This window comes from Pseudoalteromonas aurantia 208 (assembly GCF_014858725.1).
GTDB lineage: Bacteria > Pseudomonadota > Gammaproteobacteria > Enterobacterales > Alteromonadaceae > Pseudoalteromonas > Pseudoalteromonas aurantia.
In genome coordinates, this window is record NZ_AQGV01000013.1 from 115344 (window position 1) to 173014 (window position 57671).

Consider the following 57671-nt stretch of genomic DNA (forward strand, 5'->3'; position numbering starts at 1 on the left):
TTTTATCACCATCACCAATCACTTCTAGCGCTTTAGCACGCAATGATCGTTTTGACTGTTGACCGTTAGACATGGTCAAAACCATATTCAAGGCAACCTCACTAGAACGCCAACCCGAATTATGCTGCTTACGTTTCCCCATTAACTCCTCAGCATTTAATTGCTCAGATGATGCATAGGTATTGTGTGCCAACAGTAATATCATCGATACCACTAACAATTGACTCAGTATTGATACTTTATTTTTCATAAAAACTCCTTCTCTATAGCTCACTGTTGATTATGTTGATAAGCGCAGTTTCTTCACTATGAACAAAAAAATGATCACCCCTCATTAACTCTTTACGCACCTTGCCATTAAATAACGCCTGCCATGCAAACACATTGTCCGGTTCAACGACCTCATCATCCTTGCCGGCTAAAATGACAATGTCGGTATTGAGTTTGCCCTGCTCAACAAATTTATAGTTTTCGCTCAGTGCAAAATCAGAGCGTAATATAGGGGTATAAACTTCTAACAATTCGGGATTATTAAAAACCAACTCCGGGGTGCCTTTGTAATCTTTGAGTACTTCAATAAACTCATCTTCGGATAATTTATGTAAGGGGTACTCTGTACCAAGTTGCGGTGCTACTTTTGCTGAGATAAACAAATTTTTAGGGGTTAACCCCAACTCTCTTGATATCTTTTTTGCTAATTCATATGCCACTAAAGCCCCATTACTATGACCATAAAATGAAAATGGTCTGGTGAGCTTCGACTTAATATTGGCATATAACATGTCTACCAAATCGGTAATGTTTGCTTGTAATGGGTCGCTAAAACGCCTTCCTCTTCCAGGAAATTCAACACCGAACACTTGGCACCCATCGGGGACTTTATCATCCCAATCAAGGTACATCTGACCACTACCACCAGCATAAGGAAAACAAAACAAATTTTGTTTTACGGGTTTTGATTGCTTTCGCTGCAAAAACCAAATATCTTCATTATTCATCATATTCACTCACAACTTCTTTAAATAAATCGCTTTTGTCATGAAAATTCCGTGGACAGGCTCAACAGCAAAACCCAGTTTTTCACATACAGTTATCGTCGATGCAAAGTGTGAAAAACTGATACCAAAAAATGCCGGTTCACCAATTAATACCCCCCCACCTGACTTTAATAGCGCATAAAGCTCGGATAAAAAACCTTCAATATCAAGTACTTCATGCAACATATAAAATGCCAGTATGAAATCAAACTCCCCTGAAATACCCAATGAGTCTTCGCTGCACAATATGCATTCAATGTTATTTCTCGGCTCATTACTTAATTGTACTTTTTGCTGCACAATATCCAGCATGCCTTGCTGCATATCGACGGCAACCACCCTACCTGAATTGCCAACTCTCGTTGCCAGCGGCAATGTGAAATAACCTGGGCCACACCCTATATCCATAACGTGCATGCCCGCATACACATATGGCTGTATCACTTTTTCAGGATTTTGTAAGATTCTGCGGTACCAAGTGTCCAAAGACCCTGCTTTTTCTACTGGACAAGGCTGTGCTTTGCCTGTGCTTTTTACTGTCATGTCCTTTTCCTTCATGTCATAACATGGCTCGTGTTTTAAGGTGTTAACAATTAAACATCCGGCTAGCGATGCTTCTCAGCAATATATTCACCGTGCCTTCATAGATTTTGCCAACTTTTGCATCTCGAAATAACTTTTCCACGTCATAGTCCAGTGCCACACCATTGCCACCCAATGTCTCTAAGGCCGCAGACGTTGCTCTATCTGCAAGTTGCGAGGCAACCAGCTTCGCTTTATTTGCCTCATCTAATAATTGCGTACTTGAATGGCCAAGCTCCGCTTTTTTAGCCAATTGATATATAAAAGGTTTCAGTACGCTCACTTCGGCACACACCTGAGCCAATGGGAAACTAACACCTTGAAATTCTGAAGTTTTATGCTTAAACGCTACACGTTCATTGGCGTATTCCACAGCCAAAGACAATGCCCCCTCTGAAATACCCAGCATTTGCGCTGCAATGCCAATTCGTCCCATGCACAAGCCATAATTGGCAATATCAACTCCTTGATTTTGCGCGCCAACGAGTGCTGATTCAGGTACGATCACCTGATCCATCGTAACGCGACACGTTGAACTCGCTCTCACACTCATTTTCGGTATATTTTGAGATATGCTGATACCCGGTAAGGCCGTATCCACTAAGAAAGCGCTCGGCACTTTGCGACCACACTCTAGTTCGGTATTGGCGATAAGCAGCATCACCTGTGCTTCACCAGCGTTTGTGATCCAGGTTTTAATACCATTTATTTCATAACCTGCATCGATTCTCTTGGCGCTTGTCTCCATCAAAGATAAATCACTGCCAGCCTGAGGCTCCGTCACGGCAAATGCACCGACAGCACCTGTAGCCACTTTTGGTAGCCATTGTGATTTTTGATTATCACTACCAAATTGCTGCAATATTTTATTAAATAAAATATTGTGTACATGCAAAAAAACGGCAACACCAGGGTCTACTTTTGACACTTCCTGAATCATTAATACAGCACCAGAAAAAGGCAAAGCATCATCAAATAGTGCCTTATCACTACGCTGAAAGTAATCTCTGTTAATCTCAATGCCCATCAAACCTGCATCAATTAACGACTGCTTTATTTCTTCGTCTAAATACTGCTGTTGATCACGCAAGGCGATGTTTTGTTTAACTGCCTGCTGACAAAATTGCTTCAGCACATCACTGGCTGATTTAAGACTAAATCCATTCTTACTCATGATTACTCCTTTAACGCTCCCACTTAATAATCAAGCGGGAGCCCTTCTATTATTATGCTGGCTTGTGAAATAACTGGAATTGACTAAACCCTTCAATAACTCGCATCAATGCGGCATCATCAATTTGCGCATCTTCAACAGGTCTATCCGATATAAACGATTGCGTTAAACTACTATCAAAAACTCTCCCCTGACTCTTTTGTGGTAAGTCATCTTCAAAGTAATCCAATAATGGCAACAAGGCATTATCACTGGTTGAGGCAATGGCTTTCAGTTTCGCAACCCATTGCAGGTAACCACACATCTCTACTGGGTACCCTAAAGTACGCGCCGTTTCCAAAATACGGCTGCATAACGTCGGCGTATCATTCACTAAATGAAATGTCTTCCCATTTGTATCTGAAGCCAGCATAAGCTCAACGAGCCCCTTAACCACGTAATCCAACGATGTTAAATTAAACTGGAATTGACTCTGAGGCGCTGCGCCTAATTGGATACAACCCGTAACTAGCTTAGCTAAAGCATCATTGATATTTGGCGAGTTATAATCTTTTCCAGCGCATATTAATCCAGGGCGGACCACAAAATATGGCATGCCACGCTTGCCCGCTGCTGCAACCAACTTTTCGCTGATCCACTTAGACCGTGAATACCCAGAATAGCTCGTAGACTTCTCATCTACTGCATCTGTTTCTCGAATAGGCTGTCCATCAGAACGCGCATCAAACAAACGCAAGGTCGATACATTCACAAAAGCAATGTCTTGCTCCTGTGCCAATTTAAGGATCTCTTGCGTGCCATTAACATTGGTATTTTTTAGTTGCGCATAGGTCAATACATAATTAACAGCGGCTCCATTATGAAGGACCACATCCACATCATTCAGTAATTGGGCATACTGTGTCGTATTGAGACCTAGCTTAGGTTTGCCCAAATCCCCTATTATGATCGTGACTCGATCTGAGAAACCCGCCTCCCATATACCGAATTCAGTCATGCTAGTACGAAGCCTTGCTAGTCCTGCTTGTTGCGATGGAGCACGCACGAAACATGTCAATTTAACCCATGGAAGCGCGAGTAATTCTGCCACTAAATGCGCCCCCAAATACCCTGTAACACCGGTGATAAACACCCTATTTTTTTCTGGTGACAAAAATGCTGGAGTCATATTGCCGACTCCATAAGCTGATTACTTTCTCGTAATATACGCTGTAGATCATTGAGCGGTGTATCGAACGCGAAAGCAGGATCTTGAGCAACACGTAAAATTAATTGCTCTGTTTGCTGCATAATTGACGTCAATGCATTGCCTGAACGGCTATAATCGCAAAACCAATGCAACTCTAACATTCCGTCATTTTCAACAATCAAAAGCTCTAATGCCTGATTCGGCACATGTGCGACACCATCTTGCATCGCACCAAACCACTTCATCGGTGGAATACTGCCCTCTTCAACAAACTCGTTGTATCGAGAGATTGTACTGGTAAATACAATGCCAGGTTTTTTCTGTTTATCAGATAATGCTTGCTCACTTACTACATCATAAAAACCATTATCTAAATCAGTCCAAGTTTGACTTTCGATGGCTCGACAATACGCTTGTAGATTTTGCTGACGACTTAAATCGACTGAACTCAAAATGCCTGAACTGTATTGGCCAAGAATGTCATTCACCTTGGTATCAAAAGAGATTCTATTAAATAACCTCATTTCAAGAGAGAACCTGCGTATCTTTGAAAGTTCCGCCAGCACCAATGTAAATAAACTATAGACAACCATTGAACCTGTTAGCTTTTGCTCACTGGCATAGCGTTTTAACTTTTTCCATAACGACTTAGGCAGTAAATCGACCCGATAGTCAAAGCGTTGATCATCAAATATATCTAACTTTTGCGAATTTTCAGCTATATCATCGACCGTCAATATACGCGGCAATTCATCCAACTTACTCAACCAATAGTCTTTAGAGGTACTCCATTGACGACTACTCTCCTGAAATACTCGCTCAGTGTGAGAATAATCTCTGAATGTCAAAGCACCAAAGTCAGTGAGAACTTTGCGCCCTTCATAAAGCTGTCGCCATTGCAGAGCTAAGAACTCTACACTCACCAGATCTAAGAGTGTTAAATCTGCCCCTAAAAAGATCCTCAGTTCTTCGTTCGGTAGTTGACAGACTGTAATTTTAAAAGACTCACTCTCTTTGATTGTTCTCGGGCGACGAAATGTCTCCCTGAGGGCAGCCAGTTGTGCGCTTGCATCATGTGCACTGACTGTTCGTAAATCTATCACTTGAGCTTGCCAGTCAGTAATTTTGTCTTGCTTGAGACATATTTCACTTTCATCACCAACAAATCTCGAATGTAAAATAGCATGATGGTTAACCAGTACTTGAATCGTTTGCGTAAACAAGCTTACATCCAAGCCATCGCGGTGTGTTTCCATATAAAACCATGCACAATACCCATGCTCTGTGGCCGCAGCTAACTGTGCTTGCTGAAAGGCCCGAGGTTGATATGGTACATACTGTTCATTTGGCGTCTGAACCAAGGTTTGTACTGACTGTTGATCATCAAGTTCAACCGCCTTACCTTTCATACGCTTGCGTAAAATCGCTTGTTTTGCTGGAGACAAACGACTGAGCATTTTTTCTAAATCAGACATATCACCTCCTTAAAAGTCTTCCAGAAGTTCAATTTCGTCATCTGACATTGCTTCTAACTGTGCAATAAGTGATTGCTCAATCAGTGCTGCAATTTGTGCGACGGTCGTTGCTTCAAACAGTTCTGAAAGCGGCAAATCTACGCTGAATACTTCATTTAATTTATATAAAAGGTTGCTCGCCACCAATGAATTCCCACCGAGCCTGAAGAAATCATCATGTACACCGATTTTTTCAACTTTGAGGAGGTGCTGCCAAATTTCTACCACTCGAATTTCAACATCTGTCGAAGCCGCAACGTACACAGTGTCAGTTTCTAAGCTATCAAATTTGGGTAAGTTCTTTTTATCTACCTTGCCGTTTGCAGTTAAAGGTAGGCTATCGAGCAACTGGACGTTCTCTGGGATCATGTAATCTGGTAGCTTAGCGCGCAATTGATCTTTAATTGATTCGATAAACTCAATCGTATTTTCAACCACATCATGTGCGACTAAATAGGCAACCAATTGACGATTCTGATTAGACTCGCCCGCTGTCACGACAATGCTATGCTTAAGTGATCCTATTTGTGATAACACACTTTCAATTTCTCCTAACTCAACACGGAAACCGCGAATTTTAACCTGTGTATCATTACGACCCATGAACTCAATCCAGCCTTCTGGCCTTAAACGCCCCATATCACCTGTTCGGTACAAACGCTCACCTGTTTTTGGGTGTATTATAAATGCAGCATCTGTGCGCTCTTTATCATTCCAATAACCCTTAGCGACCCCGATCCCACCAATATAAAGGTTGCCCGTAACCCAAAGAGGGCATACTTCCAAGTCATCATTAAGAACATAAAACATTTGATTTTTCAGAGGCTTACCATAAGGTATACTGCTCCAACTCGAATGTACCTGCTTAATTGGATGATAAATAGACCAAATTGATGCCTCGGTTGCGCCGCCGAGACTGATAACGTCCATATCAAAATTAACAAGTTGCAACTTATCTGGCAGGGTCAATGGGATCCAGTCACCGCTTAACAAAGATAGGCGTAATGAATCAGGGATCGTTTCCGCTTGCTCTTCTGCATAATCTACAAACATCTCTAATAATGCGGGCACTGAGTTCCACACAGTGATCTGATGTTGCTCTGCCAAACTCAACCAATGCTTAGGATCTGGTAACTGACTTTGCGGCATAACCAACGTCGCACCGACTGCTAAACAACCAAATATATCATACACAGACAGGTCGAAACTCAGTGCTGATATCGCAAAAATAACATCATCATGGGTAACATTAAATCTGTCGTTCATATCAACAATGGTATTCAATGCACCAAGGTGATCTATCGTCACCCCTTTTGGCTTACCCGTTGATCCCGAGGTATATATCACATATGCCACATCTTCTTGCGTCTGCCTTTGCGGTGCTGCAACCGTTGATTGTTGCGTAACGGCATCACAGTCAAAACTAATACATTGCACCTGCTCCGGCCAGGTAATTTCTGCCATAAGTGCTCGAGTCGTCACAACATGTTTCACTTGACCACTGGCTAAAATCTCATGTAAACGATCTGTGGGTTGATCCTGCTCTACTGGTAAATACGCCGCACCTGACTTTAAGATCCCAATAGCAGCGGCGACTTGTTCCCAACCTTTTGGTGCAACAATCGCAACTAACTCATTTACTTCAACCTGATCATATAGATAATTCCCTAGCTGCGAAGATATGTCATCAAGCTGTCCGTACGTTAGGTCGCCTCTACTTGAAAATACTGCGACTTTATCTGCATACACTTTTGCAGTTTTACTTATCGCACTATGAAGTAACCCCGTAGGTTGTACTTCCTTCGTTTCGTTATATTTTTCCCATAATGCACTTTGATAATCAGGGAGTAAATAATCAGCACTGCTTCTTTGCCACGCGGAATCATCATAAATTAAGCGCTGTATGAGACTCTCATATGTCGCAACAAAGTCTTCCATCAAGCCATCTGGAAATAGTCCAGCCACCACATCAATATGCAGTGCTAATTCGCTGTCTTCTTCCCATAAATGGTGCTCCATCCAAACTTGAGGTGTTTGAGATACTTCGTAAACCCATTTTCCCGGAGCCAATGTTGGCATATCAGTCTCGCCTTCGTGGTGTGCCAAGGTGCTGGTAAAGACCACTGGCATTATCGCTTCACCAACCGAGCTTTCCGTCATTTGAGTCAACTCACGCATGAGCCGAACACCTGTAATACTGCGATGCTCAAGGTGTTGCCACATCAAAGATTGAACTTCGACAGCGCGACTTTGTAACGAACGCTCGCCTTTATTGTCTACTTTCACTAATTGAAATGAATTAAACTCACCGACCATCAACTGATTCACGTCAGGGTGTAAAGGTAAGCGATTAAAAACTGTCATGTTTAAGGTATGTTGTGATACTGAGTTCCACAAAGAGATAACCTCAGAAAACGCGCTGGCAAAAAAACCAGATGGTGTTAACTTCTTCTGCTGTATTACCGCTTTTAAGTCAGTCCATTGTTGTTCATCAAGTACGATTGAGTAGTGCTCTGCGGTGACTTCTGTTATCTCTTCTGGAGTCGCAATCATAGGGAGTGGCGGTGGCAGATCCACAAGTTGCTCTTGCCAATAGGCGAGATCTCGTTCAAATAATGGTGAAGACTCTAATTCCTCTAACGCTAAGACATAGTCACGATATGATAGGTTTTTTGGACTTGGTCGATAATTGTCAGGATCATCATATATACGCGCCCACTCATCTATAATTACCCTAAAGCTCCACGCATCGCCAACCAATAAGTCAAAATTAAAGTGTAATCTTAAGTTATCATCCCATAGGGTTGCGCACACTTCAAAAATGGGCCACACATCAGAGGGTAAAATCTCATGAGACATTCGCTCTCTAACTGCATCTAACGATACTTGTAATTCTTGCTCTGATTTACCTCGCATGTCGTATCGCTTAAAGCGGTAATAATCAACACTTTCTAACACTTGCTGTTGTAAGTTAGGTAACACTAACATGCGCATTTGCTCATGCTCATCAATAATTTGATTGAATGCTTTTTCTAATAGGTCGAGATCTTTTCCAGCACAGTCAAATTCAGCATAGCCATGTCCTGCAACAGTAATACTGAAAATCCCGCTTCGACCAAACCACTGTGCTTGCTGAATATCAGTCAATGGAAATGGCTTATATCTGTCTTGTGGTTGAGGGTCTATTTGCGGCATTTCCAATTCATTTGTAGCAAGCTGCTGTTGGTTTTTCTTCTCATTTAACAATGCTTCAAATTTTGCTCTTTGTTCTGGTGATAGATTATCAATCCGTGTATCTAAATCATTCATTACGTATATTTCCAATTTTTGTAATTTTTAAGTCAATTCGGCCAGCAACTACATGTGCAATGCTGGCCATTAAGGTTACTAATTAGCTAACTCTTGCTCTAATTCTTTAAGAATTTCTAACTTAAGTTGTTCTTCATTTTTTGCATGCCACTGACTCACAAGTGCCGCCACGAGCTTAATATTTCCACCCGCTAGAAAATCAGACAGAGTGACTTTGCATTTGTGAGATTTGTTAATTTCACCAATGACTTCCGTTGCAAGTAATGAAGTCCCGCCCAATTCAATAAAATTATCAAATGAGCCAATAGGGTTAATACCGAAGAACTTTTGCCAAATATCCGTTATTGATTCTTCAATTGCTGTAGCCGGTGCTGTGTATGGCGTCATTAAATTCGGTCGATTCCCCAGCGTATTTGCATCGCTTTCTTGCTCATCAACTCCACTAATAAACGTCATATTTTCAAAATCAGCCCCTTCCTTTGAATCAGCTTTAGGTTCGATCCAGTACGTCTTTCTATCAAAAGCATAAGTGGGCAATGGTAATGGCATTAGCTGCTGTGTGGTCGTTCCCATTGCTTGCCAATCTAGCGGGTAACCAAATAGCCACACTTTACTTAATGCATCACGTAATATGTCATAGTCTGATTCTTTTTGACGCACACTGCGTGCAACCGACACAATAGCGAGGTTTTTCTCTGCATGGTTCTCTCTCAGTAACTCTCCTACAACTTGATTTGGACCTAAATCAACAAATACAGCATTGCCAAACTTCTCAACGAGTGTTGCACTGGCTTTTGCATATTCCACTGTATTACGCATATGCTCGGCCCAATACTTTGCCGCTGTAACCTCAGAGGCAGACACCCAATCACCACTAATTGAAGAAACCCAATCTAACTGCGGCGTGTGTAATTTACAGCTATCGACAACTTGATAAAATTCATCATATATTTCATCGACTAAATAACTGTGCAAACCGGCGTCAATGTGTAACCACTTCACTTCGCAGTTCAATTGTGTTTCAAGCAAGTCTTTCACACTATTTAACTGCCCTTTTTCACCGGAAAGTACCGTATTTCTCTTGCTGTTTTTAGCGCCAACAGAAATATGATTACCGCGAATTAAAGGCGCTACTTCGTCATAACTGTGGGGCACAACAAGCATACCGCCGACTTTAAGCTTCATCATTAATTCAGCACGCTTGGCGACTAATAAAGTGACAGTGTCAAAATCCATGACACCCGCTAAGTGCGCAATGATATATTCCCCATGACTGTGCCCTAACAGCCCCTTTGGATGAATTCCCCAAGACTTAAATAATTGTGCAAACCCATATTGGAAAGTGAACGTAATTGGAAACATCAAATTTGGTTTTTGTAAATCAACCATCAATGCATCAACTTGCTCATCAGGTGCATCTAAATACTGTCGAATTGGATGATTCAATAACGCATCAAATCTATCTAAACAGACATCGATTGCTTGGCGAAACACCTGATTACTTCGATATAAATCCCGCCCCATATTGACGTATTGTGCACCCGCACCAGGGAACAAGAAGACGATATCTTCTCTTGAGGCACTCGACATCGTCATCTGTTTCTGCGGCTGATTAGTCATAACATCGAGTGCTTGTGCAACATCTTTGGCGATAATCGCTCTGCGAAATGTAAAATCCTGTCGACGCTCTTGTAATGTTGCAACCACATGCTGCAAACTCACTTCGGGATTACACGCTAACCAATGCGCCAAATTTTCTGTCATGTTCTCTAATGATTTACTACTTTTTGCTGAGAGGGTGATGATTTCTCGATGTATATCCGCACTCTCAGCAGGACATACTTTATCGCAATTAGCTTCTTCTAGAATAATATGGGTATTTGTCCCCCCCATACCAAAAGAACTCACCCCTGCTCTTCTTGGCCCCTCTGAATGCCACGCTTCCAATTTTGTATTAAAAGAAAAACGGGTTGGGTCAATATCAATATATGGATTTATTGAAGTAAAATTCGCAACTGGAGGGATTTTTTTATGTTGTAACATGAGCACTGACTTGATTAACCCCACAATACCCGCAGCGGTTTCTAAATGCCCGATGTTGGCCTTCAAAGCACCAATACGACATGGCAACTTACCTTGACCATATACTTCTTCAATTGCTTGAAACTCAATGGGGTCACCTAAATTAGTACCCGTACCATGGGCTTCAATATAGCTAATCGTTTTCGGATCGACTTCAGCGACAGCCAATGCTCTTTTTATCGCAGCAACTTGTCCCTCTGAACTTGGTGCGGTAAAGCCAACCTTTCTGTTACCATCATTATTGAATGAAGAACCTCGTACTACAGCTAAAATATCGTCGTTATCGACAACGGCTTGCTCGTAAGATTTAAGTAAAACAACCCCCATACCACTACCGAAAATAGTGCCTGTTCCCTCTTTATCAAATGCCAAACATTTCCCATCTTTTGAAAAGGGCATCCCCTCTTGATAGAAGTAACCTGCTTCTTGCGGCACCTTAATTGACACGCCACCAGCCAATGCCATGTCACATTCACCTAGCAAGATATTTTGGCATGCCATATGCACTGCGACTAAAGAGGTAGAACATGCGGTCTGTAATGTTACCGCTGGACCATGCAGATTAAGTTTATAAGCAACCCGAGTTGCCAGGTAATCCTTATCATTCCCTAATAAACTTTGAAAACCGCTATTAGAAGATACATATTCTGGCTCACATGCCAAATTTCGCATCCAGTACGAATTCATACTTGCGCCAGCAAACACCCCAACAGAACGATTACTTCGCTCGGTTGCGTACCCTGCAATTTCTAATGCCTCCCAACATCCTTCAAGAAAAACCCGCTGCTGTGGATCGAGCACACATGCTTCCCTTGCTGGAATATCAAAAAAAGCGGCATCAAACTTATCGGTATCAGGAATGCCTGTTCCCACTTTAATGTAATTCTCTTGCGACAGAAATTTCTCATGAATACCCTGCGCTTTAATATCCTCATCAGATAAAGCCTTAAATGCCGTATTCCCTTCACATAAATTTGACCAAAACTCCGATAACTCAGATGAGCCCGGTACCCGAGCCGATAGTCCTATAATTGCAATTGCATTTTCTAATTCCATGATGAATCCTTGCTACGTGCTTTTTTTAATTTGTTACGTCGAATTGAAAGGCGCTTCACTTCTGTGGCGTCTATATCAGTGTTGTTTGAGGCTGCTTTGGCACTGACATGCTCAATCAAACCCGATATTGTAGGGTGTTGAAACATAGCGATTAATTTAAAGTCTAAATCCACACGACTCTTAAAAGCATGGAATACTTTTACCAACAACGCTGAGTTTGCCCCCATATCAAAAAACCGCTCAGTCGTACTGATATGTTCAATATTTAATATTTGCTTAAATACTGCTGCTAATTCAGACTCTAAATGATTTTTAGGCAAACTTATTTCATCACGGCTTGCTGCCTTGATTTCTAACTCAAGTAAAGATTGCCTATTGATTTTTCCATTCGGTGTAAGAGGAAGCTTAGGCATAATGCCAATCTCTTCAGGTACCATGTATTTGGGTAATTGTGTCGCTAGGTGAGCCTTAATTTTGTCAATTAATTCATCACTGCTTCTTACTTGTGACGGCTCATCCTGTGTGGGGGGGATTAATCCCAATAATAAAGAAGAAAGAAGCACTTGGTCATGCGTTAAATTAAGTGTTGCCTCTAATTTATCTTGATGCTTAAACCCACCAATTTGGCAAATCCCAATGTTTTGCTTTGCGCCTTCACTTCGCAACAGTTGCGCCATCATGCCCACTTCAATGTAAGCCATTGACGTTGCAAAATCACCGTATAGAGGCACTATTGTGGGTTCATATAATACAAAATACATGCTAATAGCCGCATTCTCATATGTCGTGTTATTGTGGCTAAAGTGTATTTTATCAGGTACTTGAGTGTCATTTATAAACTCAAGCGCATGCTCAATAGGATAATAGCGATACAAACCCGCTTCTAAGTTCTCAACCCTATTCGCTTTCACATGCATATACACTTGAACTGGGAACAATCCCCCAGCTGAGCCATAACCACACTTCAATTCTCCCTCTTTAAAACGCGCACGTAGTAAAGCAAGCATACTGCTTAGCTCTTGCTCTGTGATCGGACGAGGTAAAAAGTCTCGATAACTACACAAGCTTTCAACAGCATTATGTGTTTGGTCTAACAATGGCTTTAATAAGGTATCTTGACGGGGGTTTAGTGCGCTATATTCTAACTTTTTACTCAATCGTTCACTGACATCTGAAATGGCCATTTTGGACTGTGCGAAGTCAGCTTCCTCATTATCAAAATGATTAGAGTTACTGTCTTCAACAACATCACCATGTGTAACGACATCGCTCGCGACCCATAAACGTAATTTAGGTCCATGTTCAGTTTTCGTCACCAGCGCAACGGCTCTATCAACCTCAGGTAACGTAGATACAACCGCCTCAATTTCTGGCAGTTCAATCCGTAACCCCCTAATTTTAACTTGATGATCATTTCGCCCAACAAACTCAATCTGACCACTTGGCAAATAGCGGCCTAAATCTCCACTTTTAAAATAGCGAGTGTCGTCATGACCTAATGTGACATATTTCTCATCGGTTATTTCTGGTTGGTTGATATACCCTGGCGTAACGCCTGCGCCTGAAATGTACATTTCACCCGCAACCCAAGTGGGGCAAGCATTACCATAACAGTCCAAAATTTTATATTGACTATTTGCCAGTGGCTTACCATATGGAATTGACTCCTGAAACGTTTCTTGTTTATCTACAACATTGTAAATATCCCAAATAGTTGTCTCTGTAGGACCACCTGAAGCGACAAAGGTCGCGTCTGGCCAATATTTAGCGACTCTTTGTGGATGATTAACGGGGATCCAATCGCCGGCCAATATGAAAAAGCGGAGTGATTTACTGACAGAACTCATTGCTTGAGCGTCTAAATAATCTAAAAAAATAGCCAAATAAGCAGGAACAGAATTCCACAAAGAGATAGGGTGCGCATTACACAACGCCAACCAGTGTTCTGGGTCTAGCCGCAATTCCTGAGCTGGTATAATAAGCTGACCACCCGCACTTAGCATACCAAAAATATCATAAACCGATAAATCATGATGCAGTGCAGTTAATGCAATAATTTTATCTTGTTGAGAGACATTAAAGCGCAAATTGATGTCCAACATCCGGTTAACTACTTGGCGGTGCTGAACCATCACTCCCTTGGGTTTGCCTGTTGAACCAGAGGTATAAATGATATGAGATAGAGATTCTGGTGATGGTTTGCGCTGACGCAATAACGCCAAATCATGCTGGTCGACTGCGATGTCTGTATATGTATCAACAACAATCGTTAACCCACCATTTATTAAATCTGTAGCGCGTTGCCGTAAATGTGACTGACATAAAATCACATCACAGTCACTATTTTTTAATTGATACTTTATACGACTATCTGGTTGCTCTGCATCGATTGGTAAATACGCACAGCCATTGTGGTGAATACTGAGTACGGCAACAATTTGTTCCCACCCCTTCTCCATCAATATTGCAACCACTGCGTTAGGTTGAACATCAGCGGCTGTTAATTTAATGGCATAAAATTGCCCCGCATCATTTAACTGCCGATAGGTTAAATCACCATTTTGAGCGCTAACCGCGCAATTATCAGGAGTATTCGTCACACTTGTCTGAACTAAATCAAGTAAGGTCTTCGCGCCACCAAAGTCTATTGCTGTATCATTCACGCTTTGCAACATATCGATTTGCTGTTCGGGTAAAATGTTTAGTGCCGTTTGCTGCCATACTCCGGTCTGTGTAATAAGTTGCATGACCATTTTTTCATAAACTTCAAACATATCCTCCACCATTGTGGCAGGGAAAAGTTCGTCAATAATATCCCAGCTAAAACGCATTTCGCCTGTTTCTAATTGCGTTATCTGATGATCAAAAGACACCTGTGGCGTTTGTGTGAGTGTGAACCGTTCGGTACCAAAAGATGAAAGCCAATTAGAAGGGAGCCCTTGTCCACCAAGGTCCAACATACTTGTAAAAACAATGGGCATTTGTACATTGCCTTGATTACCAGTATGTTTACCAAGTTCACTCAATACTGTAACGCCACTAACGTGGCGATACTTCATCGACTCCCACAACTTGTTCTGCATTCTCAATGCTTTATCGGCAAGTGTTTCCGTTGCAGTGTGGCACACCGGCAATAACAGCATTGAAGTAAAGTCACCAATCAATTTATTGACATCAGCATGCATAGGTAAACGGTTGAACACCGTGACATTTAATGTAAAGTCTTGTGCGCTATTCCACTGCTTCAACACTTCTGAAAAAGCCATCATTACAAAAACGGTCGGTGTTATTTTCAATTCAACAGCGCGCTGTTTTAACAAACTGCCGAGTTTATTGGATATATCAAACTGATGACGAACGAATTTAGTTGAGGCCGGTTTACTCTTCAGTTGTGGAAGCTCTGGTGCTGGTGGTAACCCTTTAACTTCATTGCGCCAGTACGTCAGACCTTCATTGTAAAGTGCGCTGCCATGAATGCTAAATTCCGCTAGCGCATAGTCTCGATATGAAATGGAAATTGGTGATGGATCATAGCTTGCATCGTTATAAAACCTAAAAAGGTCGTCAAACAAAATCATCAAACTGCCACCATCGACATGCAATAAATCTACGCTTGCAAACAGGATATCAACGCGTTCATTTAACCTAACAATACTAAACCCAAAACTAGGGCACTGATCCGGTTTACGTTGAGAGTGCGAAATGGTCGCCCGATACGCTTCCAACCAAGTGTTTTGTTGTTGCTCACTCAAATCTGATAAATCGGTAAAGTTGACTTGATATGGTGGCAGTGAACGTAAAATTTGTTGATTTCCGTCAGTATCAACGACCGCCCTCAACATGTCATGACGCATCACCGTTTTATCGATGGCAGACTCAAATGCGGCAATATCAAACGACGCACAGCTCACTTCTGAATAATAATGTATAGAGACGTCCGCCAGTTCAACTTCCATTTGGTGACCAACCCAATAAGCCCTTTGAATATCCGTGAGCGGAAAAGGCTCATATCTTGCGGCATCATCAGCGATAATTGAGGGTAACTTTCTTTTACCACTTAAAAACTCAATGAACTGTGACCTATTGTTTTTTAAATCTGCTATTTGCCTTTCATTGAGGGTGTTTTCTTTGGCATACACTTTTATTTTATTGTCTACCAATTGTACTGCCACACCCTGGGCCGTTAATTCTGTGTAAATTTTTTCTGCATTTTCATATAAATGGGGATGAAACTCGTTCATAGTTCCACCTCCACAACTTGGCATTCGTCATTCACATCGATGCCTAACAATGCCCGAAACCTAACCTCAACGGTCGTAATTAAAAATGACAGCGTTGGCGCCTCACTAAAATCACTTAAATCAATACTGATACCGTAACTTTCTTCTATTTTTTCAAGAAGCTGAGAAACCCTAAGTGAATCTAATCCTAATTCAAATAAATTCTGAGATAAGTCTGGCTGTGTTGAGATATTCGATAATTGAGCTACCCACTTTTGCAGGGTATCACCAACAATATGGTGCTTAAACTCCACAGGAAGATCATGCATACCAACGTCGGAACGGTGAAGAATCATAGCCTTATCACCCACATAACGTTCTAACGAGGCATCCAAATAACGATGCCTATAACATAGTTCGTCATTAATAAATTCATATTTCAGCTTAACATGCTGTATTTTTCCGCTGGTTGTTCGATACAAGTTTTGATTACTGACAAATATGACCCCAGAAACATCCACCCCTAAATCATTCAGTACCTTTTTCTTAATACTCGTAATGACCTCTTCGAAGCTTTCTTCAGACCCTTTATTTGCAATAGCGACGACGAGTCGTTCACCATCTGGTGTATCAATACTAAACGCTGAAATTGGTCTAGATCGCAAAGATTCATGAGAAAATTCAACACTGGAACATACATCTGAGGGGTAAATATTGCGACCTCGAATGATAATCACATCTTTTATTCGTCCACATACATATAAATGATCATCATACACAAACCCAAGATCGCCCGTTCTTAAATATGTCTTACCATCAGTGTTCAACACATTGTCGAACGTTTCTGCAGACAATTCAGGTTTATTCCAATATCCAGATCCATTGCTCTTACTCGCGATCCATACTTCACCCACAAGCCCATTTGCCATTTCATACAACACTGATGGGTCTACAATTTTAATATCAGGGGAGAACTCTGTGTCTAAACGCCCACAACTGGCCAACACTCTCATATCTGTGTTTTGTTCTATTGCTTGACCCTTTTCTAGTGCATCCAATGAAAAGCACTTTTTGTGTTTTAAAATGTTAACACCAGAAACATATACCGTAGACTCGGCCAAGCCATAAACAGAGTGCATCGCTGTCTGACGCAATCCATTATTTGAAAATTGTTTATAAAACCGCTCTACCGTATTTTGACGAATAGGTTCTGAGCCATTCACCAAGATTTCAAGAGACGATAAATTAATATCCTCTGATAGGTCTTTGATTCTGTCGCAACACATTCTAAATGCGAAATCAGGCGCGCCACTCACCGTGCCTTTATAACGACTAATCGCTTCTAGCCATAGTTTTGGACTGCGAACAAAATCATCAGGGGCCATAAAATATAATGGTGTTCCATTATAAATTGAGCATAATGAAATTAATATTAATCCCATATCATGATAAAGAGGGAGCCAAGACACAAAAACACTCTTTTCATCCAAACCCATGCTTGATCTTTGCAATTCCACATTATTAATAAGGTTATAATGTGAAACCATCACCCCTTTTGGCGACCCTGTTGATCCTGATGTATATTGTAAAAAAGCCAAGTCATCCAACTTTATTTCAGGAACTGTTTGATAATTTAAATAATCAATATCTACATCTGAAACATTCACTAACTCAACATTTCCAGACTGCACAACGTCATCACCCGCCAATGCATTTTTTGTTTTATCATTAACTAATATTAACTTTGATCCACAGTCATTTATAATCGCCGACAATCGTTCATTTCTTCTTGGGTCTTGCGGTGGAAAAGCTGTAACCGCAACCATATTGGCATATAAACAACCAAGAAATGATGTTAAATAGTCTACCCCTTGGTCAAACATTAGAATAACGCGACTTTTTGGCTCAACAGATTCTAATAACCTATTTGCAATACTTACAGACCTTTCTCTCAGCTCTTCAAATGTTAAGCTGTCTAGCTCCTTGCCCTTTTTTAAAAACTGCACAGCCAAACTATTTGGTTTTTTTTCAGCCCAATGATCAACGATCTCACAAAAGGAGTTTAAACATTGGTCTGCTGGTGTTAAAAATAAAAAATTATTATTTTTATATTCTACTATTTCACTCATATCCAATCCTTGATTAAAAACTAAACAAATTATTTTTTAACTTTTAATATTTTCTGCTTCATTCATATTAAAAACTGCAACCTCCTTCTTTCTATGTATTAAGAATAATAATGCCGGTAACAATGTGACGTTTGCTATTAATGCTGTACTTAGTATTGCAGCAGCCATACGGCCAAAGTTTGCATTTGGGACAAAATCAGCGCTCATAAAAGAACCAAATGCGATCGTTAAAATAAGCGTTGTGATTGCTATTGCTGGTGTAACTTTTAACAAGCTGTCGCGTATAACAAAGCCTATTTCTTTTCCTGCATTCAATAATCTCTGCGCGTGACTCACAAAATGAATCGTGTCATCAACCGCCACACCTAGACACACACTCAGCACAATGACAGCGCCAATATCTATTGCGTTACCACTAAGATATAAAATGGCCATGCCAAAACAGAGTGGGAATAAGTTCGCAACGAGTGTTATCCATCCCAAATTGATAGATTTAAAAGTAATAACAAGAAGAATACTGATTATTAAAATAGTAATAAGAAGCGTTACAAAAAATGATGTGGCTACGTATCCATTCATACGTTGAAACAGCAGCATTTTTCCGGTCGCATGTACATTTAAGCCCTGAGATTGACCATATTTAACTATTTCATCTGCGAACCGTGTCGCTAATGCTGAGTCGTAATTTGTCCACCTTACACTGATCCTAACTAAGTCATTATTAATACTGATGCGATTCGAGAGATCCAAACCTTGTGGTAAGTTCATTGAATATAAAAAGATTAATTCTGCGGCCGCCTCTCTAGTATTTGGTAATGTATAATATTCCTGATCATCTCCATGTAATGAGCGATTAGACTGCTTAATAATATCAATAATCGAATAAGTTCTAACAACACCTGGTGTACTATCAATCCATTGTTGAAAAGATTCCACTTGCTTTAAAAAATCAGGTGATTTGATACCGTCAGAGAAACCGCTATTAACAACAATTTCCATACCTTGCGAACCTTTCAGGTTGTCTTCAGCGAAATCATTTGAATCTCTTAACCAAAACCCTTCTGCAAAGTACTTAAATGGGTTTGCGTTAATTTCATTCTTACCCGCTATATAAATACTACCTATCGACAGGCCTAAAAAAGCAAATGCGATTAAATAAGCATTAGAAAACACCTTCTCTGTATACTTGAAAACAAATGAGTTCTTGTTTTCTTCATTACTTTCTTCGTACTCAGTATGAATTAGGATTAGTTTCTCATTTGATTTTCTATTAGGGACTTTGCATAAAATGGCACCTAAAAAAAAGTAACACATAAACCATCCAATAATGGTGCCTATGCCAACCAATAAACCTAATTCAGAAACCGCCCCTATTTGAGAGCTCATGAAACTAAAGAATGCCACTGAAGTCGTTATAGTTGTTAATAGTGTGGGCAAAACATTTTCATTTAATGCAATTCTTATTGCCAACTTTCCATCATAGTTCTTCCGTCGATAAAAAAAGTAGCTGGTTAATATATGAACTGCATCGGCAACACAGATAGCGATAATAAATTGTGGGATCAAGGCCGTAATATTACTGATTTTAATTCCAGTCCAACCCGCTAACCCCATTGTTGCAACAACACTTAAAACAATCACTGGAATGACAGGGAAAACACCAACAGGGTGTTTGAAACGAAAAGCCAGTACAAGAATAATAACGGCTAGAACAATAGGTAAACGTGACTTGATATCAGCTTGGGAACTTTCTTTCATACCTTGCATAATAGCCGGCCGGCCAGTGATATGAATTTCATGGTCACCAATTTGATACTGTTTAACGAGTGCTCTGACTGCATTAACAACTGGGGCTGCGTCCACTGCAGAGGTGATAGTAGGCCTCATATATCCTACAATCATGGTTGTCGTACCATCTGAGTCGACCAATAGCTCGGGAATTATTTCATCGGAGAGTGCAACTGATCTACGCTTTTCGAGCAACTTTGTTGTATATGGCCCGTCATCTGGAATTAATGCTTCAACAACAATGTCATCTCCAGAGGCATGCACCCAACGATAATTACTCAGAGAGTCAACGCGAATCACATCCGGAACCTGCCACATTTCCTCTGTTAGTTTAACGATTAATTCCGATGTTTCTTTATCAAAAATACCTGATGGACTCTTAACCAATAAAACGATGGAATCATCATTGCTAAATTCCCGTTCAAAACCTTCAATTTCAACGCGCAACGGATTGCCTTCAGAGAAAAATGCTCGATATGAAAAATCAGCTTGGATATATCTAACGCCAGAAATCAGCAAAAAACACATCATTAAAGATGAAAAAATAGATTTAATAGGATTGTTTATTATAAAACCAACAAAACTATAATTTTTTGAAGCACTCATAAAACCACCAGTTATTTATTATAAAAACAAAAAGCAAAGCTTTTAATTTCCCTAAAGTAATAGAATAGAACACCTAACAACACCGTAAATATAGATAAAGCTGATATATACGGCTTTTCAATAAAAACCATAACCATTGCAAAAAAAACAAAAACAATAAATGCAAATGAACAAAAACTATATAGAAAGTAACTCAATTTAGACTCACCACTAAATCTGTTTCCAAAACTAGAGAACACCGCTAAAGCACTAAAAATAAGCAATGGGAAACCACTATATATGAGTATTTCTTCAACAGTTCCACTTAAGCAAATAAGCACAGCCCACGTAGACTGAGCAAACATTGAGTTGATAGGTATACTGTTCTTATTTTCTTTTCCTACAAAATTAGGTACTCGATCATTATATTTAGACATTTTTAAATAAACTCTTGGAGCAACCCAGACCATTGCACTTATAGAGCTCATTATTGAAACACATAAAATCAAGCTAAATATAATTGAGACACCATTTCCCAGTAATGCCCTAAGGGATTTCTCTGCAACAGGTACAATCGGTTCCGCCGATAATACTTCAATAGAAAGCGAGGAAAAGTAAATAAAATTAAGAAAAACGTATAAAAACACAATTATAGCCACACTAAAAACCATAGCTTTCAGCATATTTTCCTTCGGGTTTTCTATTTCCTCGCTTATATAATTAATCGCATTCCAACCTGAATAAGCGTACATAATGAAAACCATACCTATTGCCATGTCAAATATAGATACATCATCATTAACAGAACCATTCACGAAGTTATCTATAAAAAGCCCACCATAAATTGTATACCTTTGACTATTATAATCATCATATATTATGTAAAACCCCATAAAAAAGATCGAAACTATAACTAAAACCTTAATGAGCGTGAGGTAAAATTGAACTCGTCCGCTAATTGACAAACTTACCGTATGCAAAAGAGTAATAATCGATATTAACACCACAGAAACAACGATTGGATTAATAACAACAAAGCCAGAACCAATATCCCCACCATTACTTAAATAGCCAACAACATCTTCACTACCTATATTTAAATAACTAGACAAAGCACCATCTAAAAAATAGCCAAAACTAATAGCAGATGCTGCAATCGCAGCTCCAAACCCAAAAGTAAATGAAGTCCAACCTGATAAAAAGCCGGCTAATGGCCCAAATCTTTTACTTATATATATAAACTCCCCACCTGATTCAGGCCACTTCAAATACAATCTGTAATAAGTTAGAACACCACATAAAACGATTCCCCCAGCCACGATCCACATTAATAATATGGTCACAGGGTCGCCAATATCCCGCGCTAGAAATCCAGAGGTAGTGAATATTCCACTACCAACTGAATTACCAACAATAACGGACACAGCAGTTATCAAGCCTATTTTTTTAGCCGACATAAATACAATCCCTTATAGGACTAAATTGACTACTTAGAAAAAACCTCGAAGTTATTAAATGGTAGGAAGTCATAACCAGTTATATATTGATAACCAGCATCCTTAAGCTCTTTTTTTATTTGTTCAGAATGCACACCATGAGGAATAACGAAGAAAGGGGTTCCTTTCTTTGTATCAAGAACAGCAATTCTTCCATTAATATCTATGTGCTTATTAATATTTGAAAAGTATTCAACTCTTTCTGATATATGATGATATGAATTTGACATAAATATTAGGTCAACATCATTCGTGGGAATGTTAGGATTTTTCTCACTCGCCAAGATTGGATATATATTACTCACACCTTCTTTTTCCACTCTGGACTTAATTTTATTCACTTCACTTTTTGATAAATCTATTGCATATACTTTTCCGTTTTTCCCGACAGCTTCTGCTAGGTAAAAACTAAAGTAACCATCACCAGCTCCTAGATCGACAACAACATCCCCTTTCTTAATATCAAGTTTCTTTATCACCTCATCCGTATGATTCCAACCTTTTCGATTAAATACATTAGAGTAATCTATTTTGCTAATTGCTGAAGAACACCCGACTAGAAATAGGAAAACGAATGAAAACAGTAAAACAAAAATTATTTTCGAAACTAATGAAACTCTCATATTCATAACAAACTCCCACTTAACGATTAATGATCCCATTTACAAAAGCAACGCTAGAACACGACTTATAAAAAGGTACAATTTCGAACTGGAAGCAATATGAATAAAATTAATATTTATGTATATTTTTTTGTGATGAAACCACTTCAATTGTGATTTATTGATAAAACCAACTCCCCCCAACACAAAAATTGATGTAGCAAATACAGCAACACTTGCAACAATATCAAGTAGGGATGTAATCGACTCACCAAGAAGACCATTCAAACTATTGAAATAAAAGGTTAAAATTAAAGTTAAATCAAAAAAGAAAAATAACCATTGATTTTTATGAAATAAACAGAAACAAATATAAATACAATCTGTGCCATATACGCCACTCACCATCTAGCCAATTACTTTTTATTTATGTGGCAAGAAACCCTTAATAACTGCTTCAAAGAATAGATATAGAACAAGCAGATTTATAACCCAAAGAACCAAATTAAATAATGTATACAAATTTAAAGTGTAATGTCATTAATTCTATAAATAATCACTATTAACATCTAAAAAACAGAAAAACCAGCTAACCTTATTGCAAGTATCAAAACAGCTTTAACTTTGCTAAATAAAACCTCATATAATAATTAGTGGGAAATAATTTCAAAAAAATCAACAATATCAACAAAAACAGTTACTTGTTATTAAAAGTAATAATTAACATACAAAACACCAACCTCACTTACCTTTTATTGACACCAAACCGTGGTAGATATATTATTTTTGCACATTGTAGTTCCAATGAAAGTGCTCCTGGATATGGATATTATGAATCAAATACCGTTATTGACTTACATCAAAAAAAACCCAGTTTTATTTAAATTTCTTAATGATAGATTCTTGTACTACCTATTTTGTTTCCTGTTCAGCTCATTTTTCCTTTATGTAGTACATAGCAATGATTTCTCCTACATGAAGAAAGTAGAATATGCCATTCACTCAGCTTTGCTCATGCTCAAAGTTGTACTGAGCTGTATGGTTATAGAGCTCTATTTTAGATTTAAAATGACATCTTCATCATTTATTAAACATTACAAAATTTGGCAAATCAGCGTTTTTTTTGCCATTTCTTTTGCATGCGTTGACCTTATTTGCCAATTCATCTTTGAACTAAGCCCTTTATTATTCGAAATTGAGAGAAAGCATGCCCTTCAAGGCAGATATGTCGCTAATTTTGCGAACAGCGCACTGCTCGCATTTTTTGTTTCGCTACTCTCTATAAATTCTGTAAAGTTATTTAATAAAAGAACTCAAACCGAAAAATCATCGGTAAAGAATCCATCTAAAACTTACATACGAATTAAAAATAATGGCATAGATGAAAAAGTTGAACTGTCGTGTATTGAATACATTAAAGTAGAAGAGAACTACTGTTACTTATGGACTTATATTGCAGGAGAAAAAGTAAGGTACACCATACGAAAAACACTCGCTAAAGTCATAGATGAATTAGCGAGCGAGCATTTTATTCAAATACATCGCTCCTATGTCGTTAATACGCAATTTATCTCTAAAGTTGAAAAATCATCAGGAAAATTGAAAGTGTATGTAAGCAGTAATGAGCGACTCCCCGTCAGCCCTAGGCACATGTATAAGCTAAATGATTGCTACCCACAATCTACGGATGAGTAAATATATCCACCGATTTACTCAAAGTTCATATTGTATAATGCGATATTAGGTTCTATCGATGCATTTATACCTATCATGCCTTACTCTGGCGTCATGATAGGTATACAATGCGTATCTGCATGCAGCGTCTATTCAAGTTCAACCTTTTCATGGCAATACTCAAAAGCCGAAAGTAACTCCTTTGCTTCATCAAAATCATATTCATCAATCACCTCACCTATTTTTAGTAAGGGTATCTTGTAGTCGGTATATTGTAACAGGGTCGCTAACTCCACAACTTTATCAGATGCTTCAATGTTGGACTCAACGATTAAATCGTTTAACTGAGCCAAGAGTGTTTGTACTTGCGACTCATCTAGACTTATGTCTTTTAACCCCGGATTTTCTTTCTGGTTATATGTAACCTCAGCTTCAAGTACTTTCAAAACATCAGCTAATTCGGGCAATAAAGATGCTAATGCTTTCTCAACAGCGAGAATATAAGGCTCTAGTGTTGCACTGTGCTGTGTACACGCAGTTTCCAAATTACTCGCTTCATGTTGAATCTGTGTTGCCCCTATATTTCCAGCCGTTCCTTTTAATGTATGTGCATAGCGCAAGGCCGACTGACAGTCCTTCTCCGTATGAACATCGTTAAGAGCAGCTGCAAACGCCGCTGAGAAATGCTGCTGTTTATCATAAAATCGTTTTAGTAATTTGTGATAGAGGCCACTGTCTCCCGATGAAATCGCCAAACCTGCTTGGTAATCTAATGTCGTAATGTGCGCAAATAGGTAAGATACATCGTCCCCTTCAACAGCACTTTCAAGCGTGCCGGTTTTCGAGCTGTCTACTTGGATCCATTTGCTTAAAGTATCTATCATTTTAATCACATTGATTGGCTTAACAATTATGTCATTCATGCCACATTCAACAATCTCTTGCTGGCTTTCACTCATCACATTGGCAGTCATAGCAATGATAGGTAATGCTGCGTATTGCGCTTGAAGTCGAATCGCCCGTGTTGCTTCATAACCATCCATAACAGGCATCTGACAGTCCATCAAAATCCCATCAAACTCTTGTCCCTCTAGCATCTCTAGAGCTTGCTGCCCGTGCTCTGCCACGCATACGTCTATTCCTTGCTTATTCAATAATGCAACTGCGAGTTCTTGATTTAAATCATTATCTTCAACCAACAATAACTTTGCCCCCCTTAATGATGGGACAACCGCTTTCTCGCCGCTTTGTACTGTACTTTCAATCGGGATATCCAGTAATTGATAGATCACTTTACGCAACGCAGTAGCAAAAATGGGCTTCGTGATAAATGCAATATTGGACCAGCTGGAAAACTGCTGTTCTGCATGGTCGCAGTCATATTGGCACATAATTATTATCGGCAAAGTTGGGCACAGTGACCTCGAGAATTCAATGATGTCATACTGTTTTTGGGCCTGTTCGTCGATGCATAATAATTCGGTTGATAATATCTGTGATGTGAGCTCTTGCAACTCTTCTGGCGCTGCACACCGCGCCGCGACTCCCAATTGTTGTAAATACAAACTGGTTGCTCTTCCTGAAAACTGATTATCATCTAAAATGAGAGCGCCACTTATTAGCAACTTTGTTAGATTACGGTTTTGTGAAGGGTCTACTTGCAATTGAACGTTAAATGAAAATGTACTGCCTATTTCAACAGTGCTTTGACAGCTAATTTGCCCCCCCATCAATTCTACAAGGTTTTTACAAATAGCAAGTCCTAGCCCCGTGCCGCCGTATTTACGTGTTGTCGATGTATCCGCTTGACTAAACGAGTGAAATAATCGCTGCTGCTGTTCAACAGTCATACCAATTCCCGAGTCGATTACAGCAACCGCTACATCAATTGTATCATGCCCTTGTTCAACCAATTTTATGTCGATGGTCACTTCTCCTTGCTTAGGCGTGAACTTGATGGCGTTACTGCCTAAGTTAAGCAGTATTTGAGTGATCCTAAGCGGATCTCCTTTAACATACTCAGGTAAAATAGGATCCAGCAGCACATTAAAGATAAGCGCCTTCTCTCTCGCTTTTATACTCAATAGATCAACACTATCGGCAACCGTTTGCTCTAAACAAAAAGGCACACATTCAATATCTAATTTACCAGCTTCTATTTTAGAAAAGTCCAAAATATCATTAATAATGCCTAATAGTGACTCTCCGCTACGATGAATTTTTTCAACATAGTTACGCTGTTTTCTATCCAATTCGGTCTCTAATGCCAAATAACTCATACCTATTATTGCATTCATAGGTGTGCGGATCTCATGAGACATATTCGATAAGAAATCAGACTTAGCCTGTGTCGCACTTTCTGCGGTTTCTTTGGCTTTTTTTAACGCTACTTCGAGTTGCTTCGCATCTGAGATATCCATATTAATCCCAAATACTTCCTTTCTGCCCAGCCCTGTTTGCAAATCGACACAACGACCAATACCTAACATCCACTTCCACTCACCTGTTGCCGTGCGCATTCTAAACTCACACCGGTAGGTATCCGTTTTGCCTTTGATATGATCATTTAACGCCGCTTCCGCGTGTTCAATATCATCTGGGTGGGTTAACTGGCGCCAGCGCGCGATACTTGTACCAAAACGAGATTCTAATTCCCCATCGAGGTAACCAAGCATTGTTGACCATATACTATTAGTAACAAGCAACCCACTGTGGCAATCCCACTCCCATGTACCGGCATTCGCACCTTGCATAGCAAGCTCTAATCGCTGCTCTGCTTCTTTCAACTCGCTATAAGATAACGAGTTAGCCAATGCCACCGCTAAATGATTACCGACTACCCGTAAAATACTTAGCTGCGTTTCTTTATAAGCATACTCAATATCTGATTGGACGGTGAACACCCCGAGCACATGACCTTCTACAATCAAAGGTGCACAAAACACCGTTTTGGTATGTTCTCCGTTTAAACTAATACTCGGCTGTAACCCATAACCTTGCCACTTCGTGTCATTATCAGCATAAAACTCTTCAGCATGACTCACACAATATGCATCTGCGCTGTGAGTCACATTAGTCTGGGAAATTAACGCATCAAATGGTTCTCCTGTTTGCACTGCAAAGATATAATCAATGTATTGTTGCTCCTTATGATAAATACCTATGGCACAAAAATCACAAGGGAGTGTTTTGGTTAAGTGGTTATAAATCGTTTCACAAATTGCCTGCATATCGTACGTTGCAGCAACTTCTTTTCCAACCTCACCCAGCACAACAATATCCTTGGTCCGTTGTGCCACCTTGTACTCTAGTTTCAAACTTGCTTTGCGCAATCGATGCAAACGCAATGCAAATGCCCCAATCAGCAACAAACTGACTCCAACCGGCAATGATATTTGAAACCATAACGTCTGATACCACGCTGGTACCTTAATAATATGCAAGGCTATTCCATCGCGGTTCCAAACACCATGGTTATTACTGCCTTGAACTTTAAACTGATACTCGCCTGGCGGTAAGTCTCGGAAATTGGCGATATGACTTGCAGAAACATCACTCCAGCTATCGTTATACCCTTCTAACCAGACTCGGTATCGATTGTCTTCCGTTGCTTGATAGTCTAAAGCAGCATATTGAATAGTAATTGAACTATGCTCGGCTTCTAATATCAGCGGCATTTTTGCATGATTAACGACCTGCCCATCCACCTTTACTTGTGTAAACACCAGTTGCGGTGCCGCCGTATTAACTGTGACTTTTTGAGGCTCAAAGCGCGTGATCCCATCAATACTGCCAAATAAAATATGCCCTTGTGAAAACACCAATGAGTTTGTTAAAAAATGATTATTTGCTAAACCATCATTGGTTGTAAACTGATGGAATACACCATTGACAGTATCTAGTTTTAACACCCCGCTTGAGGTGGCCAGCCACAAAAACCCTGCATTATCTGCCACTATAGATTGTACAGAAAAGCTCGACTCTGACGTTGTATTAGAATAGCGCTGAAATTGCTTAGATAATAAATCAAAACTGGTTATCCCATTGTTAGTGGCGAACCAAATTTTACTCTCATGTTGCATTACAAAATTAATGTAGTTGTCACTTAAACTATGCTCATCCTTTTGCATAATATATTGGCGCTGCGTCTCTTTTTCATGATCAAGCATGAACACACCGTCGCCCTCAGTACCGACCCATGTGTTTTGCTGGCTATCATTAAAGACAAAACTAGGATCGATATTTTGCAAATGCTCAGAGTATTCTTGTGTACTTAAATCCCAACGCACAACGCGATTATTTCCTGAGATAACTAGCCAGGCATACCCCAGTTTGTCAAAACTAATTTGCTCTACTGAATGCCGTTGATTTTTAAGCCAAAACAAAGGAATTTGCTGCAACTTATTATTAACTTCATCCACCCGATATAGTCCATAATTAGTTCCCGCGTATAAATCTCCTTTTTTATTTCGTGCTAAGCTGTGTACTCGTAATCGATAGTTCCCTGTTAACGCTTCACGCGTGGCAAAAGGCGTAAATTGCGATTTACCATCAAAATGTACAAGCCCACGTCCAGTTCCCAACCAAACTCCACCTTGTTGAGCCGTCGCCATTGAGAGTACTTGGTTAAAAAGTCCAGAGAGCAAATAATCTTGTAGGTAGTTTTTATGCGAAACAAAAGCAGGGGGATGTGGAAAAACTTTAATAACGCCAGAGTAACGTGTAGCGGCCCACAATAAACCGGTATCATCCACCAACACTTGTCGTATATCTCGATTATGCAACTGCGCCTCAGCCCCCGAATATGCATCCGACATAAACTTACGTTGTCTTGGAGAAAATCGGTACACCCCAGCAAAGGTACTTAGTAAAATATCACCTTCATGGTGCAGTAAACTTGTCACACTTGGCAACCCTTGCGTTGCCAAGTTATAGGTTTGATAATCACCCGTTGTAGGGTCAAATAGCCCGAAACTGCTGCGTGTGGCAACCCAAAGTTGTCCTAACGAATCAACAGAGACTTGCCTGACTTCAGAATGATCCAAAGATCCCGGTGCGACATTAAATCCAGTGAATGTATTGTCTTTTCTATTTAATCGATACAAGCCATTCGATGTTCCTGCCCAAATACCACCTTGCAGATCTTCGGTGATGCTCCACACACGGTTGTTCCCAATACTATTGATATCTTGTTCATCATGTGTAAAACGTTGAAAGCTACCGTGTTCTGGATTAAAGCGATTTAATCCACCGCCATTTGTCCCAACCCATAATGTCCCATCACGACTTTCAAACAAAGATTGTACTTTATCAGCACCCAATGAATTGGGGTTGTTAGGATCATACTTAAAATGCTGAAAATCACGCTTTCCTTTAAATAGATTTAACCCTCCTCCCCAAGTACCCGCCCACAGTTGCCTTTTACTGTCGAATAGCAGCACACCCACACTGTTGGCCGATAACGAAGCTGCATATTCAGGGTCGTGTTTGAAAGAGGTAAACTGATACCCATCATAACGCAAAATACCATCAGCGCTCCCAAACCACATAAACCCTTGATGATCTTTAGTGACGGCGTAAATTTGAGGGTTAGTTAAGCCATTATAGGTTGAAATGTTCTCTATCTTTGGTGCGTAATTCGAGCCTTTTTGTAGACCAAATGCATATGTTGTCAACAACAATGCACAGACCAGTGCCATATTAAAACGCAAAAGCAGTTTCATTCACTACATTCCTTATACTTTGTCATGTTGATGAACTGCTTTACGCTCACTTTGCATCTATGTACAAAATCAGCATCACCAACTAAAGTTATGATTAACTTCGGTTTACTTGCAATAATATTATTCTGTTATTCGTACTATCGCGTTACACCTATAGACACATAATAATAACATGTGCAAAATAAAACCAAGTAAAAATTGCCTATCAATTGCTCAGTTAAGCCGTCGAGTAGTTCAAATATTATAGATTCCGCATGTAAACACATGCCATGAACAGACCTATACGGAGCATTTTATGGTCAATATTCAATCATCACAGCCGCTGACGGTACTCATTGTCGAGCCCTTTGAAACTATTAGAACCATGATAGCGAATGTGCTCAATCAACTTTCAAATATCGTGATTATTCAAAGCTCGAATGCTAGCGATGCATTAGAAAAACTGGAATACAACGACATTGGATTGATCATTGCTGAATGGCAACTACCAACGCTCTCGGGTATCGAATTTTTAAAAAAAGTGCGTACTAACACTCGAACTGCCAAAATCCCCTTTGTTATGACCTCAGCGACGATTGAACAATCTCATGTTGTACAAGCAATTCAATGCGGTGTATCGGAATACGTAGTTAAGCCTTTCTCAAGCAAAATCCTCAAATCCCGATTACAAAGAGCCCTAACAAAACCGGTTCGCCCATGTAAAGAAACGCCTGAATCAACAGAATCGACGGAACAAAATAATGATCTACATGTGCTCATTGTGGATGACGTCGCCGACAATATTAAAATCATTAGCGATATCTTACGAAAAGACTATAAAGTAAAAGCTGCATTGAATGGTAAAAAGGCCCTGCAAATTTGTGCGAAAGACCCCCAGCCCGATATTATTCTACTCGATATCATGATGCCTGACATGGATGGGTTAGAGGTCTGTCGACGCTTGAAAGACGACCCAAGTACGCAACATATTACCGTGATTTTCTTATCTGCACTTGAGCAGACTGAACACATCGTTAAAGGGTTAGAATTGGGTGCGGTAGACTACATCACAAAACCAGCAAATCCCGCGATTGTTAAATCAAGAGTACAGGCACATTGTCGTAGTATTGAATCGAATCGCCTAATGCGCGCACAAATAGATACCATGTTAGAAAATGCACGTTTACGTGATGAATTTGACTCTGTTAACCAAACAGAATTAGTGAAACCCATCGCTGACATTAAACACTCAACCTCACAACTGGCTGCCAACTTGCACGAGCCAGAAAAAGCACAGCAATATATCGATTTCATTCAACAAAGTTGTGCAGCATTGCAACTCCATGTTGATAGCACTGCTTCGCTCAACAAAATAGAACGTAAAGAGTATCAATTCAAACCACAAAAGCAAAACTTCACTACCGTATTAAAAGATGCATTAGGACACGTTTCCGAAATAGTGAAGCGCAAACAGATAAAAGTACACAATACCGAGAATACTGACTGTCACTTTAATGGCGAATACGCAATCACCCACGCCTTACTTACGCACTTGCTAAAAAATGCACTGGAAGGTACACGCAGCGATCCATCCATACAACTCAGTGCAACACAAAATGATAAATATGTGGTATTTAAAATACATAATCCTGATCCGGTTCCAGAACCAATACGAGGGCAATTTTTTGATAAATTTGTGACTTATGGCAAACCAGATCATGCCGGAATTGGTACCTATACCGCCAAATTACTCACAGAAATCCAGGGAGGGTTTATTGAATATAGAACCGATGATAACTTAGGTACTGAGGTGTTCGTTAGTTTACCATTGGCTTAGGCAAGACATGTTATTTGGCATGCAAGCAACACAGCATCGGGAGAATTTAAGGCGTAATAAATACAAAAAAACCCTAAACGAAGTTTAGGGTTTAAAATATGGTGCCCAGAGGCGGAATCGAACCACCGACACGAGGATTTTCAATCCTCTGCTCTACCGACTGAGCTATCTGGGCAAATTTTTTAGCTTAAGCCTAATTAAATGGTGCCGACTATCCGAGTCGAACGGATGACCTACTGATTACAAGTCAGTTGCTCTACCAACTGAGCTAAGTCGGCACACTTAATCATGGTGCCCAGAGGCGGAATCGAACCACCGACACGAGGATTTTCAATCCTCTGCTCTACCGACTGAGCTATCTGGGCAAAAATTGTTGCTTGTGTTTTAATTCCTAGCGAGGAAATGGTGCCGACTATCCGAGTCGAACGGATGACCTACTGATTACAAGTCAGTTGCTCTACCAACTGAGCTAAGTCGGCACACTTAATCATGGTGCCCAGAGGCGGAATCGAACCACCGACACGAGGATTTTCAATCCTCTGCTCTACCGACTGAGCTATCTGGGCGTGCGGCGTATTAAACGGGTTTTGCCCTTTTAAGTCAACTTTTTTTTCAAACTTCTGTTTGATTGAATACTTTTCAAACAAAGCTTTTTATTTCTTAACCGAATTGGCTGAGTTTTAAACAGAGTTATTTGCAATAACATTCGTTAAGTTAACCTCATTTTATGATGAAAACATCCGATATATCGCAAAAACGTAGAGAAAAAACCATCAGACAGTGGTAGGATTGGCGGTATATTAAGCTTAAGTTCGCTATAAGATCGTGTCGCGAAATATCGGAACATTTCATGCAAAATTCTTCATCAATAAAAATAGCAGGGCTACTGCCTCTGATACTTATGATTGCTGTCATCACTGGCGCTATTTGCGCTACAGCGGCCTATATGATGCCAAAAGCAACCATAGTCACGGCACCTAATATACAAAAACAAGCCGACGAACTCGCATTACCGCTTGCCAATATAATGATGAAAACAGGTTTTGGCCAAGCAAAGCAAATTTTACAAGCCATCAAAGAGGGCGCCCCCAATATAGATATCTATCTATATAGCTCAACCGGTATGGCTGAACCCTCTCTGATTTTTCAAACCAGCAATGTTCCCGTGGCCGCGATTTCACAGCAAAAGAAAATCGCCGAAGGTGGTACAATTACAATATATAAACCACTGAAATTAGATGGCCAAGCTATTGGCGAGTTAATTTTACGTCGCCACTCAAACGCAGCAACGAAAAGCCCGCTAATAGGGTATATTCTGTTTGTATTGGCACTGATATGTGCTTTTATACTGGCTGTGGTGGCTAAAAAACGTATTGTCTCGCAACTTAATGGTGATACTAAGAAGCTAGAAGCCGAATTAAAGCTTGTCGTTGATAAACAAGACTACCGTGTACATTTAAATAGTGATTTAGGTTTCGGCCTCGAAAGTATTGCTTTCGCTATCAACAATGTTTTACATCAAGTGCAGTCGGTGATTGATAACAATCAAGAATCACAAAAAGAGCTAAAACAATTACAAACTAGCCTTGAAACAGAAGTTCAAGCTCGTACGCTTGCATTAGAAAAAGCCACGCTCAACGCTGAGCGTGCCAATGACGCAAAAACCACATTTTTAGCGACAATGAGCCACGAGATCAGAACACCAATGAATGGCGTAATTGGTACTATCGATCTGCTGCGTCAAACTGAATTAGATGGTGCACAGCACCGATTAACCACGATTATCCGTGATTCAGCGTTTTCTCTGCTAGGGATCTTAGATGACATTTTAGATTTCTCTAAAATTGAAGCCGGCAAACTCCAAATAGACAATAGCGTATTCTCTGTCTCAGAAACAATAGAAGAAGTAGCTCGTGTATTATCATCTGTCGCTAAAAAAAGAAAACTAGACTTGGAACTGGCTATCGCACCTGATATTCCCAATAACCTAGTTGGTGATACCGTCCGCGTTCGCCAAGTTTTGTATAACCTGTGCAGTAACGCAATTAAGTTCACCACCACTGAAGCTAACCGCCAAGGATTTGTCAAAATCAGCGTCGAAGTTGCGCAAAATACATCGGAACATTACACCTTGCGTTTTCGCGTAACGGATAATGGTAAAGGTATGACGCAAACTCAATTACGTGAAATATTTAACCCATTTATTCAGGCTGAAGGGTCTATCACCCGTGAATTTGGGGGCACAGGTCTGGGTTTATCAATTTGTAAAAGTCTCATTGAATTAATGCTCGGTTCTATACAGGTAAACAGCGATATTGGTATGGGCAGTGAGTTTGTTGTTGAACTGCCATTTAGCACACAAGGTAAAGTGGAATACGCGCATAAGAGCAAACTTGAGCAACGCAGAGTTGTTGTTCTGACGAACAACAATGATAGGCGTAATATATTGTGTCGTTATTTATCTTTCATGGGCGCAAACACCGTTGCTCTGGGCTCAATGGACGAATTTGATGAGTTTCAATATCAAGAAAAAGTTATTTGGGTTTTAGATGGACTCGAAGGTATGGCTCCGGTCAACGATCAATTACGGTCTTTACTGTATTCATTGGAAAATAACAAACAGCAAGTTATTGTGCTTAGTACTATGGATGAAGCCGCAGTCAATCATCAAAATATTTTCTACCTTAATGCGGCGCCACTCTGTAAAAGCTCATTTATGACGTCAGTCATGGTTGCCGCAGGGCTCCATAAGCCTAAAGCATTGAAACCTTCAAAAAGTATGAATACTTACCTGAACGTCGACCAAGCACGTGCTGAAAACAAGTTAGTACTGTTGGTTGAAGATAATGTACTTAACCAGCAAGTGTTAACAGACCAACTACATTTACTGGGTTATGGTGTCGAAGTTGCTGAAAACGGTGAAGAAGGTTTAGAAGTATGGCAAAAAGGTAACTTCCCGATTATTCTCACGGATTTACATATGCCAAAAATGTCAGGATATGACATGGTTACGCAGATCAGAGATATTGCTGAGCAAAGTGCAGATATCAATGCTCAGCCGTATATTATTGCTGTGACTGCTAATGCATTAAAAGGTGAGAGGGAGCGCTGCATTGCAACAGGCATGAATGACTATATTACCAAGCCAGTTGAATTAAATGTATTAGAGGCCACCCTATTGAAGTGGCAAGAAAAGCACGCAAAAGACTTGCCTACGCCAGCAGCTCAATCCACGTCGGTTGAAAATGAATCTGCGAGTGTGAATGCCGAGGATACCGTTGACATGTCGCAAGGTGACAATATTAACGAATTAGCGGCGCTTAGTGAAAGCGCTCCCCCGGTTAACTTAGAAACCTTAAATAAATACGTAAACCATGACGAAGCCAAACAGCTTAGATTTTTCCGAATGTATTTAGAACAAAGCAGCATGCTAACAAGAGAAGTCAATGGTGCAGTGATCTCTATGGATCAAAACAGTATTGTTGAAGCATGCCATCAACTTAAATCCATTTCAAACACCATTGGTGCTGAAAAGGTTGCCGAGACGGCAATCGAGTTTGAACGTCAATGTAAAGAAAATGACTTATCCGCGGATCAATTAATTGCGTTGCGGGACAGGCTTGACCACGACTACGCAGAAGCCACTGCATTTATTCAATCTCATTTACAGCAAGCTGCAATGAGTGAATAAACACGCTACCCAAGATAAATAAAAGGCGCTTAACCGCGCCTTTTCGTTCAAACCAAATTAACCCAACATATTGCAATAGCTGAATGGCTTAGAAATTCGACTAAATTTTGATATATGCTCTGTCTATATGCGCAAGTATTAATACCGGAACGCCTGATTTAATGCGTTATATTTTATTAAAATTGTACATGCACACATTCAGTTATTCATACCAAAGCATATAGAGTAGCTTTATCACCAGCGACACCATAACAAGCGGGAATATATATTTGCTATAACGCTGCATTTTATCTAAGCCCATCTTCTGTTGGTACCTCTCCAACAATGGCACCAATACCAACAAAGCAACAAATAAACCACCTAAGATAACGAATATGTTCATGGTAATGCTCACAAAAATATAATGAGCCTGTTATATCATAAATAGCAGGTACAAAAAAAGCGCAGCCTGAACTGCGCAGTCGGTTGGAGTCTTATTGTTTGTTTTGTTTCGCTTAGCCTACTAAAGCAAGTAAAATACCTGCGGCAACAGCGCTGCCCAATACACCCGCTACATTTGGGCCCATTGCGTGCATTAATAAAAAGTTATGTGGATTACTTTCAAGACCTACCTTATTAACGACTCTAGCAGCCATCGGGACCGCCGATACTCCAGCAGCGCCAACCAGTGGGTTTATCGGGTTGCTCGACAAACGATTCATTATTTTTGCCATATAAACACCCGATGCGGTACCAATAGAGAAAGCAAGTGCCCCCAGTAACAAAATACCTAAGGTCTCTACAGTCAAAAAGTGCTCTGCGGCAAGCTTTGAACCAACAGCCAAACCTAAGAATATGGTTGTTATGTTAATTAACTCATTTTGCGCTGTGTTACTCAATCTATCAACCACACCACACTCTCGCATTAAGTTTCCTAAACAAAACATACCAACAAGCGGTGTTGCCGACGGCAGAAATAAAATAGTGAGACTAAGTACCATTAATGGAAATAGTATTTTTTCTTTTTTCGACACAACTCTTAATTGTGGCATTGCAATAGAGCGCTCTTGCGGTGTAGTTAACAGACGCATAATTGGAGGCTGAATGATTGGTACCAATGCCATGTAAGAATAAGCCGCGACTGCAATGGCGCCTAGCAGTTCAGGGGCGAGTTTAGATGCTAAGAAAATAGCCGTTGGGCCATCAGCTCCACCTATAATCGCAATCGCCGACGCATCCTTTAATGTAAATTCGAAACCGGGCACGTAATTTAGCGCAATCGCACCAAATAATGTCGCAAAAATACCAAACTGCGCAGCCGCGCCAAGCAACAGCATACGCGGATTAGCAATCAACGCACTAAAATCAGTCATTGCGCCAACGCCCATAAATATCAGCAATGGAAACACGCCACTGTCGATACCAATATAATAAACGTAATATAATAAGCCCCCTGGTTCAGCAAGCCCAGCGACAGGGATGTTTGTTAAAATAGCACCAAAACCAATCGGTACTAATAGTAATGGCTCAAACCCTTTGGCTATTGCCAAATAGAGTAAGCCGCACCCAACGGCCATCATTATCAGTGTTGGAATCGTAAAATTGGCAATGCCTGTGGCTTGCCATAAATTTAATAACCCGTCCATACCAACTCCTAAGCCAACGCTATCATGGCATCGCCAGTCGAGACCGAGTCACCTTCTGATACCAACACTTCAGAGATGGTCCCACTTGAAGTCGCTCTGACTTCCGTTTCCATTTTCATGGCTTCCATAATCAAGACAACATCACCTTGCTCGACTCGCTCCCCTGGACGCACTTTCAATTTGAAAATATTACCAGCCAGTGGTGCATTTAACGTCTCTGAAGAGCTCACCGATGCGGACTGTGGGATCAGCTCACTGTCTTTCACCTTAACTTCTTTTAGCTCTCCACCGGCCGCAACCACAACGTCATATACTTTGCCATCAACTTGCACACTATATCGCTCTGGACTCGCTTTGCTTGGCGTTGGCTTATTCTGTACTTTTGATTGACTTGACTCTACTAAGGTCGGCTTTGGTTCAAACACATCTGGGTTGTGCCTGTTTTTCAAGAACTTTAGGCCAACTTGAGGGAATAGCGCATAGGTTAATACGTCATCAATTTGTTCCGACGCAAGCTCAATCGCCTCATCTTTCGCTTTATCAAGTAATTCAGTATGTAAATTTGCTAGTTCAGGTTTGATAAGATCTGCAGGTCGGCATTGAATTTCTTCAGCACCATCGAGTACTTTCAACTGCAGTGCTTTATCAACTGGTGCAGGTGTTGAGCCATATTCACCTTTTAATACGCCCGCAGTTTCTTTCGTGATGGTTTTATAACGCTCACCCGTCAACACGTTGAGTACCGCTTGCGTCCCCACTATTTGCGACGTTGGTGTTACCAGAGGTAAATAGCCTAAATCTTTCCTAACGTTAGGAATTTCCTTAAGTACATCATCCAACTTATCTGCTGCACCTTGTTCTTTGAGCTGGTTTTCCATGTTAGTTAACATACCACCAGGTACTTGTGCCAATAGGATCCGACCATCAACGCCTTTTAAACTCCCTTCAAATGCAGCATACTTTTTGCGAATTTCACGAAAGTAACTTGCAATTTTTTCAAGTTCAGCCAAGTTTAACCCTGTATCTCGTGCCGTACCTTCCGTAATAGCTGCAATCGTCTCAGTTGCACTGTGTCCATATGTCATACTCATCGAAGAGATCGCGGTATCTAACATATCAATACCCGCATCAATGGCCTTTTGATAAGTTGCAGTGCTTAACCCCGTAGTCGCATGGCACTGCATGGCAATTGGTACTGATACCGTACTTTTCAAACCGAGTATTAATTGTTCTGCATCATATGGCTTGAGTAACCCAGCCATATCTTTAATACATATTGAGTGACATCCCATAGCTTCAAGCTGTTTTGCTTGCTCTAGCCACATATCTAAGGTGTGTACCGGACTTACCGTATAAGAGATTGTCCCCTGGGCATGTGCACCCACTTTAATTGCGGCTTTAATAGCCGTTTCTAAGTTACGAACATCATTCATTGCATCAAAAATACGAAAAACATCAACGCCATTTTTATGCGCTCGCTCAACAAACTTTTCAACAACATCATCGGCATAATGCCGATAGCCCAGTAAATTTTGACCTCGCAATAACATCTGTTGTTTTGTATTGGGCATCGCTTCTTTTAATGCACGAATGCGCTCCCATGGATCTTCTCCCAAATAACGAATACATGAATCAAAAGTGGCTCCTCCCCACGACTCAACCGACCAATAACCTGCTTTATCTAGTTTTTCGGCGATAGGCAGCATATCTTCTAAGCGCATACGTGTTGCCAGCAAAGATTGATGTGCATCTCGTAAAACGAGCTCTGTTAGCTTTAATTGTGACATGAAAGACCCCTATTATTGTTTTGTTCGGTATTGCGAGATTGCGGCACTTATTGCGGCAATATGAGCACTGGGCACCCCGTTTGATAACTGACGGTGTTTAGTCGGAACGATTGGAACTTCTGTGTCAGACTTGGCCAGTTTAGACAAATTCGTTACGGCCAAAATTAGAATAGATAAAAACACAAAGACTCCAATCATGCCTGTTAGCATCAAGCTGGCAGCCTCTATTAACAATGCGCCTATATCCATAACTCTCCCCTTTAGTCTTTCGACAAATACAACCTGCGTTAATAATCGTTTTTTATAAATATTTATTCACCCATCATACCAAAACCCTCTCACAAGTAAATAACATTGTAAATTGGTAATACCAAAGTAAGGTTACTAATAAATATCAATGAGTTAAAATAAAAACAAGTAAATTCTTGGTTCTAAAACAGCATAAACATGAAAAATATTCAAAATAAAAGGGGAGAATATCGAAGTTATAACACCTAAACCACCTTACAACTGTCACTATAAGAGTAAAAACAAATTGGTAATACCAAAAGTGCAATTTATTAAAATGCATGAATAGCAGTTCTATTCTTCTAATAGGCGTATCTAGCAAGGTTGGTGCGTGGTTCTTAGCAATACGGTACAATGTGCTAAGCATTAGGAGCGTATATGTACACAGAAAGATTCGTATTAGATAAGCCGTATTTCCAAGAATGTTTTGATGAATCGATTCAGCTTGGCGATCATAATAAGCCCAAGTATTTTTTACTCGGGTTGCTCATCACTTTGGGACTATTTAGTATTTACGGGCTAGAAAAACACTATGTAGGAAATTTTCTCATTTTACTCGCTGTCGTAGAGTGCTTGGCATTTTACTACCGTCGACCGTGGTGGGTCGCACGTCAAATGTTGAGCCGAGCAAGTGGTAGCACAGTTGAACTGAATATTGACGAGACGCAAATTGAGGCCAAAAACCCGTATAAGTATTATCGGTTAACATGGCAAAACGTTGACTCTATTATTGAAACAAATAAAGGATTGGTGTTAAAAAGCAATCAGCGAATGCAATACCTATCTAATCACTCTATCAGCGAAGATACACGCGCATTTATTTTATCTCAAGCAAAAAAATAGCCACATATGAGTGGCTATTTTCACAAATTCTTATGTGCTGATCAGATATTGCCAGTCGTTGGATTAGACTTTTCAGCCTGAATACGCATGTAGATTTCTTCACGGTGAACTGAAACATCTTTAGGTGCATTTACACCAATACGCACTTGGTTACCCTTCACACCAAGTACAGTTACAGTAACTTCATCACCAATCATCAGCGTTTCACCTACTCGACGAGTTAGTATTAGCATTCTCTTGCTCCTGTTATTCCAAAAATTAAAAGATTCCGCGTCTTTTTCATTTTAATGAAAAGTTACAGTAAAAGTAAGCAAAAATCGTCCTTACTCAGTACTTTCCGAGAAAAATGTAGCGTGTAACGTCCTTACAGCTAATTCTAGATATTTTTCTTCCACTAATACTGAGACTTTAATCTCAGAACTAGAAACTAATAGTGTTTTTATACCTTCTTGAGTTAAAGCACTAAAAAATTGATTGCTCACTTCGCAATTTGATTTTATGCCCACCCCTACCGCAGAAACCTTAGCAACATTCGCGTTACTTTCAACGCTATGTGCTCGTATGTACCTTAAGTTTGACTGCAATATCTCAATCACCTGTAAGTGATCATTACTCTGCACTGTAAAAGCATAGTCTATTTTTCCACTATGTTGATGAGTTTGCGCGATCATATCTATTTCAATCTGCTGTTCAGCACACAATGCTTTGATCTCACCAAGACAGCTAAAACTTTGCTCGCATCCTAGCACCTTTATTTCCACTTCATTACGCGAAGCGGCAATGCCCGCTATACGACTATGCCCTATCAACTCTTCTTCATACGTAATGAGAGTACCAGTGTCAGGAGAAAAGCTAGATAGTACCCTCAGTGGCACTTTATACCTTCCAGCTGCTTCAACCGATCGAAGATGCAGAACCTTCGCACCTAAACTTGCTAAAGCAAGCATTTCAGCACATGTAATATGCGATAAACGCTTTGCCTTAGACTCAATACGAGGATCAGTTGTATATACGCCATCAACATCCGTAAAGATCTGACACTCATCAGCTTTTAATACCGCAGCGAGTTCAACCGCAGTTGTATCCGTTCCACCACGACCTAAAGTTGTAATATTACCTTCATAATCTCGACCTTGAAAACCCGTAATAATTGCGATGCGGTTATGTTCAAGCTCTTGCTGTAAACGTGCTGTTTGGATATGTTCGATACGAGCTTTACCAAAGTGGTTGGTAGTTCGGATCCCGACTTGATCAGCCAGTAGACTTATTGCAGAGTGGCCCCGTTTAATAATCGCCATAGCAAGCAACGCAACACTGACCTGCTCCCCTGTGGTCATTAGCACATCGAGTTCACGACTATTCGGGCGCGCATCGAGTTGTGTTGCCATCTCAATTAAACGGTTTGTTTCTCCTGACATGGCTGACAAAACAACAACAACTTGATGGCCTTGCTGAGTTGTTTTAACGACTAAATCGGCGACAGCTTCGATACGCTCTAGCGAACCAACCGAAGTGCCACCAAACTTTTGTACAAATAATGCCACCTGTTACTGCGTTTTCTCAGTAACCCAAGCATTAACACTTGCCAACGCAGCCTCAAGATTTTGCGGCTCTGAGCCTCCTGCCTGAGCCATATCTGGACGACCACCACCTTTTCCGCCAACCTGTGCTGCCATATGATTAACGAGCTCACCCGCTTTCACTTGAGCAATGAGGTCTTTGGTTACGCCAGCAATCAGACTCACTTTGTCGCCATTTGCTACACCCAGTGCAATCACACCTGAGCCCATCTTATTCTTTAAATCATCCACCATGCCACGCAGTGCTTTTGACTCGGTACCGGCAACATTGGCAACCAATAGTTTAATTCCGTTAACGTCAACTGCAGAATCAAGTAATGATGCACCCGCAGCACTTGCTAATTTATCATTAAGCTGAGATACCTGCTTTTCTAGGCCTTTGGCTTTTTCTAATAAGGCACTCACTTTCTCAAGCACATTCAGACTATCACCTTTTACTAACGCTGCTATGTCTGCTAACTGCTGTTCTTGTTGTGCAACATAAGCAATGGCATCTTCACCCGTTACAGCTTCAATACGACGAACACCTGCTGCAATACCTCCTTCAGAGACAATCTTAAATAGGCCTATATCACCTGCACGCTGAACATGTGTTCCGCCACACAGTTCAATAGAGTATTCCCCAATAGAGACAACGCGCACTTCGTCATCATACTTTTCGCCGAACAAGGCCATAGCCCCTTTTTCTTTAGCCTCGTCAATGTCCATTAGCTGCGTATCAAGCGCAAAGTTACGACGTATTTCAGCATTAACAGCGTCTTCTAGTTCACGCAACTGCGCCTTAGTTACCCCTTCAAAATGGGAGAAATCAAAACGCAATTTATCAGGCATCACGAGTGAGCCTTTTTGAGCAACATGATCGCCCAATAGCTGACGAAGCGCTTCATGTAGAATGTGCGTACCTGTATGATTTTTCTTAATTCTATCGCGGCGCTCACTGTCAATTTGCGCATCAGCTTTATCATTAATGCCAATACGACCCTGTACTTTTCCGTGATGGGCAAATGCATTACCCAATTTGCGCGTATCAACGACCGAAAACTCACCACCAGACACAGTCAGGGTGCCTGAATCACCAACCTGGCCACCTGATTCAGCATAAAAAGGCGTTCTATCCAAAACAACAATGCCCTCTTGCCCATCTTCAAGTACATTAACCGCGTGTCCTTCGAAAAATAGCTCAATAACTGTGCCCGTATAATGCTCCGCGTCGTAACCTTTAAAATCCGTTGATTTCTCTGATTTAAGTTGTTCGTTATAATCAGCGCCAAACTTACCTGCTTGCTGCGCTTTTTTACGTTGCACATCCATGCACTCTTGAAAGCCATGCTCATCAATCGTCATGAAGCGCTCTCGAGCAACATCAGCAGTTAAATCAGCAGGGAAACCATAAGTATCATAAAGTTTAAATACCAATTCACCAGGGATCACATCCCCTTTAATATCGGCCAAGCTTTCTTCCAATATAGCCAAACCTCTATCGAGCGTTTTACCAAACTGCTCTTCTTCTATTCGTAATACTTTCTCAATAATTGCTTGTTGTTTTGCCAGTTCAGGATATGCTTCACCCATCTGCTCAACCAATGCAGCCACAAGTTTAAAGAAAAAAGCACCCGAAGCGCCTAACTTATTACCATGGCGCACAGCACGACGGATGATACGGCGCAGTACGTAACCTCGGCCTTCATTGGATGGCATAACCCCGTCAGAAACTAAAAACGCGCATGAACGAATATGGTCAGCAACAACACGTAAAGATTTATCTTCTAAATCCTTCGCATTCGTTACTGATGCGGCAGCTTTTATTAGACCTTGGAATAAATCAATTTCATAGTTTGAGTGTACACCTTGCAAGATAGCTGCAATACGCTCAAGGCCCATCCCCGTATCAACCGATTGCTTTGGTAATGGCTCCATTGTGCCATCAGCATGACGGTTGTATTGCATGAATACAAGATTCCAGATCTCAATAAAACGATCGCCGTCTTCTTCAGGAGATCCTGGAGGGCCTCCCCAAATATGCTCACCATGATCGTAGAATATTTCTGAACATGGTCCACACGGGCCTGTATCACCCATAGACCAAAAATTATCATTCGTATCAATACGGATGATTTTGTCATCACTCAGTCCTATGTCTTTTGACCAAAACTCATACGCTTCTTCATCCGTATGGTAAACCGTGACAAGTAGCTTTTCTTTGGGCAATTTCACAACATCCGTTAAAAACTGCCATGCAAATGTAATCGCTTCTTGCTTAAAATAATCACCAAAACTGAAATTACCTAGCATTTCAAAGAAAGTATGATGGCGAGCGGTATAGCCTACATTTTCTAAATCATTATGCTTACCACCAGCACGTACGCAACGTTGAGAGCTTGTTGCGCGAGTGTAAGGGCGAGACTCGGCCCCTAAAAATACATCTTTAAACTGCACCATACCTGCATTGTTAAATAACAAAGTCGCATCATTACCTGGAATGAGCGAGCTTGACGGGACAATTTGGTGCTGTTGTGTGGCAAAGTAGTCTAAAAACGCTTGCCTGATCTGTGCGGTAGTCATGTGCTGCATGTGATTATTCACCCATTGTTGCTGCTTGCATTGCAAAATCTATTTCTTCATAGCTAAAGCCGCGATACATCATGTATCTGACTCGCTTTGCTTTGTCTTTATAATCAAGGTTAGGCGCAGTTACTGCGTACTTTTTTACATAAGCATCTTGCGCTAATTGAAACCAATCGACTTCGAGCGTCTCGATTAGTTGCAGTAATTGCGCGCGGTCAACCCCTTTATTCATCGCCTCAGCCAACACTCTTTTTTGGCCAAAACCTTTATTAATCTGTCTTCTTAAAAAGCTATCGCAATAGCGAGCTTCATCGATATAACCGAGCCGCTCACACCATACTAACAACTCTTCGATGTAGCTCTCTGGCGCCTCTTTGGCTCTGAGCTTTTTTATCAACTCTTTGTGAGAGTACTCTTGCCTAGCCAGTAACCACAATACATAGTTTTTTAGCTTTTGCTTACTAGTATCATCCATTTAAGCGTCAAACCGGCCCGTATCGTTACCATCTTGTTTCACTGTTTCCGTACTCTCATCATGCTCACTTTGCACCTTAACAACCGGCATAAAAATCGCTTGGAAAGAAACAAAAAAGCTAATATATGAAATAGGAATAATCACCAATAAAGGGATCATGCTTAGTGGCATTGACGCCAATATTAACAAAGCAATCGCTAAGCCATACACCCCCAGCGGGGCCATGTTTTTATGAAATACCTTGAGCGATTGTGTAATCGCCGTAAAGATACGTGTTTCACCTTTAAAAAACACCAGCGGTAATGCATACGCAAATGCCATTAGATTAAAGCAATGTGCTATCGCAAACACCATAATATCAGACATTGAAATACTCGCGAGTAATGCATTTATTAACTCATCTGGCTGTTGAGTTGATGACGCTTCTTGCATAATCGCAAATGCATCAGCAAACAAGAAATCCGCTAACAAGGTCAATAAAATAATCGCCCCCATTTGGTATAAACCTAGGCGAAACAGGTGTAATCGTCGCCCTTTTGCGGAAAAAGGCGCTAAGATATCAGCAAGGCTAATGGTTTTACCTTGCTGCTTACTCAACACGGCCATATACATACCGGCAGTCAAAAACGGCGATGCAAAAGCCGCTAATAATTGCAGCAAAGGCGCCACGAGGGGCACAAGCGCCACAATAATGATGAAAATATACATGAAAACAAACGTCATGGGCTGAGTCTTAAAAATGCTCCAACCAGCCTTTAGCCACTGAATACCCATGGCTGCTTTAAATACTCTAAATTCTGATGACATAACGGCTCAAAGCTAATAAAAACACGGAGATTATACCCAAGAGGAACAAAATTGCGAGTTTATCAATCGATTCTGTTTCTCTAAAAAGCAAAAATGCGACAGAAGATGTCGCACTCTTAAATAAACTCGGATGTTACACTATTGTGGTTTTGAAATTTTCTTTATATCCAGCATATGTGAACCATGTTTTACTTTAGTCTCTAAATAACTCCGGTTACCGACATTTCCTGATTTAACGTGTGCCTGAGTTGCTACAACCTCGTCGACGGTAATACCGGCATCTCTCAGTGCATTGAGCTTATTTGGATTATTTGTCATTAATTTAACATGCGACAGCCCCATCGCTTTCAACATCAAAACCGCATCTGAGAAATCGCGTAAATCATCATCAAAACCTAAATGATTATTTGCCTCGTAGGTGTTCATCCCTTGTGATTGCAATACATACGCATCAATTTTATTATACAGGCCAATTCCTCTGCCTTCTTGGCGTAAATATAGCAGGATCCCACCTTGTTTATGCATAGTCTCTATACATTCATTTAACTGCTCACCACAGTCACACCGAGACGAATGGAATACGTCTCCGGTCAGACACTCAGAATGCATTCGAATAAGGGGTACTGATTGTTGCGATTCCGCTTCATTAAAAATTAAAGCAACGTGCTCTTGGCCATCTTGCAAACCACTAAAGGACACAATTTCCGCGGGAATATGACTATGCTGTCCCACATTCAGCTGAACTCTCGCTCTTACATCTGCCACGACTTCAGGACCTACTCAGTAAATTAAATGTGATACTATCACAATATTTATATGCAATAATATAGATATGGTGTTCAAATCAGAAAAAACAAGCTCGTTATATGCAAGCCCTATCGTACACGTGCAAAATTTTGCAATTAATCTGTCTAGATGATGGTTGACTGTTGAATTACAAGCAACACCAGCTAATCTTAGATTAAGACGAGATACAGAACCACGCGCATCCTCGGAACGAACAATGAGATTACTGGTTGCCTTACTATCAATCCCTCACTTTATGGCTGACGGCTCAACTTTAAAGTTTGATGGTTTTACCAATATCAGTCTCAGTAGTAGTTCCTCTGAAACAGCGAAAGTCAGGCAACTAATTTCCCAACCTCATGGGGTATCGAACAGTAACATTGCTTTATATAACTCCTCACTTGGCGTGCAATTTGAATGGCAAGCCTCATCTGCTTGGCAAATCGTTAGCCAGTTAGTTATAAAAGATCAAAAGAAATACGATATCAATACGCTGACACAACTGGCCTTCGTTCGCTATATGCCTAATGCCGACTGGACTATACGCCTCGGGCGCACCGGTCTTGATTTATTCATGATGACTGAATATCGAGATATTGGCTATTCGTTTACACAAGAACATTTACCAACTGAGTTTTATGCCATTATTCCCCACCAAAATATCGATGGCTTAGATTTACGCTATAAAACCCCAACTGAACTCGGGCTAACGAGTATACGGGCATTTATTGGCCATTCTAAAGCATCTATCGTGAGCGATAATAACTTTTATTGGAACGCCGAATTAAAAGATATTGCTGGCTTGACTGTTGAGATAGAAAATAACAACTGGTTACTTAGAGCAAACTACACACAATCTAAATCTGGAAACGAAAATGCACAACAACAGATGTTAAAAGAGGCGATACAACACATTTCTCCACAAGTTTGGCCTAGCCAACCGCAACTATTGACATCATTAGATATCGTTGGGAAACGTTTCGACTACAGTGCCATTGGCTTTCGGTTCGATGATACTAACTGGATTGCTCAATCTGAATTATCTTATATAAATTCTAATTCGGAAGTACTAAACCACTTAAGAAGTTACTATATTAGTGTCGGAAAGCACATAGGCAACCATACTTTAATGGCTTCCTTCTCTCGCGCAAAATCTAATAATGAAACACCAGAAAAACCACTTATATCAACACCTGAACTGGATTTTATATACAATAATATTGTCCGTCACACCGATTTTTACTTAATTGATCAATACACTATTTCTATGACTTGGAGGGTTGAATTAAGTGATGTATCAGCGTTAAAACTGCAATGGGATCATACAAATGTTGGGCGTCTCCCCTCTGCATTATATTTGCACAACCACACAACCACTCCCGATAATCAGTTTAATACCTTAGGCATTAGCCTGAACTGGGTATTCTGATGTTAAAAACAATTTCAGCGCTCACCGTTTGTTTCGCATGTTCGTGTTTGGCTCAGCAAGATCTGGTTGTCATTGTACACAAAGATAACCCCGTAAATAGCTTAACCCACAAAGCGGTTGTTGATATGTTCATGGGGAAATACTTAGCTTTTCCGAATGGAGTAATAGCACTGACCTGTGACTATAAAAAAGAGAGCCAAATTCGTTCTTCTTTTTTAAGTGCCATAACTGGACGCCCTATCAGCCAAATAAATGCTTATTGGTCGCGCGTACGTTTTAGTGGCAAAGCGTCACCTCCACAGATATTCGACGATGTCGTGAGTATCCTCGATAAAGTCGCAAATACGTCAAATGCCATTGCCTATGTTCCAGCTCACACCGTGACACATAACGTAAAGGTGGTATATAAAATTGCTCAATAAACATAGTTTAATTACCAGACTGTTAATTATCGTTTCAGGTTCCGCTATGGTGTTCGCCTTGATCTATGCCAAGCTGCACTACAGCAACGTATTCGATACTGAAATGCAGCGCTCAAACAACACCATATTACAAATTGGTCAAACAGTGTCAGCCACAGCTTCTATCGCCGCGTATTTAGAAGACAAAGATCTCGCAAATGAAGTGCTAAACGGATTAGTTAGCAACGATGTTATTCTCGCTGCTCAACTCAATGGTCAGCAAAGTGTGCTTGCTAAAAGCATTCTATATAAAACAGAGTTACCAATTACATTTGTGTTAAGTAATCCCTTTATTATTGGTGAGCAAATTGGTGCCATTTACATAGAACCCAATACAATATTTATTGAACAAAGCGCACAAACACTTGCTTTATCAAGTGTACAAACCTTATTAGTTGTCATCTTACCTATGCTCGTCATCTTTGCCATACTTGTGTATGCTCTTATCACCCAACCTCTTAATTATTTGAGCTGTCAGCTTGCCAAAATAAGCCCAGGTAAAGGGCAACGAATTGTCATTCCTGCCACACACAGACACAGCGAAATAGGGACTATTTCAGGTGATATAAATAAGTTACTGTCTCGAACCGAAACGCTCTTTCTGCAAGAGCGCAGTTTAAGAAAAGACATTGAACGATTTGAAAAACGCTTTCGGCTTATGTTTGAAAAGTCATCGTCCCCAACGCTACTGGTAAAAGACAAAGGCGACATTTTATTAATTAACGAAGCAGCACAAGATTTACTCGCTGGGCTAGGCATAGATTTAGAAGAGCGCTTTCCTCATGCCTTAGGCAAAGCCTGTAAAACACCGGATATTCTATATACCTTTACCAGCAATAGTATTAACCAAAAACAAGTCATGCAGTCAGAATTTGAATTTAACAACCAGCTCACCTTAGAAACAGTGTGGCTCAATATTATTATCATAAATACCGAAAGTGATAATCAATCGTACTTACAAGTATTTATCAACGATATTACGATGAAAAAAGTCATGATCACGCAATTAAAACAAAAAGCGCAGTTTGATACATTAACTGGATTGAGTAACCGATACGGTGCAGAATTAATTTTACTTGAATGGTTAGACCAACAGCGCCCATTTAGCTTAATGCTACTTGATTTAGATGAATTTAAACCCATCAATGATATTCATGGCCACAATGCAGGTGATTCAATGCTGCAACATGTGGCACAACAACTTCAGCTTAACGTGCGTACTGATGACTTGATCTGTCGTTGGGGTGGCGATGAATTCCTGATTGCATTAGCGAATATCACCGAACAAGAAACAAAAGACCTTGCAACCACACTCTCGAAGGTCATTACCACGCCAATGCAATATTATAAATCGGGACAAGAGCACACCCTTATTGTCAGCGCAAGTCTCGGAATTGCCCGTTACCCAGATCATGCAAACACACTTAAAACGCTGGTCGAGTGTGCCGATATCGCCATGTACACAATTAAAAGAACCAGCAAAAACAGTTTTGCTTTTTATCAGATATGACTTTAGCGAACACTCTAAAATTGCTTCAACAACACAGCATTATATTCCTTTATGTCCACTGTAACATTGTATTGCTTGAGCAACGTATCTAAATGCGCTTGCCAAGTCGCTAAATCATCCATCGTGATCAAGTTATCATCCAGCTCCCATAATTGCTTAGATGCGGTATAACTAAACTGAATCGCAAGCATGGCATCAACATTGCCTTGCTCTGCAGCAGTCTTGAGCTTGGTCATTTTGCGTGTAATTTTATTCAGGGCTTGTTTTAAATCCCAAACATAAACCACTTCATACATGTACGAGTGACGCCTTACTTTTAATAACACCATTGCAACCATTAAACTGGTCACAATCACCCCCAGTAAATTCCAATGAAAGTGACTCCCATCAGGGTCAGGGAATAATGCAATAAGGCACTGCGCAACTCCTAAACTTCCGCCCGTTAACGCCACGACACACGCACCAATAACATAGTTAAGGTGTTTACGATATCTTGCTTTATTTATCGCCTCTAACAGCATCTGCTTATCCTAAAAGTACACTGCTGCGGATTGTACTCGTAATCTCTAAACAAAAAAAATAAAAAATCACCCCTTTTTTGATCCAACTTCGTTATATGAAATAACTCACCTATAAAAGGAATATGCGATGTCTGCACTCACACACTTCCCAACCGCTTCAATCACCAAAGTATTGCTTTCGACAGCCGGAGCATTAGTGGTCACATTTGCTGCTTTTGTATTTATGGATAAGTTGATCAGCCAAGAGCAAATAAGAGTATCAACTACGCCTGAAGTGATCGATTTATCCTTTTTTGTAAACAAGCAAGATAGTGCACCGCAACCGATGCAGAAGTTACCTCCACCACCAACACTAAAACCACAACCTCCGAAAGCTATCGAGCGCACATCAATTGCAGCTATTGATATCGGTTTGATATTTACCCCAACACTCTCGCTTGGACCAATAAAACACGCATCTCCAATATTGAGCCAACAAGATACGGGGGCAACAGCAATTGTTCGCTCAGAGCCAAAATACCCTATAGCCGCAGCCCGAGATGGCATTGAAGGATGGGTACAGCTCAACTTCACCATTTCATCTCATGGACAAGTAATCAATGCGACAGTAGTCAACGCAGAACCAAAGCGCATTTTTAATAAGGAAGCATTACGTGCCATAACACGTTGGAAGTACAGACCTAAAATAGTGAACGGACAAGCCATCGCGCAACCAAATCAAAATGTTGTGCTAGAGTTTAAATTAAATCAGTAACTTTATTGGGTAAATACCAAACGGTATTTACCCAATATCTGTGAGGAAAGCCTATGCTAATAGCCTTAAAATCATGGCTAAAATTAAACACCCGTGCTGATGACCCGCTCTATGAATACAAAAAAACGGGCCAAAGCTACTATATTGAGCAAGCCATTGATACCTATAGCCGTGATATATTCCACTTTATTCGCAGTCAAAGTAATCGTGTGTTAGCCGAGGATATCTGCCAAAAAACTTGGCTAACCGTCGTCGAAAAGCGTCACACATATAACCAACAGAATACGCCTAAAGCGTGGTTATTCTCCATTGCGCGCAATGCGTTAATTGATGAATTACGAAAAACAAAAAGAATCGTACAATTAGATGATACAACGCTGATTGCAGCGCAGTCTGACAATTCACATATCGATACGCTATATCAAGCAATGACACAGTTGCCGTTTTTGCAGCGTGAAGCCTTAATGCTCCAGCTGGAAGGATTTTCATTGCAAGCAATCGCGCATATTACACATCAAAATCACGAAACCATCAAAACCCGTTTGCGATATGCCAAGCAACATTTAAAAGCAACCATGGAGCCTAACGATGGATAACCAAGAGCAATTTGAAAAAGTCCTAAAACAGGCATACAAAAAGTGTAAAGAGCCTGTAAATACGAGCCAACTTAATAAATACAAACAGGCCTGTGCAAAAAATGAAAAGTACGTATCATGGCAGCGAGTACAGTGGCTTTTGGCTTGCTCTGGAGTGGTATTTTTATGCATTCAACTTTTTATAGCGACTCCCAGCGATAAGCATACAACCATCACTATGAAAAGTGCCACGCAGTATGACAATATAGAAATACATCGCGTACAGCAGGGTGAATATCAACGTGAAATTGTCATCCAAAAACAGCGGTTAGATTTACAGTTGAAACACAGTCAAATGATACGAAAAGCAACCATTTCCCATGGTGAGGTCATTGAACAACACGTAGATAGATGGCTCATCGCAGATTGTCAGAAAAGAACTTTGATAAGCCTTGAGCAAAGCTTATTAGCACAATTAGTTCCTAACTGGAAAACACAACCTTCCTTTGTCGGCCGTTATTTGGCTCTTAATCAAAACAGCGCAGGGCACATTATTGGCTTAAGTGGCATCGAAAGAGGGCAACAAATCTATAGTTGCCCATAATATATCAGTGCTTGATGTGCCATGATAAATAGAGCATAAAATTAAATAAGTAGAATACTTGCAATGAAAAAGCTGATTAACGCCAGCACCCCGCCCACTAAAGCATATGGCAGCTGGGTTTTTACATGCGTTAATAAATCACATCCTGATGCAAGTGCGGACACTGCACTGGTATCTGATATTGGTGAACAATGATCGCCAAAAATACCACCACTTAAAATGGCGCCAATAACCAGCTCAGGCGGGAGTCCAAGCGTTTGGATCAGTGGCACGCCAATCGGGATCAAAATAGCGAATGTTCCCCATGATGTGCCTGTTGTAAATGACATTACTGCCCCAGTTAAAAACAATACTGGTACGATTGCGTAAAGTGGCAAGTAATCACCGACTAATGATGCGACAAATACACCGGTGCCTAACACCTTTAAACTCGCACCTAAAGTGAGTGATAACAGTACGATACTCACTAACGGTAAAAGCTCTCCAATTCCTTTAAAACCTACATCCACAAGTTGATGATGTGTAAAACGCTTATGTGTTAATAATAATAAATAAGCCACGGCCGACGCTAGTATAGTCGCATAAAGCACGGACTTAGAGCCACTGCCTTTTGCCAACTCACCGCCCCCAGTCCAAAACATAAAACCGACCATACTGATGATCAATGTCAGCAGTGGTACCAACATAAACCTTGCCTTCGTTGCGGTTGGCCCTGTATCAACGTCTACATTTCTCTTACTTAACTGTTGTTCTGCGAACTTCATTGGACCATGTACTTTATCAAACACAATGGTGTAAAGCACAATCAACAGAGCAATAATTGCATAATAGTTAAAAGCAACGCTTCCCCATAATATGCTGACAGCTGATTGCTCTAATTCATAGTTACTTAATAGGCCTAGAATATACGCTCCCCACCCATTTAATAAAATCAAAATGCAAACTGGGGCACTGGTGCTATCGATTATGTAAGCCAATCGCGCTCGACTCATTTTAAATTTATCGAACAAGCCTCTAGAAACAATACCAGACGTTAAAACACTCATATTCGATTCAATGAATACTGCCGTTCCAGTGAACATAGTAAGTAAACCAACTTGCCGCTTACTCTTTGCTACACCTTTGTTCATCAAAACACTGACGGTTGCCGCTACGCCACCGGATTCTCTGATATAGGCCAGTAATGCCCCAATCACCAAACTAAAAATAAGGATCCGACTATTACCAGCTGACGTCGCCACAGAAATAACACGCTCAATGCTATTAACCAGCGTCATGAATACGCTACTTCCCTCTCCTTGTAAGGCCAATAAAAACTCCGAACTAAGCAACGCCAACACAAGCGCTAAAATTACTTCCTTACGCCAAAACACCACTAATATGGCAATTAATGGTGGCAATATAGAGTACCAAGTCATACAGCTTCCTTACAGGTCGCAACAGCAACAATAGAAAATAATGAATTCGACCGAACAGCTTAATGAGTAAAATGCTAAAAACCAAGCTTTTCAGTTAAACCAAAGTCAATAATGCAACATTAGTACCCATACTGGTACAATGTGTGAAAAAATAGCAATAATCATAACTGGAAACACTATCGCAACGTTCCGATTGCACCTATAATAAGTACAATTACAAGTTAGTTACAGGTGAAGTATCCCGCATGTCGACATTCGTAAAAATAAAAGCTTTGCGGCCAAGTCTCTCAAATAGTGAGGCTAAGCTTGCAGATTTCACGTTAAATTCAAGTGCCAAGATTAGAGCGCTCTCATCTGTGGAACTGGCCAGAGCTGCAGGTGTTAGCCAATCAAGCGTAGTCAAGTTCGCGCAAAAGCTTGGCTATAAAGGCTTTCCAGCATTTAAACTGGCTGTTGTAGATGACCTTAATTTGCAAAGCCAGCACCCTCAGCCCGCAACAGGAATCATCAACAGTAATGACCCACTCGAACTCATAGCCGATAAATTACTATCAAATCAGCATGCCATTTTATCAGAAACGCACAAACTCAATACCCCAAATCAATTTGAGAATGCGATTCAAACCATAAAATCAGCAAAGAAAATTATGATATGTGCAGTTGGTGGCAGCTACACAATGGCACAAGACTTTGCACTCAAGCTGCAAAAGCTCGGTTTACCGGCCATTGCCCAAATAGATGAAATGTCTGCTGCTAGTTACGTCGCAACGATGAGCAAAGATGACTTGTTAATCGCCATTAGTGATTCAGGGCAAAGTAAAGGGGTATTAAAAGTTGCCAAGCAAGCAGCTATCAATGAATGTAATATTATTACCATGTCTCGCTATGGTAGTAATCCACTCAGTGATCTAGCGCATACTAAACTATTCACCGTCATTGATCATGAGCCAGTTAAACACGCATCGATTTTAACACGCACATCACAAAGCTACTTAATTGATGTACTTTTCATTGGTCTGACACAATCAAATTTACATTGGCAAAAACGTGCTGAACGTGCCAATGAATATATGAGCGAGTTACGTCACAGTTAACGTGGGTAAAGTAAATAAGGTTGGCGGCGCTGCATATACTGTTGCAATGATGGCTGCCAACTTTGCTTTATTTTTTCAGCCGACTTACCCGCCTCAATCGCGATTCTGAGTTGGTCTGTCCCTGCGAGTTTATCCATAAAGCCCGCATGTTTAAAAAACACAATCCCGTCACTAGATAGCTTTTTATACGCATTAATAAACCAGCTTAAGTCCAATCCGTCACTTTCATATTGCCTTAAATCAACCCCGAATACGGATCTCCCATTGAACTTTGGATTCGCAGCCACACCTTTAATTGACCGTGGCGTAAATGAAAATTTTCCAAGTTTTATGGGATCATATCCGTAGACTTGAAAAGGAAAATCAGTCCCTCTACCAACAGATACAGGTGTAGCTTCAAAAAAGCACAAAGAGGGATAAAGCGCAATTGCTTGACTATTAGGAAGGTTAGGGCTTGGCTTTATTGGTAACTCATACTTGGTATTCACACTATAGTTTTCAACGGGGATCACTTGTAACTGCAACTTTTTATCCACCGCCAACCAATTTTCACCAACAATCATTTTTGCCAACTCGCCCACTGTGAGACCATGTAAAACCGGAATTGGGTGTATACCTACGAATGATTTAAACTTGGGATCTAAAACTGGACCATCTACAAACGTAATATTTGGATTAGGTCTGTCTAATACAATAAAATTTTTGCCATATTTTGCTGCAGCTTCCATCATATAGTGCATTGTGCTGATGTAAGTATAAAATCGAACCCCCACATCTTGAATATCAAAAATGATCACATCAATATCTTGGAGCTGTTGTTTTGACGGGCGTTTATGCTTGCCATATAACGATACAATCGGCACTCCCGTTTTTATATCAGTGCCTGATAATACATGTGCCCCAGCATCGTGGTCCCCACGAAAACCGTGTTCAGGTGCAAATATCACACGTACATCAACCCCTTTAGACAATAGACTATCTAGTAAATGTCCGTGTTTTGTGCGTGCAGTTTGATTGACGACCAAGGCCACACGCTGCTGCTTTAATAAAGGTAAATAGTGCTCGTAACGTTCAGCCCCTACTTGCAATGCCCAACAGTTAACGGTGAATATACATAAACAAACAAGAAAGAAGAAACGCATAGTTATCATGAAGAAAAAAATTTGGCTCATGATGGCGGAGAAAGTTAGACGATGCAAGAGCAAGGCGATGCCTTACTAATTTAAATGAAGCTGCTGTGGCACCTTCAAATGGTGTACTCACTCGCCTTGAGCAAACACCTAAGGAACGTAATTTATAAATTTCAGACACAAAAAAACCGATTGACTATACATAATCATATCGGTTGTTTGTTCCACTTCAAAAAAGAAGTGGCGGACGCGGGAGGATTCGAACCTCCGACCGCCTGGTTCGTAGCCAGGTACTCTATCCAGCTGAGCTACGCGTCCGTTATTAAGTTTTATTTTCATCGATACTGCTTCGATGCGAACTTTTATCGTAACCATCATTGCCAAATAAACTATTCAGCTGAGCTACATGTTCGTGTTGGTAATTTTATATCTTACTTAGATATCTCTTTGTTTATCCACTGAGAGAAAAGTGGCGGACGCGGGAGGATTCGAACCTCCGACCGCCTGGTTCGTAGCCAGGTACTCTATCCAGCTGAGCTACGCGTCCGTTATTCAGTTTTCTTTTCATCGAAACTTCTTCGATGCGAACTTTTCTCGTAACCTTTATTACCAAATATACTATCCAGCTGAGCTACGTGTCCGTGTTGGTAATTTTATATCTTACTTAGATATCTCTTTGTTTATCCACTGAGAGAAAAGTGGCGGACGCGGGAGGATTCGAACCTCCGACCGCCTGGTTCGTAGCCAGGTACTCTATCCAGCTGAGCTACGCGTCCGTTATTAAGTTTTATTTTCATCGATACTTCTTCGATGCGAACTTTTATCGTAACCATCATTGCCAAATAAACTATTCAGCTGAGCTACATGTTCGTGTTGGTAATTTTATATCTTATTTAGATATCTCTTTGTTTATCCACTGAGAGAAAAGTGGCGGACGCGGGAGGATTCGAACCTCCGACCGCCTGGTTCGTAGCCAGGTACTCTATCCAGCTGAGCTACGCGTCCGTTATTAAGTTTTATTTTCATCGATACTGCTTCGATGCGAACTTTTATCGTAACCATCATTGCCAAATAAACTATTCAGCTGAGCTACGTGTTCGTGTTGGTAATTTTATATCTTACTTTGATATCTCTTTGTTTATCCACTGAGAGAAAAGTGGCGGACGCGGGAGGATTCGAACCTCCGACCGCCTGGTTCGTAGCCAGGTACTCTATCCAGCTGAGCTACGCGTCCGTTATTAAGTTTTTATTTATATCGAACTTTATCGATAAGACATACCATTTATAAATAAATGGCGGAGAAGGAGGGATTCGAACCCTCGATAGGGCTACAAACCCTATACTCCCTTAGCAGGGGAGCGCCTTCAGCCACTCGGCCACCTCTCCGTGTCGTGGGGCGTATAATATAGGCTAGAAAAAATATGTCAAACACTTTTCTTGTAAAATCAGGCCATATGGTGATAGATTAACCAGCTTGGTTGAAATCCTCACTTGAATAGGTCCTAGAATTAATCATGGTCTTGAAAACGACTGAGGGTATGCCTATCAATAAGTGCTTTTTTAGAGTCTTTCAATTCAGCTAAATAAGCATCTTGATATCCTAAACGCTGGAATTCGCAAATACACATCCGACAATATTCCATTCTCAACTCATCATTATCATCTTTTGAAGGTTGATATTTTTGTGGTTCTTTCATTTTTATGATTATCCATTAACCGCGCTCCAGCAGTATAGGAAACAATCAAAGACTT

Annotated in this window: 39 protein-coding genes and 11 tRNA genes (1 of these 50 only partly in view); 11 read left to right on the forward strand and 39 right to left on the reverse strand. The window is 40.5% G+C overall.

The annotated features are described in order from the left end of the window. The 13 genes from PAUR_RS15650 to PAUR_RS15710 form a co-directional block, all read right to left on the reverse strand. A protein-coding gene (locus tag PAUR_RS15650; RefSeq protein WP_192508694.1) for an outer membrane lipoprotein-sorting protein crosses the window boundary here: on the reverse strand, window positions 1-250 show its beginning. It extends 551 nt beyond the left edge of the window; 250 of the gene's 801 nt are visible here — the first part of the coding sequence; the start codon lies at window positions 248-250; its stop codon lies off the left edge, out of view. A 13-nt stretch (window positions 251-263) separates the two neighbouring features. After that, window positions 264-1001, reverse strand: a complete 738-nt coding sequence (locus PAUR_RS15655; protein ID WP_192508695.1) for a thioesterase II family protein — start codon at window positions 999-1001, stop codon at window positions 264-266. Between the two features lie 6 nt (window positions 1002-1007). After that, the gene (locus tag PAUR_RS15660; protein ID WP_192508696.1) at window positions 1008-1580 is read right to left on the reverse strand and encodes a class I SAM-dependent methyltransferase; all 573 of its coding nucleotides are present in this window, start codon (window positions 1578-1580) and stop codon (window positions 1008-1010) included. A 43-nt stretch (window positions 1581-1623) separates the two neighbouring features. Next, a complete protein-coding gene (locus tag PAUR_RS15665) occupies window positions 1624-2793 on the reverse strand; it encodes an acyl-CoA dehydrogenase family protein (protein WP_192508697.1) in 1170 nt (389 codons plus the stop codon). A gap of 52 nt (window positions 2794-2845) precedes the next feature. Beyond that, window positions 2846-3961: a thioester reductase domain-containing protein gene (locus tag PAUR_RS15670; protein WP_192508698.1), complete on the reverse strand. Its 1116-nt coding sequence runs from the start codon at window positions 3959-3961 to the stop codon at window positions 2846-2848. Beyond that, window positions 3958-5457 carry a condensation domain-containing protein gene (locus tag PAUR_RS15675; protein WP_192508699.1) on the reverse strand — a complete coding sequence of 500 codons (1500 nt, stop codon included), beginning with the start codon at window positions 5455-5457 and terminating at the stop codon, window positions 3958-3960. Before PAUR_RS15675 ends, PAUR_RS15670 begins: the two co-directional genes overlap by 4 nt. Before the next feature lie 9 nt (window positions 5458-5466). Then, window positions 5467-8805, reverse strand: a complete 3339-nt coding sequence (locus tag PAUR_RS15680; protein WP_192508700.1) for a non-ribosomal peptide synthetase — start codon at window positions 8803-8805, stop codon at window positions 5467-5469. 78 nt (window positions 8806-8883) lie between these two features. Beyond that, a complete protein-coding gene (locus PAUR_RS15685; RefSeq protein ID WP_192508701.1) occupies window positions 8884-11943 on the reverse strand; it encodes a type I polyketide synthase in 3060 nt (1019 codons plus the stop codon). After that, the gene (locus PAUR_RS15690; RefSeq protein ID WP_192508702.1) at window positions 11934-16184 is read right to left on the reverse strand and encodes a non-ribosomal peptide synthetase; all 4251 of its coding nucleotides are present in this window, start codon (window positions 16182-16184) and stop codon (window positions 11934-11936) included. The genes PAUR_RS15685 and PAUR_RS15690 overlap by 10 nt, the downstream gene beginning before the upstream one ends. Beyond that, window positions 16181-18292: an AMP-binding protein gene (locus tag PAUR_RS15695; protein WP_192508703.1), complete on the reverse strand. Its 2112-nt coding sequence runs from the start codon at window positions 18290-18292 to the stop codon at window positions 16181-16183. Before PAUR_RS15695 ends, PAUR_RS15690 begins: the two co-directional genes overlap by 4 nt. A gap of 36 nt (window positions 18293-18328) precedes the next feature. Continuing rightward, the gene (locus PAUR_RS15700) at window positions 18329-20686 is read right to left on the reverse strand and encodes an efflux RND transporter permease subunit (protein WP_192508704.1); all 2358 of its coding nucleotides are present in this window, start codon (window positions 20684-20686) and stop codon (window positions 18329-18331) included. Between the two features lie 11 nt (window positions 20687-20697). Then, entirely contained in the window at window positions 20698-22122 is a 1425-nt protein-coding gene (locus PAUR_RS15705) for an APC family permease (protein WP_192508705.1), read from the reverse strand. A 29-nt stretch (window positions 22123-22151) separates the two neighbouring features. Next, window positions 22152-22790, reverse strand: a complete 639-nt coding sequence (locus PAUR_RS15710) for a class I SAM-dependent methyltransferase (RefSeq protein ID WP_192508706.1) — start codon at window positions 22788-22790, stop codon at window positions 22152-22154. 948 nt (window positions 22791-23738) lie between these two features. Between PAUR_RS15710 and PAUR_RS15715 the strand changes: the two genes are divergently transcribed. Continuing rightward, a complete protein-coding gene (locus tag PAUR_RS15715; protein ID WP_192508707.1) occupies window positions 23739-24458 on the forward strand; it encodes a LytR/AlgR family response regulator transcription factor in 720 nt (239 codons plus the stop codon). A 128-nt stretch (window positions 24459-24586) separates the two neighbouring features. Here PAUR_RS15715 and PAUR_RS15720 read toward each other — a convergent pair whose 3' ends face one another. Beyond that, window positions 24587-30160 carry an ATP-binding protein gene (locus PAUR_RS15720; protein ID WP_192508708.1) on the reverse strand — a complete coding sequence of 1858 codons (5574 nt, stop codon included), beginning with the start codon at window positions 30158-30160 and terminating at the stop codon, window positions 24587-24589. 295 nt (window positions 30161-30455) lie between these two features. Between PAUR_RS15720 and PAUR_RS15725 the strand changes: the two genes are divergently transcribed. After that, window positions 30456-31976, forward strand: a complete 1521-nt coding sequence (locus PAUR_RS15725; RefSeq protein WP_192508709.1) for a response regulator — start codon at window positions 30456-30458, stop codon at window positions 31974-31976. A 99-nt stretch (window positions 31977-32075) separates the two neighbouring features. Here the strand turns inward: PAUR_RS15725 and PAUR_RS15730 are convergent. From PAUR_RS15730 to PAUR_RS15750, 5 genes are all read right to left on the reverse strand, one after another. Further along, window positions 32076-32151 (reverse strand) — tRNA-Phe (locus PAUR_RS15730). Window positions 32152-32178: 27 nt separating this feature from the next. Beyond that, a tRNA-Thr gene (locus PAUR_RS15735) sits at window positions 32179-32254 on the reverse strand. 11 nt (window positions 32255-32265) lie between these two features. Continuing rightward, a tRNA-Phe gene (locus PAUR_RS15740) sits at window positions 32266-32341 on the reverse strand. A 38-nt stretch (window positions 32342-32379) separates the two neighbouring features. Then, a tRNA-Thr gene (locus PAUR_RS15745) sits at window positions 32380-32455 on the reverse strand. Between the two features lie 11 nt (window positions 32456-32466). Further along, window positions 32467-32542 (reverse strand) — tRNA-Phe (locus PAUR_RS15750). A 284-nt stretch (window positions 32543-32826) separates the two neighbouring features. On the opposite strand from PAUR_RS15750, the gene PAUR_RS15755 reads away from it, so the two are divergent. Further along, window positions 32827-35667: a hybrid sensor histidine kinase/response regulator gene (locus PAUR_RS15755; protein ID WP_192508710.1), complete on the forward strand. Its 2841-nt coding sequence runs from the start codon at window positions 32827-32829 to the stop codon at window positions 35665-35667. A 202-nt stretch (window positions 35668-35869) separates the two neighbouring features. Here the strand turns inward: PAUR_RS15755 and PAUR_RS15760 are convergent, their stop codons facing one another. The 4 genes from PAUR_RS15760 to PAUR_RS15775 all read right to left on the reverse strand — a co-directional run bounded on the left by PAUR_RS15760 (window position 35870) and on the right by PAUR_RS15775 (window position 39328). After that, on the reverse strand, window positions 35870-36049 hold the full coding sequence (locus PAUR_RS15760; RefSeq protein ID WP_192508711.1) for a hypothetical protein: 180 nt from the start codon (window positions 36047-36049) through the stop codon (window positions 35870-35872). A gap of 112 nt (window positions 36050-36161) precedes the next feature. Then, window positions 36162-37292, reverse strand: coding sequence for a sodium ion-translocating decarboxylase subunit beta (locus PAUR_RS15765; protein WP_192508712.1), 1131 nt, complete (start codon window positions 37290-37292; stop codon window positions 36162-36164). A gap of 8 nt (window positions 37293-37300) precedes the next feature. Continuing rightward, a complete protein-coding gene (gene oadA, locus PAUR_RS15770) occupies window positions 37301-39079 on the reverse strand; it encodes a sodium-extruding oxaloacetate decarboxylase subunit alpha (protein WP_192508713.1) in 1779 nt (592 codons plus the stop codon). Between the two features lie 12 nt (window positions 39080-39091). Then, window positions 39092-39328 (reverse strand): OadG family transporter subunit, encoded by a 237-nt coding sequence (locus tag PAUR_RS15775; RefSeq protein WP_192508714.1) that lies wholly within the window; start codon window positions 39326-39328, stop codon window positions 39092-39094. A gap of 417 nt (window positions 39329-39745) precedes the next feature. Between PAUR_RS15775 and PAUR_RS15780 the strand changes: the two genes are divergently transcribed. Beyond that, entirely contained in the window at window positions 39746-40210 is a 465-nt protein-coding gene (locus tag PAUR_RS15780; protein WP_192508715.1) for a YcxB family protein, read from the forward strand. A 41-nt stretch (window positions 40211-40251) separates the two neighbouring features. Here PAUR_RS15780 and csrA read toward each other — a convergent pair whose 3' ends face one another. The 6 genes from csrA to PAUR_RS15810 all read right to left on the reverse strand — a co-directional run bounded on the left by csrA (window position 40252) and on the right by PAUR_RS15810 (window position 46402). Then, window positions 40252-40443: a carbon storage regulator CsrA gene (gene csrA / locus PAUR_RS15785; protein ID WP_010362895.1), complete on the reverse strand. Its 192-nt coding sequence runs from the start codon at window positions 40441-40443 to the stop codon at window positions 40252-40254. A gap of 90 nt (window positions 40444-40533) precedes the next feature. After that, window positions 40534-41754, reverse strand: coding sequence for an aspartate kinase (locus tag PAUR_RS15790; RefSeq protein ID WP_192508716.1), 1221 nt, complete (start codon window positions 41752-41754; stop codon window positions 40534-40536). Window positions 41755-41757: 3 nt separating this feature from the next. Next, complete coding sequence (gene alaS / locus PAUR_RS15795; protein ID WP_192508717.1) at window positions 41758-44361, reverse strand: alanine--tRNA ligase; 2604 nt, start codon at window positions 44359-44361, stop codon at window positions 41758-41760. A gap of 4 nt (window positions 44362-44365) precedes the next feature. After that, window positions 44366-44830, reverse strand: a complete 465-nt coding sequence (locus PAUR_RS15800; RefSeq protein ID WP_192508718.1) for a regulatory protein RecX — start codon at window positions 44828-44830, stop codon at window positions 44366-44368. Further along, the gene (locus PAUR_RS15805) at window positions 44831-45637 is read right to left on the reverse strand and encodes a BPSS1780 family membrane protein (RefSeq protein WP_192508719.1); all 807 of its coding nucleotides are present in this window, start codon (window positions 45635-45637) and stop codon (window positions 44831-44833) included. A 138-nt stretch (window positions 45638-45775) separates the two neighbouring features. Next, entirely contained in the window at window positions 45776-46402 is a 627-nt protein-coding gene (locus tag PAUR_RS15810) for a GTP cyclohydrolase II (protein ID WP_192508720.1), read from the reverse strand. Between the two features lie 238 nt (window positions 46403-46640). On the opposite strand from PAUR_RS15810, the gene PAUR_RS15815 reads away from it, so the two are divergent. From PAUR_RS15815 to PAUR_RS15825, 3 genes are read left to right on the forward strand one after another with little or no spacing between them, the layout of a single operon-like run. Further along, window positions 46641-47852 (forward strand): hypothetical protein, encoded by a 1212-nt coding sequence (locus tag PAUR_RS15815; RefSeq protein WP_192508721.1) that lies wholly within the window; start codon window positions 46641-46643, stop codon window positions 47850-47852. Beyond that, on the forward strand, window positions 47852-48274 hold the full coding sequence (locus tag PAUR_RS15820; RefSeq protein ID WP_192508722.1) for a type 2 periplasmic-binding domain-containing protein: 423 nt from the start codon (window positions 47852-47854) through the stop codon (window positions 48272-48274). Before PAUR_RS15815 ends, PAUR_RS15820 begins: the two co-directional genes overlap by 1 nt. After that, window positions 48264-49823, forward strand: coding sequence for a sensor domain-containing diguanylate cyclase (locus PAUR_RS15825; RefSeq protein WP_192508723.1), 1560 nt, complete (start codon window positions 48264-48266; stop codon window positions 49821-49823). The genes PAUR_RS15820 and PAUR_RS15825 overlap by 11 nt, the downstream gene beginning before the upstream one ends. A gap of 14 nt (window positions 49824-49837) precedes the next feature. Here PAUR_RS15825 and PAUR_RS15830 read toward each other — a convergent pair whose 3' ends face one another. Next, window positions 49838-50344: a DUF3087 domain-containing protein gene (locus PAUR_RS15830; protein ID WP_192508724.1), complete on the reverse strand. Its 507-nt coding sequence runs from the start codon at window positions 50342-50344 to the stop codon at window positions 49838-49840. A gap of 127 nt (window positions 50345-50471) precedes the next feature. Between PAUR_RS15830 and PAUR_RS15835 the strand changes: the two genes are divergently transcribed. Genes PAUR_RS15835 through PAUR_RS15845 form a run of 3 tightly spaced genes read left to right on the forward strand, consistent with a single transcriptional unit; the run spans window position 50472 to window position 52277 of the window. After that, window positions 50472-51098: an energy transducer TonB gene (locus PAUR_RS15835; protein WP_192508725.1), complete on the forward strand. Its 627-nt coding sequence runs from the start codon at window positions 50472-50474 to the stop codon at window positions 51096-51098. A 53-nt stretch (window positions 51099-51151) separates the two neighbouring features. Next, complete coding sequence (locus tag PAUR_RS15840; protein WP_192508726.1) at window positions 51152-51694, forward strand: RNA polymerase sigma factor; 543 nt, start codon at window positions 51152-51154, stop codon at window positions 51692-51694. After that, window positions 51687-52277 (forward strand): hypothetical protein, encoded by a 591-nt coding sequence (locus PAUR_RS15845; protein WP_192508727.1) that lies wholly within the window; start codon window positions 51687-51689, stop codon window positions 52275-52277. The genes PAUR_RS15840 and PAUR_RS15845 overlap by 8 nt, the downstream gene beginning before the upstream one ends. 41 nt (window positions 52278-52318) lie before the next feature. Here the strand turns inward: PAUR_RS15845 and PAUR_RS15850 are convergent, their stop codons facing one another. Continuing rightward, window positions 52319-53695, reverse strand: a complete 1377-nt coding sequence (locus tag PAUR_RS15850) for a Na+/H+ antiporter NhaC family protein (protein ID WP_192508728.1) — start codon at window positions 53693-53695, stop codon at window positions 52319-52321. 245 nt (window positions 53696-53940) lie between these two features. Here PAUR_RS15850 and PAUR_RS15855 point away from each other — a divergent pair, with 245 nt between their 5' ends. Continuing rightward, window positions 53941-54789 (forward strand): MurR/RpiR family transcriptional regulator, encoded by an 849-nt coding sequence (locus PAUR_RS15855; RefSeq protein ID WP_192508729.1) that lies wholly within the window; start codon window positions 53941-53943, stop codon window positions 54787-54789. Here PAUR_RS15855 and PAUR_RS15860 read toward each other — a convergent pair. From PAUR_RS15860 to PAUR_RS15895, 8 genes are all read right to left on the reverse strand, one after another. After that, the gene (locus tag PAUR_RS15860) at window positions 54786-55931 is read right to left on the reverse strand and encodes an exo-beta-N-acetylmuramidase NamZ family protein (RefSeq protein ID WP_225738459.1); all 1146 of its coding nucleotides are present in this window, start codon (window positions 55929-55931) and stop codon (window positions 54786-54788) included. The two genes, PAUR_RS15855 and PAUR_RS15860, sit on opposite strands and share 4 nt — an antisense overlap. Window positions 55932-56160: 229 nt before the next feature. Next, window positions 56161-56237: transfer RNA gene (locus PAUR_RS15865), tRNA-Arg, on the reverse strand. A gap of 152 nt (window positions 56238-56389) precedes the next feature. Continuing rightward, window positions 56390-56466 (reverse strand) — tRNA-Arg (locus PAUR_RS15870). A gap of 152 nt (window positions 56467-56618) precedes the next feature. Continuing rightward, a tRNA-Arg gene (locus PAUR_RS15875) sits at window positions 56619-56695 on the reverse strand. 152 nt (window positions 56696-56847) lie between these two features. Then, window positions 56848-56924, reverse strand: a tRNA-Arg gene (locus PAUR_RS15880). A 152-nt stretch (window positions 56925-57076) separates the two neighbouring features. Beyond that, window positions 57077-57153, reverse strand: a tRNA-Arg gene (locus PAUR_RS15885). 59 nt (window positions 57154-57212) lie between these two features. Beyond that, window positions 57213-57305, reverse strand: a tRNA-Ser gene (locus PAUR_RS15890). A 122-nt stretch (window positions 57306-57427) separates the two neighbouring features. Next, window positions 57428-57616 carry a hypothetical protein gene (locus tag PAUR_RS15895; protein ID WP_192508730.1) on the reverse strand — a complete coding sequence of 63 codons (189 nt, stop codon included), beginning with the start codon at window positions 57614-57616 and terminating at the stop codon, window positions 57428-57430. Window positions 57617-57671 lie beyond the last annotated feature (55 nt).

What these genes read in the sequence shown, in the direction of transcription:
- PAUR_RS15655 (WP_192508695.1), bottom strand. Translation starts at nt 1,001, where the DNA reads ATGATGAATAATGAAGATATTTGGTTTTTGCAGCGAAAGCAATCAAAA.
- PAUR_RS15660 (WP_192508696.1), bottom strand. Translation starts at nt 1,580, where the DNA reads ATGACAGTAAAAAGCACAGGCAAAGCACAGCCTTGTCCAGTAGAAAAA.
- PAUR_RS15665 (WP_192508697.1), bottom strand. Translation starts at nt 2,793, where the DNA reads ATGAGTAAGAATGGATTTAGTCTTAAATCAGCCAGTGATGTGCTGAAG.
- PAUR_RS15670 (WP_192508698.1), bottom strand. Translation starts at nt 3,961, where the DNA reads ATGACTCCAGCATTTTTGTCACCAGAAAAAAATAGGGTGTTTATCACC.
- PAUR_RS15675 (WP_192508699.1), bottom strand. Translation starts at nt 5,457, where the DNA reads ATGTCTGATTTAGAAAAAATGCTCAGTCGTTTGTCTCCAGCAAAACAA.
- PAUR_RS15680 (WP_192508700.1), bottom strand. Translation starts at nt 8,805, where the DNA reads ATGAATGATTTAGATACACGGATTGATAATCTATCACCAGAACAAAGA.
- PAUR_RS15685 (WP_192508701.1), bottom strand. Translation starts at nt 11,943, where the DNA reads ATGGAATTAGAAAATGCAATTGCAATTATAGGACTATCGGCTCGGGTA.
- PAUR_RS15690 (WP_192508702.1), bottom strand. Translation starts at nt 16,184, where the DNA reads ATGAACGAGTTTCATCCCCATTTATATGAAAATGCAGAAAAAATTTAC.
- PAUR_RS15695 (WP_192508703.1), bottom strand. Translation starts at nt 18,292, where the DNA reads ATGAGTGAAATAGTAGAATATAAAAATAATAATTTTTTATTTTTAACA.
- PAUR_RS15700 (WP_192508704.1), bottom strand. Translation starts at nt 20,686, where the DNA reads ATGAGTGCTTCAAAAAATTATAGTTTTGTTGGTTTTATAATAAACAAT.
- PAUR_RS15705 (WP_192508705.1), bottom strand. Translation starts at nt 22,122, where the DNA reads ATGTCGGCTAAAAAAATAGGCTTGATAACTGCTGTGTCCGTTATTGTT.
- PAUR_RS15710 (WP_192508706.1), bottom strand. Translation starts at nt 22,790, where the DNA reads ATGAATATGAGAGTTTCATTAGTTTCGAAAATAATTTTTGTTTTACTG.
- PAUR_RS15715 (WP_192508707.1), top strand. Translation starts at nt 23,739, where the DNA reads ATGAAGAAAGTAGAATATGCCATTCACTCAGCTTTGCTCATGCTCAAA.
- PAUR_RS15720 (WP_192508708.1), bottom strand. Translation starts at nt 30,160, where the DNA reads ATGAAACTGCTTTTGCGTTTTAATATGGCACTGGTCTGTGCATTGTTG.
- PAUR_RS15725 (WP_192508709.1), top strand. Translation starts at nt 30,456, where the DNA reads ATGGTCAATATTCAATCATCACAGCCGCTGACGGTACTCATTGTCGAG.
- PAUR_RS15755 (WP_192508710.1), top strand. Translation starts at nt 32,827, where the DNA reads ATGCAAAATTCTTCATCAATAAAAATAGCAGGGCTACTGCCTCTGATA.
- PAUR_RS15760 (WP_192508711.1), bottom strand. Translation starts at nt 36,049, where the DNA reads ATGAACATATTCGTTATCTTAGGTGGTTTATTTGTTGCTTTGTTGGTA.
- PAUR_RS15765 (WP_192508712.1), bottom strand. Translation starts at nt 37,292, where the DNA reads ATGGACGGGTTATTAAATTTATGGCAAGCCACAGGCATTGCCAATTTT.
- oadA (WP_192508713.1), bottom strand. Translation starts at nt 39,079, where the DNA reads ATGTCACAATTAAAGCTAACAGAGCTCGTTTTACGAGATGCACATCAA.
- PAUR_RS15775 (WP_192508714.1), bottom strand. Translation starts at nt 39,328, where the DNA reads ATGGATATAGGCGCATTGTTAATAGAGGCTGCCAGCTTGATGCTAACA.
- PAUR_RS15780 (WP_192508715.1), top strand. Translation starts at nt 39,746, where the DNA reads ATGTACACAGAAAGATTCGTATTAGATAAGCCGTATTTCCAAGAATGT.
- csrA (WP_010362895.1), bottom strand. Translation starts at nt 40,443, where the DNA reads ATGCTAATACTAACTCGTCGAGTAGGTGAAACGCTGATGATTGGTGAT.
- alaS (WP_192508717.1), bottom strand. Translation starts at nt 44,361, where the DNA reads ATGCAGCACATGACTACCGCACAGATCAGGCAAGCGTTTTTAGACTAC.
- PAUR_RS15800 (WP_192508718.1), bottom strand. Translation starts at nt 44,830, where the DNA reads ATGGATGATACTAGTAAGCAAAAGCTAAAAAACTATGTATTGTGGTTA.
- PAUR_RS15805 (WP_192508719.1), bottom strand. Translation starts at nt 45,637, where the DNA reads ATGTCATCAGAATTTAGAGTATTTAAAGCAGCCATGGGTATTCAGTGG.
- PAUR_RS15815 (WP_192508721.1), top strand. Translation starts at nt 46,641, where the DNA reads ATGAGATTACTGGTTGCCTTACTATCAATCCCTCACTTTATGGCTGAC.
- PAUR_RS15820 (WP_192508722.1), top strand. Translation starts at nt 47,852, where the DNA reads ATGTTAAAAACAATTTCAGCGCTCACCGTTTGTTTCGCATGTTCGTGT.
- PAUR_RS15830 (WP_192508724.1), bottom strand. Translation starts at nt 50,344, where the DNA reads ATGCTGTTAGAGGCGATAAATAAAGCAAGATATCGTAAACACCTTAAC.
- PAUR_RS15835 (WP_192508725.1), top strand. Translation starts at nt 50,472, where the DNA reads ATGTCTGCACTCACACACTTCCCAACCGCTTCAATCACCAAAGTATTG.
- PAUR_RS15840 (WP_192508726.1), top strand. Translation starts at nt 51,152, where the DNA reads ATGCTAATAGCCTTAAAATCATGGCTAAAATTAAACACCCGTGCTGAT.
- PAUR_RS15845 (WP_192508727.1), top strand. Translation starts at nt 51,687, where the DNA reads ATGGATAACCAAGAGCAATTTGAAAAAGTCCTAAAACAGGCATACAAA.
- PAUR_RS15850 (WP_192508728.1), bottom strand. Translation starts at nt 53,695, where the DNA reads ATGACTTGGTACTCTATATTGCCACCATTAATTGCCATATTAGTGGTG.
- PAUR_RS15855 (WP_192508729.1), top strand. Translation starts at nt 53,941, where the DNA reads ATGTCGACATTCGTAAAAATAAAAGCTTTGCGGCCAAGTCTCTCAAAT.
- PAUR_RS15860 (WP_225738459.1), bottom strand. Translation starts at nt 55,931, where the DNA reads ATGCGTTTCTTCTTTCTTGTTTGTTTATGTATATTCACCGTTAACTGT.
- PAUR_RS15895 (WP_192508730.1), bottom strand. Translation starts at nt 57,616, where the DNA reads ATGAAAGAACCACAAAAATATCAACCTTCAAAAGATGATAATGATGAG.